Source organism: Aliivibrio sp. S4MY1, assembly GCF_028765545.1.
Classification (GTDB): Bacteria; Pseudomonadota; Gammaproteobacteria; order Enterobacterales; family Vibrionaceae; genus Aliivibrio.
In genome coordinates this window covers 115,343-173,013 of the sequence record NZ_JARACP010000004.1, presented here as the reverse complement: position 1 = coordinate 173,013, position 57,671 = coordinate 115,343, and the positions used below count along the sequence as shown (strand labels likewise).

Sequence of the window (57,671 nt, the reverse complement as noted above, 5' to 3'; positions counted from 1 at the left end):
CACCTATTATTACTGTTTTTTTGCATCGCCCATCAACAAACTAAAGGAACAGCTTCAGTTCCTGTCTGACAAGCAAGGTGCAATGCACTACAATGGTGCAAGATGGGTTTTGCGATACAAGGACGATGATGTTAATGATGGATTTTTCAACACAGCTGCTTGAGCATCAAGTAACGGCGATTTTATTGCTGGATGATCACCGTACTATTCATTATGCCAATCCAGCAGCAGAGCAACTCTTTTCTCAAAGTGCGCAGCGAATGGCTCAACATCGTTTTGATGAGCTATTTCACCACTCTAAATTTGATCTTTCCACCTTAATGCAACCGCTAACAACAGGCCAGAGCGTGACGGATAGTGATGTTCAAATCATGATTGATGACCGCTCACTTTATATTGAGATCACATCAAGCCCCATTGAGATCGAAAAATCGCTTTACCTATTAGTTGAGATCCGCCAAATCGAGCAGCAACGTCGTTTATCTCAAGAGATTAATCAACACGCTCAACAACAAGCCGCTAAAGTCTTGGTTCGTAGTTTGGCTCATGAAATTAAAAACCCATTAGGGGGATTGCGTGGCGCAGCACAACTGCTCGAACGAATGCTGCCAAAACCTGAATTACATGAGTACACTCAAATCATTATTGAGCAAGCAGACCGACTGCGAAACTTAGTTGATCGCCTATTGGGACCTCAAAAATTAGGACACAAAAAACCAGAAAACCTACACGCTGTCATTGAAAAAGTCCGCCAACTGATTGAGCTTAACTCCAGTTATCAGGTACGAATCATTCGAGATTATGACCCTAGCTTGCCCGATTTTGATATGGATGCAGAGCAAATAGAACAGGCCATCCTCAATATTGTTAGTAACGCCGCTGAAGTACTCAAAGACCAACCCGATGGCACTATCACTTTACGCACTCGTACTGATTTTCAAACCAATATTTATGGTCAGCGCCATCGCCTTGCTGTCAAAATTGATATTACTGACAATGGACCAGGCATACCTAGCCATATTCAAGATACCTTATTCTACCCCATGGTCAGTGCACGAGAAGGAGGCACAGGGCTTGGGCTTTCGATCTCACAAAACCTTATCGACCAACATAACGGAAAAATCGACGTCACAAGTTGGCCTGGAAAGACCGTATTTACTATTTATCTTCCACTTAAATAACCATAACCAATAACACACTTAAGTGGCTACGGAGAACACTTTATGAGCAAAGGATATATTTGGGTTGTCGATGATGACAGCTCGATTCGCTGGGTATTAGAGAAAACCTTAACCAGTACAAACATGATGTGTGAAAGTTTTGGTGATGCTGAAAGTGTCATTCAAGCCCTAGAGCGTAATGTGCCAGATGTGATCATATCGGATATTCGTATGCCAGGAATGGATGGTCTATCTTTACTTAACCACGTTCAAGAAAATTACCCTGAACTGCCTGTCATTATAATGACCGCGCATTCAGATCTAGACGCCGCTGTTAGTGCCTATCAAAAAGGGGCATTTGAGTATTTACCAAAGCCCTTTGATATTGACGAAGCCCTAACACTTGTTGAGCGTGCACTCGCTCACAGCCAAGAGCAGAAGAAACAAAATGGGAACAAACCAAATAAAGCCCACCATGTTCCTGAAATCATTGGTGAAGCACCTGCAATGCAAGAAGTTTTTCGTGCCATTGGTCGCTTATCTCGGTCCTCTATCTCTGTGCTAATCAACGGAGAATCAGGCACAGGTAAAGAACTGGTTGCACATGCTCTTCATCGTCACAGCCCAAGAGCAAATAGTGAGTTTATCGCCCTTAATATGGCTGCAATCCCAAAAGATTTAATTGAATCCGAACTCTTTGGGCACGAGAAAGGCGCCTTTACTGGAGCCAATGCGGTTCGAAAGGGACGATTTGAGCAAGCTAATGGGGGCACCTTATTTCTTGATGAAATTGGGGATATGCCATTAGATATTCAAACTCGCCTACTTCGAGTGCTTGCTGATGGGCAATTCTATCGTGTAGGTGGACACTCACCGGTACAAGTAGATGTTCGAATTATTGCAGCAACGCATCAAAATTTAGAGAAACTAGTTGCCGATGGAGGCTTCCGTGAAGATCTGTTTCATCGGCTCAACGTTATTCGAGTGCATATTCCTGCATTAAGGGAGCGTCGAGAAGACATTGCTAAACTTGCTGAGCATTTCTTGCACCTAGCTTCCAAAGAGCTTGGTATAGAATGTAAAACTCTAAGTAACGAAGCCAGCAAAGCCCTCAGTCAATGTGATTGGCCAGGTAATGTCAGACAACTTGAGAACACCTGTCGCTGGTTAACGGTAATGGCAAGCAGCCAAGAAGTGCTTTCAGCCGATCTACCACAAGAATTATTTGCGACGTCAAGTTCACCGATACAAAGTATCAATGAGGATTGGCAAGCGCAATTAAGTGACTGGGTTGAGAAACAATTACAACAAGGTGAAATGGATATCCTAAATAAAGTTATCCCAAATGTTGAACGCATATTATTAGAAAAGGCCCTTAATCATACTCATGGGCATAAACAAGAAGCAGCAAAATTGCTTGGTTGGGGAAGAAACACCTTAACTCGAAAATTAAAAGAGATTGAATAATATATTTTAAAGAACAACCTCAACAGAATAAGTTAACATCAAAGCGCAATCCTTTAAATTGCGCTGCTTTTAGCCAATCGGCTACTGACATCATAATAATGTCTCTCTATACTCTGTCTTAATATTTATACGCATTCACATCTTTTTTGTAGGAACTGTTAATAATGATAACTAAAACACTCCCTCTTACTGATTTACATCGCCACCTTGATGGTAACATTCGAATTGAAACTATCTTAGATTTAGGCCAAAAATTTGGCTTAGAATTACCAGCTTATGATCTTGAAGCATTGCGCCCTCACGTACAAATTGTAGAAGCGGAGCCAAGCCTTGTTGCCTTCTTATCTAAACTTGATTGGGGTGTGGCGGTTCTTGGTGATTTAGATGCATGTCGCCGCGTAGCTTACGAAAATGTGCAAGACGCAATGAATGCACAAATTGATTACGCTGAATTACGCTTCTCTCCATACTACATGGCAATGAAACACAATTTACCGATTGCAGGCGTTGTTGAAGCCGTTGTGGATGGCGTTGAAGCAGGCTGTAAAGATTTTGGTGTAAAAGCAAACCTAATTGGCATTATGAGTCGTACTTTTGGTCAAGATGCTTGTCAGCAAGAACTTGATGGTCTTCTAACCCAAAAGAATAAATTGGTTGCTATCGATCTTGCTGGTGATGAATTAGGCCAACCAGGCGATCGCTTTATAAACCACTTTAAACAAGTTCGTGATGCGGGGCTTCGAGTAACGGTTCACGCCGGTGAAGCAGCAGGTGCAGAGAGTATGTGGCAAGCAATCAACGAGCTTGGTGCAGTACGTATCGGTCACGGTGTAAAAGCAATTGAAGATCCAAAGCTAATGGAATACTTAGCGAAAAATAACATTGGTATTGAATCCTGTTTAACCTCTAACATTCAAACCAGTACGGTTGCTTCGTTTGAATCGCACCCTATCAAAACTTTCCTTAACTATGGTGTTAAGGTTTGTCTTAATACGGATGATCCTGCTGTTGAGGGGATTGAACTTCCTTATGAATATGAAGTTGCTGCACCAAAAGTAGGTTTAACACAAGAACAGCTTCGTCAAATTCAAGTCAACGGGTTGGATTTAGCTTTCCTAAGCAACGCCGAGAAACAAGCACTGCGAGATATGGCTGCTAAGCGTTAACACTAAAATAAATTATCCCCCTAGTTAAGAGTAAGAATGACTTTATTTACGGCAGTTCAGATGTTATCTAACTGCCTTTTTAATACGCTTTAGCTATAAATAATAGCTTAACCCCAAAATAAGTGTCCATTTCACTTTATTGTATAATCCGTTGCAATATAAATAAAAAATGACTGATGAATCCCCTATACTTAACTCAATAGAACAGCCTAAAAACAAACGGGTAATGTCATGATTAAAAAGCAAATAGGGTATTTATGTACATCAAAACACTCGTATTAATATCAAGCTTATTTCCATCCGATAATATGATGGCAAATACTAGCTATTCAGTAACCGATTTTGGCGCTATTCCTAATGATAGCATCGATGATAGCAGCGCTTTCAACCACGCCTTATCCCAGCTTCCTGATCATGCTAATTTAACCATTCCCTCAGGCGAGTACACCATCTGTAATACCTTATTCCTGACCGATAAAAACAATGTCTCCATCTTTGGTAGTTATGGGGCAATCTTAAAAAAATGCCCAGAGTTTAATAGCGAGTATTTACTATATATAAAAAATACCGACTATTTAAAAGTATCTAACCTTCATTTTGTAGGGTTATTTAATGGTGGGCAAACGGCCAATTGGGGAAAACAAGGCGTGTATTTAGCGAGTACAAAAAATAGCGTCATAGCAAATAATCGATTTGAGCAATTTGGTGATGCCGCGCTTCGAGTAACAACCAGACCAACACGAGATGCCATTGAGTCAAGAGATGCGTTAATTATTAATAATCACTTTTCTAACTGCGCTCAAGTAACAACCACCCAAGCTCAAGCCACCGAGGGCTTTAGTGTACCAAGCACCCACAACATTATCTTTGCATCCAATCAATTTGATAACTGCACGCTAAAATTATCCGCACGTAAAGCAACACAAAAGGCCGTTGTTTTTAATAACCACTTTAAAAATATTAGTAGCACAGCGCTAGAATCCAGTTATTACAACGATGTGACCATTTCACACAATCAATTTGATGACAATACTGGCTTTGCTATCAATGTATACCCAAACAGCAGAGCTCAACATCAGGTTAAATGGGGTGATATCAACATCACAAGCAATACGTTTAATAACTCTGATTTAGGTATTCGACTGCAAAGTTTTTCTTCTACTGAAGTGGCAGAAAATCCCATACAGAACTTATCAATTACCCAGAATATATTTCGCAAAATGTCTTGTGTTGGAACAGACAATGACAAATACAAGAAACTAATCAGAACCTATAGCCAAAACGCAACACTGTCCTTTGAAAACGTGCTGATAAGTGAAAATAGATTTGATATTGATCAGGGCTGCGACTTTCTAAGTCTCGATACAAGAGACCGAAATGTATTAATAGAAGAAAATATCAGCGTATCTACCCACGAAAAAAAACAAAGCCCTATACTTTAGGGCTTTGTTCATTTGTTAAAAAAGCGGAATAGATATGGAAATATTTACTGTGCTTCACCTTTGTAAATCTCCAATTCATATCCTACACGCTCTCCTGATTGTTTATTATATAACTGAGGTTTAACAATATATTTTCCATCAGGGTATATTGACTCAAGCCAAAAGCCACGAACAACAAACTCAGATTCCCCAGGTTGAATTACACGACTTACTCTAGAGTATACTGGTATATCAAAACCATTTGGCGCTTTAGCATTAACCCAAAACTCGACATCAACAGGGCTCTGTCCTACATTATCTATTTCAAAAGATACCGTTGCATATCCACCTTCCGATGGGAAGTTATTACTACTAATTAAATTAGCGTTAACCTCAATATCTCCGATCGTTTTTGTACCATCCAAACCCACGCCTTTTGTAAACTCAGCCGTATATTGAAATGTGTCTCCTGTATCTATATTTACACCTTCAAGGCTAACAGTATAAATACCATTATTCATATAGTCATAAACCCAAATACCACGATTAAACGCTAAGCTAGTACCCTCTTCGACTTCATCCACTTCAAAGGTCGAACTATTAGTATTTACAACAGCTTTAGCAGGAAATGAAAGTCCTTGAGGTCCCTTTACAGAGATCCAGTATTTAATATTTGCATCAGCATCGCCGACGTTTTTCATATTAACAGAAGCCGATAGGTAGCCACCTTCTGCATCTAATGTCTCATTAGAAAGTAAAATTGAAGCATCTAATGCAAACGTAGCTGGCTCTGCTGCACTTATAGAAAGTGAAGACAAAGAAAGTAAACCGCCGATAAAAAAAGATTTATATATACTGCTCATAATAACTCCATGTTTGATTAAAACAAAAATGTGTAGATTTAGTTCATTGAAATTCGGATCTAATTACAGTTTTAACTTTTATTACATTAATGCCTCTTAATGATAATAATGTTAAATATAAATCCAACCTAGTTCATATTTACGGAGTTAAAATAGACTATTTCTCACACTAATAGGATTATAAATTCAAACAAAAAACCGCAATCTCACTTTTGAGACGAGATTACGTGTCAAAAAAAAGACATTGTTAATAATATATTCACTTCAGCACAAGAAAAACAACATTACCAATAATAATTAAATAAAAACAAACTCAATTAATATCATCCTATCACCTCAACGATCATTACTCTTCAATCACAATGCAATCAAAATAACAACAACAAGGTCTTAATGTCATCTTTATCAATAACTTAATTGGTAGCACGCAACTATCACAAAACAAAGAGAATAAAAACAAAAATGCGACAAGGTGCAAAAATATAGAAAAAACCCAATACGCTAAAAGTAACAACTTGAGCTATTAGTCGAAGATAATAAAAAAATAAATAACTTACCTTATTCAAGATTGACACTATTTTATTAGCATGTATATTAGCGACAAACATTTGACGCCCACATTGCGTTGTTGCTTATTTTTTGTCGATAATAAAACTTAATATAAAGATGGCATATTGGGAGCCGGAAACTCACGGGCGGTAGCGTATTAAATATACACGACATCCCAAGAATTAATTAACCTTTGTTGGCTATATAGTATGGATACTAATCTTAAATTACACAGTAATAATAATGAGCTTAGCCTCATCTATAGAGCGATTGATTCTATCATCATTTTCTCTACCCTTTATTTCACTTCAACCTTCTATACTGATGAATTCAATCGAGACCACTTTCTGATAGTAACGTATAGTATATTAATATATCTCATCATTGCAGAAAGAGACGACTTATACCGCTCATGGCGTGTTTATCGTTTTATTGATGAAGTATTTAACCTAAGTCGCATTTGGTTTGTTACTTTTCTAACTTTAATTGTTATTGCCTTTTTCTCTAAAGTGAGTGCGGACTATTCACGAGTAGTTGGCGGTATCTGGTTAATTCTCACACCTATATTGCTGACAATATGGCGATATCTCGCTAAACAAGTATTAAAAACATTAAGTGATTATGGCTACAATCAAAAAGATGCCATTATTATTGGTGTGACTGAAAGCGGTATTCAACTGGCTAATCAGCTTAAAAATCAACCACAGCTCGGAATAAATGTTATTGGCTTTTACGATGATCGTGAAAAAGATCGATTATCACTCGATAACTTACCCGCACCTTTTAAGGGAAGTGTCGCAAAAGGATTAAAACTTTCTAAAAAAGGCCTGGTACAACATGTGTATATATCAATGCCCATGAAAGCTAGTGATCGTATTAAGCAATATCTCAATATGTTCTCTGACACCACTGCCAATACCTACCTAATTCCTGATTTTTTTGTTTATAACCTAATGCAATCACGACTCAGTGCTATTGGCAACATTCCCACCATTAGTATCCATGACACTCCATTTTATGGTTCGAGTAGTTGGCTAAAAAGAGCACAAGACATTGTCGTTGCAAGCGCCATTATTTTACTCATCAGCCCAGTACTGATTGGAGTAGCCATTGGTGTAAAACTGTCTTCACCAGGCCCAATTATTTTTAAACAGTTCCGTTATGGCCTAGATGGACGCCGAATCAAAGTATGGAAATTTCGCTCAATGAGTACGATGGATAACGGTAATATCGTTAAACAAGCGACAAAGAACGATCCAAGAATCACTCCTTTTGGCGCATTTATACGCAAAACGTCTCTTGATGAGCTTCCACAATTTTTCAATGTATTGCAAGGCCGCATGTCTATTGTAGGCCCGCGCCCTCATGCAGTCGCCCACAATGAAGAATATCGAACCATTGTTGAGCGCTATATGTTACGACACAAAGTAAAACCTGGAATTACCGGACTTGCTCAAATCAAAGGATTTCGTGGAGAAACGGATACGCTTGATAAGATGCAAAAACGTGTTGAATTTGACCTTAAATACATCCAATCATGGTCAACCTGGTTAGATGTGAAAATTATTTTTTTAACCATATTCAAAGGCTTTTCAGGGAAAACGGCTTACTAAAGGACGAGTAATGAATACATTAACAAAAGCACTGATAACAACAACGCTATTGAGTGCCAGTAGTGGTGTTTATGCCAATGAAAAAAGTCATGGCTATATTACCGAATCAGGTATTAAAATTACCCCTCTATTTGAAATGGCATTAGAGAATAACGATAACATTGGTCGCTATTCGTCATCACAACAGCCTGAGTCGTCAGATATTCTAAGAGTCAAGCCCGGCGTAATGATTGAATCAGATAGAAATGGCAACCAATATCAAGTCCTTTATCAAATGGATTCAGGTAGCTACTTCAATAACCACGATGATGATTACCTCGACCATCTGTTTACGACAAATAATTTTGTTCAAATAAATCAACGTTCAGGAATCGGTTTTAATTATACCTATTTGTATGATCATGAAGAACGAGGCACTGGTATATTTGCAGGAGATCAATTCTCCACTATTGCAAGCAAACCAGTCGAGTATTCACTGCACAATGTCAACCTAACTCATGTTTATGGCGCAGAAAATGCGAAAGGCCGTATTGAGTCTAACTTAAAGTATGAAAAAAAGACGTATCAAAACTATCGAAACCTCTCCTCTCCAAACGATGTGTTTAGCTCAACATTTAATGATTATGATGAGTTTGGTGGTGGTATGGCCTTTTATTACAACATTAAACCTGCAACCGAATTATTGGTAGAGGTTGATCTGGCGGATCGCCGTTACCGACTAAATGACCCTTTCAATAAACAGTCACAAGACGATTTAAATGCATATTATCTTGTTGGTACCAAATGGGATATTACAGGAAAGACATCTGGCCGATTACGTTTAGGTTTACAAAATAAAAAATACAAAAATCACAACACAGAAGATTTTAACGGTTTTAGCTGGGATCTCAATGTCACTTGGAAGCTACTCGAGTACTCGACGATTAATGCTTCCGCCTCTCAACGAGCAGAAAACCCAGACCAAGGCGCGAACTATATTAACAAAACGCGCTTTAATGGTGCATGGCAACATTATTGGCAAACACACTTCTACAGCAGCATCAATGTCGCACTAATTAATGATGATTATTCTAGTAGCTCTCGTCAAGATGACCTCATAGAAACTGCTCTCATTTTTGGGTATGAGCTTAGAGACTACGCTGAAATTACAGCGGGATGGCGCTACGAAGATAATGACTCTTCTATAATAACAAATACTTACACCCAAAACGTGTGGTATATCGCCACTAGTTTGATTTTTTAAATTTATAACAAAACGGATATCGTAATGGCACGTATTTCTACAATCAGTTTATGGTTCATGTTTTTTATGACTATTTCATTTAAATCTATCGCCATAAATAATAATTACACGATTGGGGCTGGTGATAAAATCCAAATATCGGTTTATGGCGAAGAAAACCTCTCTATTGATGAGTTATACATCGACAATAGTGGAACATTTGAATACCCATACCTCGGCCAATTGAAGCCATTGAATAAGACCACCGAACAACTACAGAACGAAATAATTAATGGATTAAAAGGCGACTACCTAATCTCTCCTAAAGTACGCATCAGTATTATTGGATTCAGAAGTATCTATGTGAATGGTGAAGTAAAAAAACCAGGCGGTTATGAATACCAACCAGGTCTAACCGTAGATAAAGCCATTGCACTTGCGGGGGGCTTTACTGATCGAGCAGCACGTAAAAATGTGTATATAGCACAAGCAGGAAAAGATGATCTTAAAAATAAAGTTAAGTTGTCTTCTTCCGTATCTCCGGGTGACATTATTGTTATTGAACAAAGTTTTTTTTAGTACTCCACCCTCTACAATTTAACAACGGACTGAATGATGTTGGCTAGCCTTAAAAATGATTCATTACAACAAGAACAATTGATTGATTTTGGATATTATTTCCATCTTATAAAAAAACGTTGGGGCTCTATTTCTCTATTTACCTTATTGTGCACGGCTATTGCGGTATTAATCGCATTATCTATTACCCCTATGTACCGTGCCACCGCTACACTTTTAATTGAATCCTCCCAGCAAAGAGCCATTTCAATTGAAGAGGTTGTCGGTATTGATACCAGCGCAAAAGAATATTATCTCACTCAATTTGAAATTTTAAAATCCAACCAAGTCGCACAACGTGTTATTGAAAAATTAAAACTAAACCAAGTTGAAGAGTTCAATCCAAGCCTTGCCGTTACCCAACCAGGGTTTATTGATAATATAAAAAATGAGTTACTGTCCCACCCATTAATAGAAGCACATTTTGCCAAAGATACCAGTGGTGAACTTGATTTTTTGGATAAACAAGAAGCTATTAATCGCGTTGTACTAAAAACATTTAAATCTCGCTTAACCATTTCGCCGATCAGAAAAACCCAACTTGTTAACATTTCTTTTGAATCTCAAGACCCGAAACTAGCAGCAAAAATAGCGAATGCTGTGGGTCTTGCTTTTATCGAAAATAATTTAGAATCAAAACTAATTGCAACAGAACAGGCAACGGGATGGATAAACCAAAGACTTAGTGAACTAAAACAAAATCTGAATGATTCAGAACAAGCACTACTGCAATTTTTACAACAACAAAAATTAATTGATAATAGCGGCATCGAAGCACTGACAAGTTCAGAGCTATCGAGCTTAACGACTCGCATTGCAGAAGCCACCGATAAACGAATCGAAGCTCAAGCTCTATACAATGCTCTAAATAATAACAAAGGTAGCTCATCACCTGGTGCAAACTCTTTAATATCTAACCACCCTCAAATACGTGATATTAGACTTGCTGAATCCAACGCTGAAAAAGAAGTAAGTGAGCTATCTAAGCGCTATGGTCCTAAGCACGATAAAATGATCCAAGCGAATGCACAATTACAATCGATTCAAAGTCGTATAGAAGTCTTAACCGCGAAACTGGTCAGTGGCATCAAAAAAGAGCTTGCTAGCGCTAAAGAACAAGAACGCGCACTCAAAAATGAGCTATTAAGTAAAAAAAGCGAGTTTCAAGCCTTAAGCGTTGTAAAAAGTGAATATGACGCTCTCAAACGTGAAGTAAACAGTAACGCAAAACTGTACGATTTATTTTTAATCCGCCAAAAAGAAACCTCGGCAACCAGTGACTTTAGCGCTGCCAATGCTCGCTTTAGTGATTATGCCCTAATCCCTGAGTTTCCTAGCAAGCCAAATCGTAAACTGATTGTAATACTTGCATTTATTGCCAGTGCCAGTTTTGCTGTTGTATTGGTAATTTGTCTCGATGCGTTTAATAACACGATAACCTCAGCTCGTGACTTTGAAAATAAACTAGGTTTATTACCAACGGGGACAATTCCGGTAATTAAAGATAAGAGATACAAAAAATCTCCTATCGATGCAAACGTATTCAATAATAATAAATTTACGCTGTTTCAAGAATCGATCGATTCAATACGAACTTCGTTATATTTAATTCTTCCAAAATCAGAAAGAAAACTATTGGCGATTTCATCATCCGTTCCAGGAGAAGGAAAAACAACCACAGCAATAAGCCTTGCTCACTCCTTCTCTCAACTAGAAAAAGTATTGATTATTGATTGTGATTTACGAAAACCATCTGTTGGAGAACGCTTCGGATTGCCACATAGCCACCCTGGTTTAAGCAATATTTTATTAATGAATACCCCGCTAGAGGAGTGCATTACATCCATCAAGAACTCTAATTTGGATGTATTAAGTGCAGGAATGTTTACCCCAAATCCACAAGAGTTACTCAGCAGTGCCGCTTTTGAACAACTAATTGCTGATTTAACAAATAAATACGACCGCATCATTTTAGATACCCCACCTATCTTACCGGTAAAAGATGCATTTATTGTGGGTAAATTAACTCAAGGCATTTTACTTGTTGTCAAAGTGAATAGCACCAGTAAATCGGTTTATAAACATACAATGACACTATTTACAAAACATCAAATTACGATTGATGGCGTAGTGCTAAACCGAGTACTGCCACCCAAGAAAGGAACACATACCTATTCTGAATATTCACAATACACTGACGCTAATAAAGGTTAAGGAATAACCATGAAGACACAAATTAGAGTACTTTCTGTTTTTGGTACTCGACCAGAAGCAATTAAAATGGCACCACTAGTACATAAACTGAGTGAAGCTCAAGGTATCGAAAGTAAAGTATGCGTTACTGCACAGCACCGTGAAATGCTCGATCAAGTACTTAACTTATTTGATATTACACCTGACTTTGATCTAAACATCATGAAGCCTGGTCAATCTTTATATGACGTAACATCAAATATCCTCATGGGACTTAAACCAGTATTAGAAGAGTTTCAACCTAACATTGTACTTGTTCACGGTGATACTGCGACCACGCTTTCAACCAGTTTAGCGGCTTACTATCAGCAAATTGCTGTCGGTCATGTTGAAGCAGGCCTACGCACGGGAAATATTTATTCTCCATGGCCAGAAGAAGGCAACCGAAAACTCACTGGTGCGATAGCAACACTCCACTTTGCCCCAACAAGTACTTCACAACAAAACTTATTGAATGAAGGTATAGATAACAACAGTATTTCGACTACAGGAAATACCGTTATCGATGCACTCTTTCTCATAAGAAAAAAACTGGAACAAGATCAAGATCTCAATGCAACGTTAGCGGCTCATTTTTCAGAGTTAGACCCAGCTAAAAAACTTATTCTTGTAACAGGACATCGTCGTGAAAGCTTTGGTGGCGGGTTCGAGCGTATTTGTGAAGCCCTTGTTGAGATTGCGCAGAAACATCCAGACACCCAAGTTATTTATCCTGTGCACCTGAACCCAAATGTACGAGAGCCTGTTAACCGCATCCTTAAAGATGTTGATAATGTCCACCTTATTGAACCACAGGACTATTTACCATTTGTCTACTTAATGAACCAAGCACACATTATCCTGACTGATTCTGGTGGTATTCAAGAAGAAGCGCCATCTCTAGGCAAACCTGTATTAGTAATGCGTGATACGACAGAGCGCCCCGAAGCGGTTGAGGCTGGTACAGTAAAACTCGTCGGAACAAATAAACAAGCCATTATCGATGCTGTTGAAAACTTGCTTACTAACCAAGCGGACTATGAAAGCATGAGTCGAGCACATAACCCATATGGCGACGGTCAAGCGTGTGACCGTATCATTGACAGCATTAAACAACACTTTTCAAACTTAGAATTATAAATATCGTAACGACATTACATTGTTAAGGAACAACCATGTCATTTAAAAAAATCTCCGTCATTGGTCTAGGCTATATTGGGTTACCAACAGCAGCAGTCATCGCCTCTCGTGGTATTGAAGTCATCGGTGTTGATGTTAACCAACACGCGGTCGATACCATTAACCAAGGTAACATTCACATTGTAGAACCGGATTTAGATATTGTCGTTCGTGGTGTTGTTACCACTGGAAATTTACGTGCAACGACTACCCCGGAACCCGCAGAAGCCTTCATGATTGCGGTGCCTACCCCATTTAAAGAAGGTAATGCACCTGACCTTAAATACATTGAAGCCGCAGCAAAAGCAATTGCACCCGTATTGGAAAAAGGCAACTTAATTATTCTTGAATCCACCTCTCCAGTTGGCGCAACAGAAAAATTATCTGCATGGTTAAAAGAAGCTCGTCCAGATTTAAGCTTTCCACAAGATGCGGGCGACAGCGCAGACATCAAGGTTGCACACTGTCCGGAACGTGTTCTTCCTGGGTATGTTTTACAAGAACTTATCGCTAATGACCGTGTTATTGGAGGCATGTCAAAAGCCTGTAGCGAGAGAGCGGTTGAGTTATACCAAACCTTTGTTCGTGGCGAATGTATTATCACTAATGCTCGTACTGCAGAAATGGCAAAATTAACAGAAAACTCATTCCGTGATGTCAACATTGCTTTCGCCAATGAGCTTTCTGTTATCAGTGACAAACTAAAAATTAACGTGTGGGAACTGATCAAACTAGCAAACCGTCATCCAAGGGTTAATATTCTAAACCCAGGACCTGGTGTAGGTGGCCACTGTATCGCCGTTGACCCTTGGTTCATCGTAGACAGCTGCCCAGATGAAGCGAAGATAATTCGTCAAGCTCGCTTAACCAATGATGCAAAACCTCACTATGTGATTGATCAAATCGAAAAAGCAGCAGATGAGTTTAAACGACCTGTGATTGCTTGTTTAGGCTTGGCATTTAAAGCGGATATTGATGATTTACGTGAAAGCCCTGCGCTACAAATCGTCGAAGAATTGGCTGGCAAAAACATTGGTCAGATCTTTGCTGTCGAGCCGAATGTTCATTCCCTACCTGAAGGCTTAGTGCATGCGGGTGTTGAGCAGGTTACGCTTGAAACCGCACTAGAAAAAGCCAACATTATTGTGGTACTTGTTGATCATAAACAATTTAAAGCAGCAGATAAAATTCAGTTTGCGACAAAAGTTGTTATTGATACTCGCGGCATTATTTAAATACCTAGTAGATCTAAGTATATGGTTACAAGGTGTATTTACTGTGAAAATTTAAATACACCTTTACACTAAATTCACACTCCGAATAATAAAAACCATCACCATCCACAGATACTATTATGAAAAAAATACTTTTGATCGTGCCGCTGTCCACTTTAGAGTTTGGCGCAAGTACAACTGGTGGTGTTGATTCCGTCTGCCAAATTTTATTAAAAGATTTAGTGGACACTGAATATAACGACTATCAAATTCGTATATTGGCTTTTGATCCGAAATCGAAGGCCGATATAAGTGCTCCCATTACTTCTTTATCCCCTTATGTCGATATTTTACACGTCCCTATTCAAGGAAAAATAAAAGGAGTAAAAGTACCTAGCCTTTTAAATAATCTTATCCGTATAAATAAAGAAATAAGCACTTTTAAGCCTGATATCGTACATACCCATTTAGCACCTTGGTTGCTTGGTGTTCGAGGGGTAAAAAGAGTTGCTACACTGCATAGCTATAAAGATATCTGCCGGACCCCCGTCTCTTTTTTTAATGATTTACTTTATGCAAAACTCCTGCCTTGGTTGTGTGACTTTTATATTGATCAATACACCTGTGTTGGAGACCTGCTTAAATCAGAATTAAAAAAAGACGTAAATACCCCAGTATCCATTATTGGCAACCCATTAAACCCAATTTATTTTACAAATAACCATCAACATCAACCTAATACATCAAGCATCAAATTGGTTACCTGTGCTTTATTAACGAAAAGAAAACGCATTGATGCCATTATTAAACTCGCCTCACGTATGCATCAACAAGGACTTCATATTGAGTTAACAATCATTGGCCCAATGGTAGATAAGCAATATGGTGAAGAATTAAATCTTCTTGTAAAACAAGAAAAAGCAGAACAATACATCACATTTACTGGAAGCAAAAATACGGATGAAATCATCTCGTTATATACGCAATCTGATGTAGGTATCTTTCTCTCTTCAGAGGAAACCTTTGGCCTTGCCCCTCTTGAAATGTTAGCCAGTGGCCTGCCTTTAATCTCGAGCGCCGTTGGCATTATCGAAGAACGCCCCGATTTTTTTACCTCTATCGGCACTTGCATCATAGACCCGACCCAAAAAGACGCATCACTTTCTCAGGCAATGTCTTTTATCGACAACCTTCCAGAAGTAGATTGCAATGCCTTAAAAAATGAATTTTCCGTCAATGCGGTGAATAAGCAATATTTCCATATTTATAAGACGCTATTAAATGCTTAAAACCTTACTTCATTATGCACCAGTACAAATCGCATCAGCACTGAGTGTTTTTGTCTTAATTGCTTTACAAACCCGTTATCTAGGCGTTGAGGCTTACGGTGTCTTATCCGTATATTTGGTACTGGTAGAAATCACACGAACCGTGTATTCCCAATGGTTAAATACCGCATTAATTCGACATTATCCAGGGGCGGATAAAACAAATAAACCCCTTTACGCTAGTGTTGTTTTTTCAGGTATTGTGGGATTATTTCTTCCTATCAGTATTCTTTTCACTCTGGCTTTATTTGCTTTTTTTGAAGGGGTAACTTGGCTTAATTTAACCTCGCTACTTGGATTACTGGTGATTAAGTCTTTTTTCATTTTTTTCCAAGAAATGGCCAGACTTAATGATCGCGTATCTCAATACCGAAGAGCAACAGCCTTACAATCTATCCTTTCAATGATATTCACTTGGCTATTACTGGAATATTCTCCATCAGTGGACAATGCCACATTTGGTTTAACGCTAAGCTATCTTGTATCACTTCCTCTGGTATGGTTTTTACCATCTAGAGTTTCATTCAATCAGGCAAAACCCGCCATATCTACCTTAGTTAGTTATGGATTACCTCTCATGGTTTCTGGCTTAATTGGGGTTGCGGGATCGCGTATTGACCGTTTTTTTATTGCAGACCAATTAGGGTATACCGATGCAGGCGTTTACTCAGCCCTGTCAAATATGCTACTCGGTTTGATGGCGCTGGTATTCATGATTGTCGCACTTCCTCTCTACCCTGACCTTGCGCGCAAAGCGAATAATAAAGATCAACTTTTCAATGCACACCAACGCTATCAAGTGATGATGTTAGCTATCTCTCTTCCCGCGCTGATTGGATTATGTTTTATTGCAGAACCTTTAATTCGATTATTCTTAGGAGAAGCGTACCTCTCTGCCGGGATACCTCTTTTTTGGGTACTAGCTATCTCAGCTTTTGTTTTTAATTTACGAATGCATTACATCGATCATGGTTTACAGTTTGCCTCTCGCACCAATATATTGCCTTTTATATTATGTGTTTCACTTTCTTTGAATGTCACCATGCTCTTTGTCTTACTGCCAAGTTTAGGTTTATACGGTGCTGCCTATACATCACTCATATGCAACGTAATTGCTTTAGTAATGTCTTTTGTACTCGCAAAAAAAGCAGGACATAAATATTTGATAAATAGTGAACTGATAAAAATTTTAGTTGCATCAGGAGGGATGGCTCTTTCTCTGTACTTCATCAGACAAACACCTCTTTGGGCAATATCTGATATTTTACAAATCGCTATTTCAATAGCAGTGGGCATCCCTATGTTTGTGCTATCCTCATTAGCAATGAATTTGATGGGATCAAGAAAAGCGGTTAAAAATAAAATAAGGAAAGTAAATGCTTAGACCTTATTTTATTTGCTCAAGCGTTATCATACTCGCCTTCTTTTTAGGCGGTTACATGCTTGAAGGGATGGGAATACAGTACGTATCAGAAGGAGGGACACCTTTATTTAAAATACATATTTATTCCTACATTATACTGCTAACAATTGGGTTATTTACCTTAAAGGAAGGGGTGAAAGAACAGCTGCTTCACCTAGATACATTAGCAAAACCTTGGCTATTCTCTGTCATCATGGTGAGTTTTGTCATTCTCTATGGCTTGTTCCGTTATGGCACATCAGGTATGGCTTATATTATTGATACCTTTCTTACCCCGTTATTATTTTTACTGTTGCTCTCTCGATTGAATACAGATGAATGCCAACGATTGCTCTCACTAATTGCAGGGCTTTTGTTACTTAACTCTATTTTCGCCATTATTGAGTTTGTTTCTGGCACTAGAATAGTCAGTGTCGAATTTTCATCCTTTTCTTATTTCCGATCTTCAGCATTGTTAACTCACCCTTTAAACAACGCATTAATTACAGCAGGGCTGACATTATTGGTATTTAATAAAACTCGGATTCCTAATATTATTTATCTTTCCATCATTTTATTAGCTATGTTTGCCTTTGGTGGACGAGCTGCAATAGGGATTTTATTGCTATTTTCAGCCATAGCTTGCATTCCTTATGTGTTTCGCTTTTTCACTCATGGTATTGAAATAAGCAAACAGCGATTTGCTATCATGCTCTGCCTGTTTTACTTTGCGATAATTGCAATGGGTTTTGTACTTATCGAAAGTGGCATTACTGAAAGAATCATGAGTAAGCTGCATCTTGATGAAAGCGCCTCAGCTCGCTTTGACGTATTCTATTTATTAGAACAACTGTCTCTCATTGAATGGTTATTTGGAGCATCCGCAAATCTACAAAGTGCGATTGAGCTTTACATTGGAATATCGGTAATCGAAAACTTTATTATTGCTTGGATTTTTAGTTTCGGACTTATTTGTACCATACCTTTACTGCTCGTTTTAATTACCATGTTTGGATCATTAACTCGAAAAGTTGGTGGATTAGCTTTCATGGCAGTTCCTGTCTTTTTTTTCGTTTCTATCACAAACAATTCTCTGACAACAAAAACGCCAGCGCTCTTATTTATGATTACCGTACTATTTGTAATCAATAAACTTAAAAATAATAAACAATAAATACTGAATTTTTAACCTACTTCGATATGACCGTTTTATAAACAAGGAATAAATATCATGTTATTGCAACGTATAGGGCATTTTTTCTATCGTTCACGTATCCCTATATTACCTAAACTATGTAATGCTCTGATCCGCTTCATCCATAACAGTGCAGTATTCTCAGAATCAAAAATAGGTAAAGGGACAACATTTGCTTATGGCGGCATTGGAGTTGTTATACATAAACGTAGTGTCATTGGCGAACACTGTATTATTGGTAGCAATGTCACCCTTGGAGGAAAATCTCAATCCCAAGGAGTTCCCACCATCGGTAATGGCTGTTTTATAGCAACCGGAGCTAAAATACTTGGTGATGTTCGTATTGGCAACAACTGCGTTATTGGAGCTAATGCTGTTGTAGTTTCGGACATTCCAAACAATTGCATGGCTGCGGGCGTTCCTGCCCAAATTATCAAACGAGATATCGAACCTAAGGACTATTACTGATGTTTACTAGCTTTGTATATCAAAAATCACCTGTCCCTATCCAAAATGGCTTATTATCTTGTAGAGCATTAATAAGAAAAATATTAAGAGAGGGAAAAAATCAATCCACTCTTTTAAGTGACATTCAAAATAATGAATTTGATGCATCTATAATGGGATCGTTTGTTGATACTCAATTAACTCATACATTGACACAAGCAACAAAACACGTCCCATTTTACAAGCATGCAATGGTATCGCCAGTTCATAAAATCGCTGACTTCCCAATAATAAGTAAAGCTGATATTAGAGAAAATGGAGATAATTTCTTAGCTGACAATCATCGTGGTGTTATCGTCTCCGGGGCAACGAGTGGGACAACGGGAACGCCATTAGTTATTAAACAAAACATGACTTCTGTGGTTCGTGAACAAGCCTTTGTGGCTCGTCATCTTGAGTGGGCTGGCTTTAAATCTGGCGATAAACGCGCCTGGATCCGTGGTGACATGATTGTACCTCTAAGCCAAAAAGAGGGGCCTTTTTGGCGTTATTCTTGGTTTGAAAATATGATAATGCTCTCTTCTTTTCATATGTCACCAAATAACTTACAAGGCTATATCGATGCGATGGTAAATTACGGTACGCAAATAATACAAGCCTACCCATCCTCTATTGTAACTCTTGCCAAACACCTCGATATTCATGATCAGTATTATTCTGGTAATTTAAAATCTATTGTTACCTCCTCAGAATCACTTAGCCAAGAAGACAAACAACTCATTGAAAAACGTTTTGGTTGTATTGTTTTTGATTGGTATGGGTTATTTGAACGAGTAGCAGCAATAGGCAGTTGTGAACACGGGCGCTATCACATTTTAAGTGATTACTCACATGTCGAGCTTATTGATGTTGGTGATGGACGACACGAAATAATCGGTACCAACTTTAATAATAGCCTTCAGCCTCTCATTCGTTATCGTACGGGAGACCATGTCTATCTCTCTAATGAAACGGCGTGCCCTTGCGGGCGAGTATTCCCTGTAATTGATCGCATAGAAGGCCGTATTGGTGATTATTTACTTGGAGAAGATGGGCAAAAAGTTCATATATTAAACCACATACCAAAAGGCGTAACCGGCCTTATCGCTACGCAGTTTATTCAAAATGAACCAAAACAGATTGAAGTACAAGCGGTAGTTAATAGGGATTTATTTGATGATCAACAAGAACATATATTGATTGAAAATACCAAAGAAAGATTAGGTCAATCGATGGATGTCTTTGTTACTATTGTCGATCAAATACAAAAAACAAAAAATGGAAAAACTCGTCAGGCCATTTGCCGAGTAAAGGATGCGTAATGAAAAAAAGGATTAATATCACCGCTGCAACAGGAATGCATGAAATGGGTGGTATCGCTACTGTACTAAATGTACTCAATAATGGTTTTTTCCAACAATGGAATATGCGCCATGTCACTACACACACCAACGCATCTCATCTTTTTGGTTTAAATAAAATCTTTCTTTTTGTCTTTGCTCTCATAAAACTCGTTTGGTTTCTCACTTTTTATCACGTTGGCGTAATTCACATTCACATCGCATCACGTGGAAGCTATAAAAGAAAATCATTAATCATTCGTCTTGCAAAGTTATTTAACGCTAAGGTTATACTTCACCTTCATGGCGCTGAATTTCAAGAGTTTTACAACAATGAATGCTCGCCAGATAAACAACAACACATCCGCAATACGTTCGACCTTGCTGATGCTGTCATTGTTTTATCAACACAATGGTATTCATGGATGACAACGATAGTGAGCGATCTTACTAAAGTTCATGTGGTTTATAATGCAGTTGAGACTCTTGAGCTAAACCGTAATAACGTTGAACAAGGACGCATTCTTTTCTTAGGCCGCTTGGGTGAAAGAAAAGGGGTAAAAGATCTCATTAATGCCTTTGCTATTGTTGTAAAAAACTATCCTCACGCTCGCTTAACCCTTGGCGGGGATGGTGATATAGACACTTTCAAACAACACGTTGAAAGGCTTGGTATTTCAGATAATGTCGATTTCTTAGGATGGGTTGCTGGCGAGCAAAAAAAATTATGGTTAAGTAAAGCCGATGTCTATTGTTTGCCAAGTTACAATGAAGGGTTCCCTATGGGAGTACTTGAAGCCATGTCTGCGAATATTCCTGTTGTTGCTTCAACTGCTGGCGGCATTCCCGATGCGATTAAAAATGGTATCGATGGCTTATTAATTGAAGCGGGCGATGTTGAAAAACTGGCCGCACACTTAGAATTGATGATCAGTAATCGTGACTTGAATACCACCTTTTCTACCACTGCAAAAAAGAAATTTATAAAGAACTTCAGCAAACAAGCCGTTTTTCCTGAGTTAGATAAAATTTACACGGAGCTAATGAGTAAATAATGGATTTTTATAATCAGGTTCAAACAATTTCACAAGGCACCCTCGAATCAGCAAAGCAAAATGATTTCGCCGGTTATGACCCTTTTGATGGCTTAAATAGTATTTTTTTCAATTACTTCCCTCGATTAAAAAAAGGTGTCTTTGGTTTAGCTTGGATTCAATTCAATAAACGTTCTATTGTTAATTTTAGACCTTTTCTTGGTGTCCCTAAAAAGCGAAACCCTAAAGGTGTGGCTCTTTTTTTAATGGGTTTACTTGAGGATTATCAACGCACGAATGATAAAGTGTATTTAAATCAATCCATTGAATTAGGTGACTGGTTACTCACACAACAAAGTGATACTGCAGAGTGGAAACACGCTTGTTGGGGTTACCATTTTGATTGGAATGCGCGTGCCTTCTTTGTCCCTAAAGGCAAGCCAAACATCATAACGACCATTTACGTATCTCAAGCTTTATATGCGTTAAGTGAAATAACAAAAGAAAATAAGTATCTCCATCCAGCTTTAGACAGTGCTCACTTCATCGTAAAAACACTATATAAAGAATTAGAGGGCAGACAATATTTTGCGTATATCCCAGGTGAAGAAGCTTTTGTTCATAACGCTAGCCTATGGGGAGCCGCTTGGGTTGCAAAAGTGGCAAGTCTGACCAACAACAACGACTATAAAGAATTGGCATTAACCGTTGCAGCCCAGTCAGTAAAAGAGCAGCAAGCAGATGGCTCTTGGGTATATGGGTCTCGTCATCACCATCAATTTATTGATGGGTTTCATACCGGATATAACCTAGAAGCCCTACAGATGTTAAGTGATGCACTCGAAATTAACGACTTTGATGATGCGATTACTCAAGGGCTCGAATATTATAAAACGCACTTATTTGAAATCGATGGTACTGCTAAATATTACAACACCAATAGATACCCTCTTGATATGCATTGTGTTTCTCAAGCTATTTTCACGTTAATTAAAGTCGGTAAAACAGAAGAAGACCTCGCTTTTACTAAAAAAGTGGTTCGCCGCTCGATTGATACATTATACCTCCCGGAGAAAAAATATTTCTCCTATCAAAAACATCATCGCTTTAGCAATAATATTAACTATATAAGATGGACCCAAGCCTGGGTTTATTATTCGTTTTCATTCTTAAACAATTACGGACACTCTCATGAAACGCATTGAATTTCTTGGCACCCCGATGGATATAGCCACAATGGAAGAGACGGTGTCTCATATTGAAAACAAAATTGCAGATGGTGAATTTTTACAACATGTAGTGGTTAATGTAGCCAAAATTGTCAACATGCAAAAAGATCCAACGCTTGCTGAATCCGTTAAAGCCTGTGATGTGATTAATATTGATGGCATGGGAGTTGTCTTTGGTGCTCGTTTTTTAGGGCACGATATTCCTGAACGAGTTACAGGAGTAGATCTCTTTCATGAGTTATTGAAAATGAGCGCGAAACGAGACTTTCCGGTTTTCCTATTAGGCGCAACTGATGATGTAGTTACAACTACCTCCACAAAAGTGAAATCGCTATACCCAGACCTCAATGTCGCAGGCTTTAATGATGGTTACTTTTGGGATGATGAAGAAGCCATAGTAAACAAAATACGCGAGTCTGGGGCTAAATTGCTGTTTGTTGCCATCACTTCCCCAAAGAAAGAAAACTTCATTAATAAATGGCAAGACAAGCTAGGCGTGGATTTTGTTATGGGCGTTGGTGGAACCTTTGATGTGGTTGCAGGTAAAGTAAACCGTGCGCCAAAGTGGATGCAAAATGCAGGCTTAGAATGGTTATATCGTGTTATTCAAGAGCCTCGTCGTATGTGGAAACGCTACTTAGTAACAAACTCTACATTTGCTTGGTTATTATTCAAAGCAAAAATAAACGGTAAAAAAACGTAATTTCTATTTCGTCAGTTCCACCATAAACCGCTTAAATTAACCATTTTTTTATTTAAAGGATTGAAAATGAAAAAACTACTTAGTGCAAGCCTAGTATTATTCAGTGCCAATGCCTCCGCCATAACCACAGAATATAGTGCATTGGTTTTCAATGATTTCACCTCCCCACATTCAGCAAGCATGGGACCTTTAGCCGTTGGTCATGATGCCAGTTTAAATGGCTACAGCATTATGTATGATGATGTAGCATTCCCTGCTAAAGAGTACTCGTTAATTGTGGGTGGAGATTTATCTTATAAAAACGGTCGTGTGTATCAAGGAAGTATTGTGGTACATGGCGACATCGCTAACGTCTCTAAAAATATTTACTTAGGTTTAGCTGACAATGCGACGGTCAAGGGGGCCTCAGTTTTACCTATTGACTTTGATGTATTACAACAAAAAAGCACCGATTACTCATTAAAATTAAGCCAACAAGATAATACGGGAACCATTACTTCGAAATGGGGAGGTATATATTTACATGGTGATTGTAGCAGTGATGTCCAAGTATTTAACGTTAATGGTTATGATCTAGAAAAAGCTCATACATTCGAGCTAAATTGTATCCCTGATAACGCGACTGTTATTGTGAATATTAGCGGTAATAAACCAAGCTTTAAGCCTTTAAGTAACCTTAACTTATCGGATTTTATTCCTCATCGCCAACAAACCATTTTTAACCTTTATGAAGCGACATCATTACACTTTACTGGTGTAGCAATCGAAGGCTTAGTACTTGCTCCTAAAGCCGATATAAAAGCCCCTTCAGGCTCTTCTAATGTAGGGGTTATTGCCAATAGTTGGAAGGGTTCAATGTACTTAGACTACCACCCATACAATGGGCAGTTTCCTGGCAAAGAACCGACCCCTATTGATGCCAAGTTAAAATGGCACTGGCAAAGTAGTGAATTTATGCCTGAATATACCCAGGTAATAGGAACTCCTCTTGTTGCACAGTTAAACGATGATAATAATGATGGCGTCATTGATAACTTGGATATTGCAGACGTCATCGTTGTCACCTTTAAAGGAAATCAATATACAAAACCAGGTGTCGTCAGAGCACTTAGTGGCATTGATGGTAAAGAACTTTGGGATTATAAAAATGGTGCGGTATATTCTGACCCTAGATTTACTCCCGCATTAGCAGATTTAGATCATGATGGTTTAATTGATATTATTGTGTCTGATAAATCTTCTTATCAAATCCGTATCGTAAGTAACAAAGGTGACATTAAAAAAACAATCACCAAAACTGATAACAAAGTCGGAAATGTGAGTATTGCCGATCTTGATAATGATGGTATTGCAGAGATCCTAACAGGTACCTCTGTATATAATTATGCATCTGGTTTACTTTATACTCTTGACGGTTGGAAACCCGACTACTCTGTATTTGATGCGGACGATGATAATATCCAAAACTTTTTTGCCAATGGGAGCCTTTATGACGCAAATGGAAATATTCTGTGGTCATATAAAGGGCATGACGTCGCATGGTTCTCTTCAATAGCTAATCTTGACCAAGATCTTCAACCTGAAATCATTATTTCAATTCCAGGAACCTCTTCAACTTCACATACTCTAGCTGCATTGGAACATGATGGTTCTGTCAAATGGGAGAAACAAAATCTCCCTGGCCATGGTGGTGGATCTCAAGCTGTTGGGGCTTTCCTTCATGCGGGTAAACCTGGTGTTGCTTATTCTGGCTATGAAAAGTTAGTAATGTTGAATGCTAATGGGGATCTGGTATGGGATATCGAAATTGATGACTTTGGCAGCGGTAAAATAGGCGTAACAGCCTTTGATTTCAATGGTGATGGCCGTGATGAAGTCATTTATCAAAATCATAATAAAGTAGCCATTTTAGATTCCCTAACCGGTAAGACATTATTTGAGGCAGCAAACTCTACCGGAACGCTTTGGGAGTACCCTATTATTGTCGATCTTGAAGGAGATAATAATGCGGAGCTTATCTTTGTCGCGAATGATTACTCATCAAACTGGAATAGCCATAAAGGTGTTCGCACCTTTGAATCTGCAGGCAAACCATGGAAAGGAGCTACTCGCATTTGGAACCAACATTCTTACCATCAAACGAACATAAATCAAGATGGTACGATTCCCAGAAAAGAGAAAAATAGTTGGGATGTAAATAATACATATCGAAATGCGACTTTAAAATAACACATAAAATACAGGTAAGTAGTTGTTCAGAGGCGTTAATAAATCTTAATCGGGAACTGATCAGCTACTTACCAAATTAGTTTTAACTCAATTGATAAGAGTAGAGAAAATCTGCTTTTACGGTCTATTATGTACTTAAATTCTTTCACACATTTTCGAGCCATTGCCATAATATTTATTGTGGCAGCACATGTATACAATGCAGCTGGAATTCAATTTGATAATTTTGGCAACATTTTATTTCAAAATTTCATCGCAGGTGGAACCTCTTTATTTGTATTCATATCTGGTTTCTTATTTTTTCATGTATTTTGTCAAAACTTTAATTTTACAAAATTCTATAAAAATAAATTGAAATTCGTTTTAGTCCCCTACCTTATCTTAGGTTTCCTTCCTCTTATTTTCCATGTTCTTAGCTTTAAGGAAGATTGGGGGGGCTATTTCTATCCACAAGGTAATGGAATTATTCATGAATACTTCATTCCTGCATTAAAGTATTACGCTACTGGTCGATTCATGGCTGCCTATTGGTATATTCCGTTTGCTGTAATTTTATTTTCAATGTCACCACTGCATCGGAAATTTGCTTACCTTAATGCTAGAACTCAACTTTCCATTCTCACTGTGCTCACTGTTATTGCCGTATTTGTACATCGACCAGTAGATAACATGTCGATAATTCAATCCTTAATCTATTTCACACCAGTATACCTAACCGGGATCTTTTGCTCAGTACACTACGAACGTTGCATCAATATCTTAGGTCGATTTGAGTTTTTGTTGCTCGCTGGTGTATTAATGATTAGCCTCATACAGACATATTTAGGCTTCAGTGGAAATTATCATAAACCTGCATTGGTATATGAAGGTATTGATCTTGTCTATATCCAAAAAATATTACTTTGCTTATTTTTAATGATTTTCTTAAAACGATACGATGATAAAAACCACTCGGTCATCACTTTATTGGCATCAACCAGTTTTTCAATTTATTTTTTGCATATTTATTTTACTTGGACGATTGGAGTATTAAATAAGAAAGTGAGCCTTGGGCTAGACAATGGAAGCTGGATCACTTACTTTATTTTATTATTTGGAATCATTATCTGCTGCATTTCGATTGCAAAACTAATCAAAAAATTATTTCCTACCCATAGTCGCTATATGATTGGATATTAATTCACAGGTAACTATAAACTATTTTATTCCTACTTTTGTTAAATTTAATTTGGCTCTAAAATGAAAATAAATTTACTCAGTATACTGTCGTTCTTCTTTGCTTTGTTTTTACTGTGTTCTGGCTACCTGTCTTTACAAAATGCACTGATCACAAATGCAATTGAGTCGAGGTTGGGCTACTTTTCTAGTAATTCAAATCCAACTGTACGTTCGAATGACACAAAATTAGGTGAACCAGATCCTAATTCGCTAACAACATCAGCCCATTTATTAAATAGTTTTGTATTATTCAACCAATGGGTTGCCTATCTTAGTCAAGAAGAGCCTACACCTAATCATTGGATCGCATTATTGAACACAAGCACTCACGTTAGACCAACATGGCCGAACACTTACGTTGAACTGTCTAAGTTATCAAAAGACCAACAGCAAGCCAGTCAATATCAGCAACTCGCTGTGCTATTTGGTCCTTATTCTCCATCAAGTCGTTTGCTTGCTATTGATCAAACGTTTACATACTGGGAAAAAAGCCATGTTTCGCAGCGACTTGACGTTTCTAAACAGCTTATTGCCATAACTCATAGTTGGCGTCATCGGTCTTCTCTTAATCAAATGATCACTCACTCTAAAGGTAAGCAGCGTATCTGCAACCTACTCGCATTCAATAAATTAAAGGTACAGGCCTGTGGGTAAAATCGCTAAAATGCCTTTCACTATACTGATCACTTCAGTGCTTCTGTTTGGTAGCGCTTCTATTTTTAAATCATCTGGTATATTAGGGAATGAGATACGTACTGTGGAAATAGCTATTCATGGGGCCATTTATCTGCATTTATTCGCCTCTTTACTTTTAGGGATTTTTTGTCGCTTAGCAACTAAACAAAACCTTTGTCTAGCTTTACCCCCAACAACTGTTTTTGTGCTTCTACTAGTCATACTGGATGAATCGATTCAATTTTTTATTCCATCACGACAGTTTTCTTGGCTTGATATGCAAGTTAACGTCTTTGGTGTCTTGCTAGGAACCTATTTTACCAATGCTGTGCTGTGGCATAACTCAAAGAGAAAAGCATTACTCTAATTAAATGTTCAAGCTTATCGTTTTAACATTGTCTGTATATTTAACCCCCTTTTTACTCACTGAAATAGTACTCATTAAAAAAGGAATATTATGAAAACTTCCGTAACTATATTGAGCATACTTTCTATTGCTTTCTCATCACTAACCTTTGCTATTGAAAATCAAGAGCAACGCGATATGATTGAATCGCAACTAAGTAATAACCCAAGCGAACTAATATATAAAAATATCCTACAAGCTTATCCTGAGTTTGCCCCAGAGTTTTTATCAATATTACTTAAGCAAGACGGTATTGATTCTCAAAAAGCAATTGAAGCAGCAATGCTCGCAGCACCCGATAAAGTATTAGAAATTGCACAAATTGCTCGTGATGCAGGAGTAAGCAACGAAGACATCACCTCCGCAGCTCTACTCGCTGGTATAGACCCAACACAAGTCGCGGAGGCATCTGCAGCAGGTATTCCAACAAATACACCTGTAACACCAATTTCTCCAGTTTCACCACCATCAGCTCCTTCTGTCGGCGGCCAAGGCGGTGGCGGTAATGGTGTTGTTTCACCAAGCTAAACTTATCGTGATGAATGCTTAATACCCTACTTTTTTAACGTTATCTCATGAAAACCCAGCATCTGTTGGGTTTTTTATTGTTCTATTTTACTGAGCTACAGCATGACTACCCTGGAAAAATATTCATTTTATTCACTACTCGCCTTGATTATTTGGTTGCCAATTCCACTTGGCAGTAATAGGGATTGGGCTTGGGCCATTATTGAAATATGGATCGCCCTACAATCTATAAGCCTTATTATCGCCTATCGTGGCCAGTTGCCCTTCACGCAAATAAAACACTACAAATACCTACTATGTGGTCTAGCTTTATTTCAACTTTGGGTATTTTTTCAAACCCTTCCTCTTCCTTGGGGGGCTCTGTCTTTTTTATCTAGTAAAAGCGCTGATATATACCAGCTTGTTGGTGCACCAGAAGGGTTCATTTCCCTTGATTCACGCATGACCTTAACGTCCTTTTTAAAAGGTCTGACTTATACTTTGCTGATATTCAACACCATATTTTTAATTAATTCCAGTAAGCGCATTAAACAAGTGGTATTAATCATCGTGATCAGTGGAACCATACAAGCCTTTTACGCTGCTATGATGGTACTACTCAATATTACAGAGAGCCCAGTTTTCGGCTTTTCAGAAAAAGGGATAGCAACTGGTTCATTTGTATATAAAAATCATTTAGCTAACTACCTTATGATGACCCTTTGCATGGGAATTGGTTTAATTGTGACTCATCTACATACCAGTCCATCAAACTCACGGTTTGTATTTATAAAGCGACTTCTAGAGGGCGTCCTCAGCCGAAAAATGTACATTCGCTTATGTCTTATCATTATGGTTATCGCATTGGTCATGACTCGATCTCGTATGGGAAATACGGCCTTTTTTGCCGCTACAACCATTGGTGGGATAATCGCGCTGCTTTTCTACAAGAACAAACCACGCGCATTAACGGCATTAGTTGGTAGTGTCATTGCCATTGATACCATTATTGTTGGGGCTTGGTTTGGTCTCGAAAAGGTAAAACAGCGATTAGTCGATACCTCATTAGGTGCAGAGTCTCGCGATCAAGTGGTCATTTGGTCACTTGATATCATTCGAGATTTTCCTTGGACGGGCACGGGAATGGGCAGCTTTTACACTGTTTTCCCAATGTATTCAAAAGATGATATTGGATTTTATGATTATGCCCATAACGACTATATTCAATTTATAGTCGAAGCTGGTATTCCCGCCACATTGCTTCTTGGTTCAATTATTCTGTATTCTTTTTGGCGTACATTAACCGTAATAAGAACTCGACATAGTAGAACAATGAAGGGAATTGCATTGGGTTGCATGATGTCAATGATAGGAATGTTGATTCATATTAGCGTAAATTTTAATCTTCAACCGATGGCAAACGCGATGACATTTATCTTAATATTATTCCTAGCCAACGCAACGGCAGTATTGCCTGCTATAGGTAAATTAGACAGTCAATCAAACGAGCCTCTTCATTTACAAAGTGGGAGCCCTCATGTTTAAGCGTATTCTTATTGTATGTACTGGTAATATTTGCCGCTCACCTATTGCTGAAGCCTTATTACAAGCTCAACTACCCAGCCATACCGTCGAATCTGCAGGCATTTCAGTAACTAAAAATACATTACATAATGCCCATGCTCATCCATTCTCACAGCAAGTTTGCCGTGAACATGGTGTCGATATTTCACAACACAGGGCACGTCAACTCACCCCTGAGCTTTGTGCTGAATTTGATCTGATATTAGTGATGGCACATGAACAAATTGATGAAGTAGCTCAATTATCCCCCCAAGCAAGAAGCAAGACTATGTTAATGGGGTTCTGGATAGGTCAAGGTGAAGTTGTCGATCCGATTCAACAACCTAGAGACGTATTTACTCTTTTATTTAATACTCTGAACCGAGCGGTTGATGCTTGGGTGCAGAAAATAAAAATCTAAAACAAAAACGCTCTGCTTCTAATAAGAGCAAAAGCAATATTCTTTTGCTCTTATAGTATCTAGTTAGCGAAGCCTATAGTTTCTCAATTCTTATTTAATCAACTCAACAGCTTCTTTCGCCAATCTTGTCACTTTATCCCAATCTTTTGCTGCAATGGCGTCTTTTGGTAACATCCAAGAACCACCAACTGTCGCCACGCAATCTAATGCCGTGTAGTCATTTACGTTTTGTGGGTTAATGCCGCCTGTCGGGCAAAACTGAACTTGTGGTAGCGGTGCTGCCATTGCTTTTAATACTGATGGGCCACCAAATGCGCTTGCTGGGAAGAATTTTAAGTGAGCGTAACCTAACTCAATTGCACGGATCACTTCTGATGGCGTAGCTACTCCTGGAATTAATGGGACATCCGCAGTTTTAGCATGTGCTAATAAGCTTGGTGTAAATCCAGGTGAAATAATAAATTGAGCTCCCGCTTCTACCGCTTGATCATACTGCTGAGTACTAATGACGGTGCCAGCACCCACTAATGCTGTCGGCATTGCTTTGCGGATCGCTGTGATCGCTTCTAGAGCAACCGCTGTTCGCAATGTAATTTCAAAAACATTAATACCACCCGCCGCTAGGGCTTGAGCCATTGGTACTGCATCTTCCAACTGTTCAATAACCATTACAGGGACAACAGGTGATGCACTAAATACGTCTGAAGGCGAAAGGTTCCAACTCATATTCTTATAGCTCTCTTTACTCATTTAAATTAACGGCCGTATTTTACGCTAATTTTATTTCAATAGCTCTGATAAAGGTGAATTCTCACGCATTTTTACTGTCCTATGGCATACTAGTATTTAGGCTAATCATATGTAAGGGAAGTAAATGAAAACCTCATTACTCGCGCTAGGCGCCTTGTTGTTTTTATCGGGATGCAGCCAACACAATGCAGCTAACCCATCAAAAGACACATCTCAAAAAAACCACTTAAGCGAGACAAAAACGCCTCATACGTTCATGTTACGCGGCACTGTAATTATTGGCCATGAATCTCAAAGCATTCAACCTTGCGGCAGTGATCAGCAATACTGGATAAACCTATCTCCAAAACAATGGCAGTCAGGGAATGATATCCAATCCTCTCCTTATCAACCTATGTATGGTGAGCTTATTGGCCACTTTGAAGCACCACCAAAAGGCGGCTTTGCTAATGATTATCCCGCTCGTTTTGTTGTTTCTCAAATTAACACTCTAGTGGCCGGTGAAGGCGCTTCTTGCCAACGAAGTATTCAACCAACCAAGGCTTTTGGCTCTGAGCCATTTTGGAATTTACAAGTGGTTAATGGTGAATTGATTTTCTCTGAAATTGGAAAACAAAAACAGGCGCAAACCATCACAGAGCAACAATTTGATATCAATAAACGAGTATATCAAAGTCGTGATTTATCCCTCACCATGACTAAAGAGATCTGTAAGGACACCATGGTTGAGTCTATCTATGGATGGAATTCTGAAGTCACTATTCATGGTAAAAAGTACCAAGGCTGCGCCACATTAGCCGCCCAAGATACGACGCTTAGCTGGGTGAATACTTATCAAGGCACCAGTCCGGTTGGTGCCTCAGGATTAACCATTGAGTTAACATTAAATGCTGATCACTCAGCAATCACGACTTACGATTACAATACTAACGAACCTCAATTGGTTGAAACTGGTGTATGGCAAGCAACTAAAGACAATAAACTCCATGTTCTGATGAGCCGCCATCAACGCCAATACATGATTTCTGAGCGTGTATTTTCTAAAGATGGAAAACAAATTTCAGCCAAAGAAGAGCAAGTTAATGGCGTACTATTCCCTATTCAATCAGGGCTGACACTTTATTCAACTGACAGTAAATAGATTAATGACAACAAGACCTTCTCACCCATGTTCTGCTTGTGGTTTCATTCATAATTGCATTTGCGATCATCAACCAAACTTAGAGTCGCAAGTTGAATTTGCTTTGCTTTACCATGAAAACGAGTTAGATAAACTCACCAATACTGGCAGGCTATTACTAAATGGCCTACCTAAAACGAAAAGCTATTTATGGCAAAGAAAAGTTCCGCCAGAAGCGCTCATCAGTAAGATACATCAAGAGGGTATTGAAGCGTGGTTGCTGTTTCCTAGTGATGCTCCAACTTTAAGTTCTGAATATTTAACGAGTAGAGATCCAAGCAAAAAACAGCTCTTTATTCTGTTAGATGCGACATGGCAAGAAGCCAAAAAAATGGTAAATAAAAGCCCTTGGTTAAAGGCGCTTCCTTGCCTAGAACTGACTCCATCCGAGATCTCTCGTTACCATTTACGTCGTAATCAAAGCCAGGGAAATCTCTGTACTTGTGAGGCGGGAATAGAGGTATTAGAAATGGTAAAAGAGCCTGAGAATGCTCAAGCTCTTTTTAAGTATTACGATCAATTTTTAACGGTGTTTCAGGCCGAACGCAGCGGTCACAGTTACAACTCTAATGCTTTAGGTGCACCTAAAAAGTAGCCTTGTAAGTAATCAACACCCATGTCTTCAACAATGGTACACACCTCTTGGTTATGAACAAATTCAGCCACGACTTTGGCATCAAGGGCATGACACAGTTGTACCATTTGTTGAGAGATCAAACGTTGACGTTTATCTTGGTGTACATTTTTAATAATAGACCCATCTAACTTAATCACTTGGGGCTCTAGTTTCATGATTTCATCGATGTTTGAATATCCAGAACCAAAATCATCAATGATGATACGAGCCCCTAAACGTCTAAAATAATTACACACTTCTATCATGCGGTCATAATCTTGAATTTGCTCAGTTTCAAGCACTTCAAACCCCACTCTAAAAGGATTATCTAAACGTAGAATTGATGTTTCTAACAAGTCGAGAGTTCTATCACTCATTAAATCTTGTGGTGATAGGTTAATTGAAAACTTCAGATCATTATTTTGCATAATCTCAAACGAGCGAGAGATCATTTCACGGCTTAATCGTGTATATAAATGAGTCCCCTCAACAGCGGGTAAAAACTGCCCAGGAGCAAATATTTGGTCATCCTCACGGATCCGCATTAGACATTCCGTAGAGGCAAGCTGACGAGTATGTGATTCAAAAATAGGCTGACCATACACTAACACCCCTTGTTGCGAGACTGCTCTATTCACACAAGTTAACCAATCAAGCTGACTTTGACGTGAACGCTCTTCATTGAGAAGATCGCGAGCATTGCACAAATGGCGATTACGGCGCATTGCGATTCGACGAGCTTCTACCGTTTTGAGTATTAAATCTTCAACGGCAACATGAGCAAAATCACGGCGACTAATAATGCCGCCAGAAATAGCGACACTCAGATAATCCACATCACTGAGTCCGTATGGTTCAAAGTTTTCATGCTCTAAATCTTCAATAAAATCAGTAATGCATTTTCGCAAAAACTCACTATTTTTATCACTGTGGAAAATAACCCCCCATTCAGCAATACCAATGCTGTACAGCTCGATATTTGTCTCTATTTTTTGACCTAAGTGTGCATTAATATAAAGACTAATGTCTTGCAGTAATTTATCACCAACTTGGTAGCCATATTTCTCATTTACCTGACTTAAATTGGTTAACTTAAAAGAGAGCAAATGATCAGTGCACGCGATATGGGATAAACGCTCTTTTAATACCGTACGATTTAACAAACCAGTTCTTCTATCAATACGATACGTTTGAATAAGCCGCATCGACTGCTCGCTGATCTTTTTTTCCATTTCAGACGTCATTGTGTCCAAGTCTTGAATTGAATTTTTAATCAGTGAAAACAACGGCGTTAAATTATGCGTGCGTGGTAAGTGTGAAATAGAAGCATCAATGACAATAGAATCAGATGATTCACTCAATGCTAGGTAAGTTAAGCTATGATGAAGAATTTGTTGATTCGCCGCACGGAAAAATTCCCCCATACCATACATTCCTTGGCATGGACCTATATCAGAAAAGCTTTGTAATTCCGTTGATTCAGAACTGCTTTCGATACGAGATTCACAGTTATAAATAAAAATAGACTCAGGGCACTTCTTAGCAAGCATCAATGCACCTTGATTCACTTGCTCTTGAGTTAATGAAGGGTGGTAATAAGAGAATCGTACTTCATCTCCCATCGGGACTTCTAACGTAAACTGTAAATACCCTTCCTCTGTTATCGACTCTACTGGATTGATAATTCGTGCAGTATCTTCTTCAAGCATAAGGGGAAATGCTTGAATTTGGCTCAAAGGTAAATTTTTATTATCTGCTAAATACTTGCAATAAAACTCATACGCAGGAATATGATCGATGGCTTTTACAACTCGACCTTCTGATGACGTAATTCGAAAACGCTTGCCAATTGGGTTCCACTCTACAAAAGCTTCATACCATACCTTCAAGCTCTCGCCATGCAAGGCAATAGCAACAATGCAGTCCTTGTAAAACCGTCCATTTAAAAATACCCAAATCTCATGCCCAGCATCGGCAGCAACGCCACCCGAAACGGGTACGCCATAGGGAGAATCAGAAAAGGCTTCAAATAAAGGATAGTTACTTGCCGAGCCATAACACCCAAAAGCGATCACGCTCTTAGTTGCTTGGTTCATCGACAATTTTCTTAGCAATTGGTGACCGACTGTTTTCTCATCGACACAATGGAAAACATTGGCGGAAGTAATTTGGCTCGACTCAAACGTAGAGATTGATATCACTGTGGATTGTGAATAAATAGCCGAATTAATGCTTGCGTGAATAACACTAAGACCGATAACCTCAGCATTTGGAAAGTGCTTATTTAATATATCATAATAAGCTTCAACTTCTTCTTTACTTTGAGATGAAAAAAGTTGAATTAAACAAGAAACACCAGATTTTATGGATAATAAATCACACTCTTCTTGAAGTTGAACAACACTTTGCACACTGATAGAGAGGGTTTTCATTATTCATTAAGCCTTATGATTTTTATTAAACAAAGTATAGCTTTCGCTAAAAATATATCTTCCCATGACAAAGTTTGGAATAACAACATGACCAACTCTAGTTAATTGAGTTGGCCATTAAGCAAATAACGAATCAGCGGATATTACGCATTTTTACCTGCCACATAGCCACTTGACCATGCCCATTGAAAGTTATAGCCGCCTAGCCAACCACTGACATCCATTACTTCACCAACAAAATATAAACCAGAGACTTTTTTTGACTCCATTGTTTTAGAAGATAGCTCATCCGTATTAACACCACCTAATGTGACCTCAGCAGTACGGTATCCTTCCGTACCGTTAGGTAATACCTTCCATTGGTGGATCAGAGAGCATAACTGCTCTTGCTCTTTATGATTGACTTGTTTTAGAGAACGATCATTAAAAATAGTATTATTTAATAAGGTCTCTACCACTCTCTTAGGTAAAAACTTCGCAAGTGAGTTCTTAACGCTTTGATTTGGATGAGCTTCACGCATCTTATCTAATTCTTCAGACAAGTCGCCATTAGGTAATAGATCTATCATTACTTTTTGACCTGCGTTCCAATATGATGAAATTTGTAGAATAGATGGACCCGACAAACCGCGATGTGTGAACAATAAATTCTCTTTGAAGTTATCGCCACTTTCTGACTCAACGACCACGGGTATCGCAATGCCTGATAACTCAGAAAACGCTTCTTTATCTTCTTTATGCAACGTGAATGGTACAAGACCTGCAGTGGTTGGTACTATAGAAAGACCAAATTGCTCTGCTAATTGGTAACCAAATGGCGTAGCGCCAAGTTTTGGCATCGAAAGGCCACCCGTTGCAACAACCAGGGATTCACATTCAATAATGTCGGAATCTAATTTAAGAGAGAAGCCAGAGTCTTGTTTAGCAATATCAGAGATAGCACAACGATAACGGTAATTAACACCGGCCAATTCACATTCTTTAAGCAGCATATCGACAATCTCTTTGGCTGAATCAACACAAAATAGTTGTCCATGATCGCGCTCTTCAAACTCAATACCATATTTAGATATCATTGAGATAAAATCCCAATTGGTATATTGAGATAATGCGGACTTAACAAAGTGAGGGTTCTTGCACACATAGTTATTAGCCGTGACATCATAGTTAGTGAAATTACAGCGACCACCACCAGAAATCAGAATTTTCCTTCCTGGTTTTTTAGCATGATCAACCACTAATACGCTACGGCCTCGCTTACCGACTTCTGCTGCACACATCAATCCGGCAGCACCTGCACCGATAACCACTACGTCTACTTTTTTCATGTCACTCTCACCCCAAATTCAATTGGCAGGGAGTGTACTATTATCAGCGCTAGATACCCAAACTAATTACGAAGAAAAACACCGCCACACTCACAAGCAATAACGCACTAGAGAGCATAAATAGATAACGAGCTTTTTCACATTTAAAAACAAAAAGGGTGTCGTAATGGTCAAGATACTCTTCTTGCCATAGATATTGAAACAGTTTGGTTTGCTTACCAATATTACCGTGGGTAGTGAAGAATCCACGACCATCTACTTGTTGATAAAGTAAAGGGTGTGCTTCTTTCATCACAAAAAGAAGGGTTTTTAGTGTACTTAAATAACGGATAATATTGATGCCCGTTACTGAGAATAACGCTAATAATATAAGGTCGCCACTTATCATAATCACCTCGACATGCTTGTCTGTATGCCTGATAAATAACGACCCTTGGTGTACTTACATTATCTGTAGACAACTACATTGCAAAGACTGATATTTATCCAGCAGTGCTATCCATAATAGATGTAGAACCAGATTTTGCTAATACCGCTAAATCTTTATCGATAAAGAATAATGCCTTACCGTCTTCACCTACTAAATCAATTTTATCTAAAATACCTTTAAACAATTTCTCTTCTTCGTGCTGTTCAGCTACATACCACTGAAGGAAATTAAACGTTGAGTAATCTTGTGATGTGAATGCCACATGCGCCAGTTTATTGATCTCTTGTGTGATCATTTGCTCATGTTCAAGCGTAGTACGAAATACATCACCTAGACCAGAAAACTCTGATTGTGGTGCCTCAATCGCGCCTAAAATTGGCATTGCGCCTGTCTCACTAACATAAGTAAATAAACGCTGCATATGTTCCATTTCCTCGGCAGCATGGGCTCGGAAAAACTCCGCTGCACCATCAAAACCTTTATCTTCACACCAAGCACTCATCTGTAAGTATAGATTAGATGAGAAAAATTCTAGATTAATTTGTGCATTTAGATGATCAACCATCGTTTTAGCTAACATATTCACGTTCCTTTATGAGCAATATTATTCAAAAATGATAACAATTCTATCATATCTCGCTAGCCAATAACTTATTCAATAATCATCAACAAGAACGAGATCTAGGCAACAAAAAAAGTGTAAGCCTAGTGCTAATCTATAGTTAGAAATGGATTAATTATTAGGTTCATAGGAGAAACATTATGAGTTACCAACATATTCTTGTTGCTGTCGATTTAACAGAAGAGAGTAAATCTTTGGTTACTAAAGCCGCTAAATTAGCAAAAGCGCTAGAGGCTAAAGTTTCTTTTATTCATATCGATGTAAGCTATGCTGAGCTTTATACTGGTTTAATTGATATCAACCTTGCAGAGACACAACATCAGGCAATGGAAGCCTCTAAAGAAGCGATGCGACACTTGGTGGCATTTGCTGAATACCCAATCCATAAAACGTTAGTTAGCAGCGGCGATTTAAGTAATGAGCTTTGTGAGGCAATTGAAAATCTTGATGTCGACCTAGTAGTTTGTGGTCATCATCAAGATTTCTGGAGTAAGTTGCTGTCATCAACCAGACAAGTGATTAATACTTGCCCTATTGATGTGCTTGTCGTGCCATTTAAGGACGAATAAAGCTTAGCTATTTATGAGCTAAATTACATGGCCGCATTGACGTAGACATCAAAACGATTCTTTTTAGTCTCAATTGCCATTGATGGTTTTTGGCTATCAAGCCACTCTGCGTAATCTGGACGTTTTACCACAACTCGTTTCTTTGCCATGATTAATGCCGGTGCTAATAATGCATCGGCATCATTGTCTGCACCGACTAAAGATTGAAAAACACGCATCTCTTTTTTAACTAGCGCACTTTTCTTTTTATTTTCTGGGTGTGGATACATAGGGTCAAGATAGACCACATCAGGCTGCTCAAAATCATCTTGTGCCATCAATTGCGCTAACGCATCATGACTTGAGGCGTGAAGTAGAGACATGCGCTCTGAGACCCACATACCAATTTCTGTATCTTGTTTGGCGCGAGCTAAACCATCATCAAGTAAAGCGGCAACTACTGGGTGACGCTCGACCATCTGCACTTTACACCCTAATGAAGCCAGTACAAACGCATCTCGTCCTAGCCCTGCTGTACCATCAAGAACAACGGGCGTAGCACCTTTATTTAACCCAACCGCTTTGGCGATAGATTGCCCTTTACCACCACCGAATTTACGACGGTGAGCAACAGCACCTGAAACCAAATCAACAAAGATAGCCCCTAATTTGGGTTCATCACGCTTACGAAGCTCTAGCTTTTCAGTCGTTAGCACCAAAGCAAAAACATTATCTTGGTCATGCGTTAATCCCCAGCGAGTGGCAATGGCCTCTAACTCAGGTTGACGGTTTGGGTCTTCACACAATAACGCTATTTGCACAGGGTACTCCAACAAGCTTAATCAATTAGGAACAGCAAGCGCCTATGGTAATGGATATTGATAAAAACGACTAGATAAAGTGCTCGCTGTACTGAGGTTCTTGAGGTAATTTAAAGATTGGATAATAAAATACGCACTACGCTAAGGACGCAGCATGAATCAATCCAATAAACTCGACGATCTCGACCGCGATATTTTACAAGCGTTGATGAATGATGCTCGCACCCCTTATGCTGAATTAGCAAAGCGCTTTAATGTAAGCCCTGCGACTATCCATGTTCGCATTGAGAAAATGAAGTCAGCCAAGATTATTGAAGGTACCGAGGTTATCGTTAACCCTAAAACCTTGGGTTACGACGTTTGCTGCTTTATCGGGATTAATTTATACGCAGCTCGTGATTACCATTCTGCCCTTGCTAAGTTAGATGCGTTAGAGGAAGTGGTTGAGGCGTATTACACCACAGGAGCTTACAATATTTTCGTTAAGTTGATGTGTAAAAACATTCATGAACTGCAGTTTGTATTGATTGATAAGCTACAAGCGATTGAGGAAGTGCAGTCGACGGAGACGTTGATTTCGCTGCAAAACCCAATCAGTAGGAATGTGAAGCCTTAAGAGCAGGGTTCAGATCGGTCGCAAGCTCCCTTAAAGGGTTCAGGGGTGAACGCTATAATCACAGCGCAAAAACAGAAAGTAACAACGCCTGAAACCTGCAAGCGAAGCGCCCTGAAATCTTGCTCTCAAAAAAACCGCAGGTGCATCAACACCTACGGTTTCAAATTTTCAAAAAGATCACAGCGCTTTTTAGATAACTCTAGAAAACTGCTGCTGACGCGCACGGTCTCGCAAGTATTTATCAAAACACATACAGATATTACGGATCAGTAAACGACCTCGCAGTTCAACATCAATACGGCCTTCATGCATGGTTACTAACTCATCGTTAATAAACGTTTGTAGAAGTTTAATGTCTTCGGCAAAGTACTTATCAAAGTCTAAATTAAATTCAGCTTCAATCGCTTTAGTGTCTAATGTGAAATTACAGATAAGCTGTTTAATCACTTCACGACGAATTAAATCATCCTGGTCTAGCGCAACACCACGCCACAGAGCATGACGTTTTTCATCAACCTGAGCGTAGTATTCTTTTAAGTCTTTTTTGTTCTGTGCGTAGCTGTCGCCAATCATTGAGATTGCTGATACGCCCATACCCAATAAGTCACACTCACCTTGAGTGGTATAACCTTGGAAATTACGGTGAAGAATGCCTTCACGCTGTGCAACGGCTAGCTCATCATCAGGCAATGCAAAGTGATCCATACCAATAAACTGGTAACCTGCACCCGTTAAGTTCTCAATGGTCTCTTGTAGCATTACTAATTTTTCAGCGGGTGCTGGTAAGTCAGCATCTTTGATTTTACGCTGAGCAGCGAATAGAGTTGGCATGTGAGCGTAATTAAATACAGACAAACGACCTGGTTCCATCTCAAGCACACGCTTAATGGTTAACGCTAAAGATTCTGCTGATTGCTTTGGTAAACCGTAAATTAAATCTAGGTTTGTTGAGCGGAAGCCTAAGTCTTTTGCTCGTTGTACCATAGAAATAATAAAATCTTCATCTTGATCGCGATTAACCAGTTGCTGAACTTCTTTATTGAAATCTTGTACACCAATGCTTAGACGGTTGAAGCCTTCATCACGTAGGTGATCAAGCATATCCAATTCAATTTCACGCGGGTCAACTTCAATGCTGATCTCTGCGCCTTCTTCAAAGTTGAATTCACCACGTAATAACGTCATTAAACGAGTAAATTGAATTTTAGTTAGAAAGGTTGGAGTACCACCACCAAAATGCAATTGCGTTACTTTACGTTCAGTAAATAGTGCTGCACGTTGGCGGATCTCAAGCTCTAGTGAATCTAAATAGATATCCGCTTTATGATGATGACGAGTGATCACCTTATTACAACCACAGAAGTAGCATAGCTTGTGACAGAATGGGATATGAATATAAAGAGACAGTGGGCGCTCAGGATACTGAGTACACGCCATATCAAATTCAGCAGGAGTATAAGCTTCGTGGAACTCTAAAGCGGTTGGGTAAGAGGTATAACGCGGACCTGAGTAGTTGTACTTCTCAATGATCTCTTGGTCCCATACTATTTGTTGATTTGACATGACTTACTTCCATCTCTTTTATATCTGCATTGACACTGTAGCTGCATCATAAAACATTTGCTTCATAAAGCCGATGACTTCAATGCAGTGGTAAATAGAAGTGTCGATCAGATCATTTTAATATCAATTTTTTGATTCTGTGGTTTGATGCGATCATGCAATTGTTGGATCTCTTCTTTAATTGCATCTTGCAGACGAGCTTCCGCTTTAGTTCGAATCAAATTGTCTTTCATTCGATCTTGCTTTGCGAGCTCTTGCCTTGCATCACCACGTGGCATATCTTTAACCACATGATAAAGCTCAGAAAGCGTTGGATAGTCTTTCTCTACATCAATACGATCATCTTCTTGCAGATAATCCATGATGCAGTATAAGCGAATCGCTAATTCTGAGTGATCACACTGCTCTTGCATTCCTGCTTGGCACAGTAATACCACATTCTCAAAAATATTGGCGTTACGTTTCTGTATCGCCAATTTTCTGTGTTGTTCTTGCAGTTCCTTCTGCTTTTTTAACTTCATCAGTAAGCTGCCAGCATAACCAGCTAGCGCAAGAATAATTGCACCGCCAAGCAGTGCCAACAGGGTTACTGTAGACATAATTACTTAAAGTCATCCATGTTGAAGTCATCGAATTCAGCTAACAGATCATCATCGCTTTTCGCTTTGCGCTCTGCGAACTCTGGGAATTCAGCAATTTCTTCTTCTGATTCTGTTTCTTCATCATCTAATAAGCCTAAACGACCCATTAAGTGTTCGATACGTGCTAATTTCTCATCAACGTATTTCTGAAGACCGGTACCTAGTTTTTCACCATTGTCGAGACGATCTAGAAGAACCATTAGCTGTGCATCATTTTCTAGCATTGCTAATTCTTGTTCGTTGGTTAAACGACGCTCTTGTTTCGTTGACTTAACTTTCGCTTCAACAACAAGTTGAATTGGTTTTTTACTGCCGATACGTGGATCTTTTTTCTGTGCGAAACGACGGTTTTGCTCTGCGTTACTTTCAGCATTACGAGCGCCCGCTTTTAGGCCTTTACGCTTTCTCTTACGCTTAATTTCACGACTATCAACATCACGATCAGTACGGTTACGTGTAACAACAACTGGCTCACTCGCCATTCCCGGCTTACGGGCTTTTTTAATACGGCTCATTACTGGGTTTTCCTCAGTAAGATGACATCATTCCCAACAAATTCGAGCTCAAGTTGGTAGCGCTTTGCTACAAACTCAAACGTTTCTTTACTGAAAAAGCTGACATGGGTTAAATCATTCTTGTAATGCCAAGTGGCAAACGCGCTTTCGTCCCTGGCTAGTTTCGTCATGATACCTAACCAACCACCAGGTTTCACCAAACTCAATAACAATTCCAATTCGTTTTGAGGTTGATAAAAATGCTCTATCGCTTCTGTACAACTGACGAAGTCATACTGCTTAGTAAGCACGCGCTTATCTGGGGCGTAATAAATATCATAGAGTTCGACATGGTGACCCGCTTCTCTCATCATATGAGCAAGCAATGGTCCAGGGCCACATCCAAAGTCTAGTCCTTGTTGAGGTGTCTCACCAACACGCTGCAACAACGGCTCTGCAAATCGTGATAGGAAGGTTCGATACCCTTCATCCTCAAGATTATTTTCATGGAGATCATAGTGAGCTTTCTCTGTATCAGAGTCTAAATGATCCGCCTTATCCACATAAACAAGGTGACATTGCTGACAACGGTAATAACGTCGACGCTTATCTTGATGGAAGTCATCAGCGTGTGAATGCTGACACAAAGGGCAAGATTGCATATACGCTCACTCCACTACCTGAAAATTCTAGGGCGGGAAGTATACCTGATACTGGTGCAAAGATAATCGTTTTAACGTCTTTTTGATAAAAAAAAGCAGCTACGAGAGCTGCTTCTTCAAATTGTGTCGTTAAGCAACAGCAATTACATTACGAATTAATGTAATCCGCCAACATATTGAGACAAGGTAGCAATGTCTTCATCTGTCAGTTTTTTCGCAATATCACGCATCATGCCGTTCATGTCGTTATTACGATCACTTGAACGAAATTTCTCTAACTGCGCTTTCACGTAATCTGCATGTTGACCTGAAATCTTAGGAAAACCAGATAATGAAGTACCATTACCACGAGGACCATGACAAGCGATACAAGCCGTAATACCGCGTTCCATATCACCGGCTAGGTATAATGCTTTACCTTCAGGGATTACATTTTCTGGCGTCGTATTATCAGCCATAGGTAATGACGCATAGTAAGCAGAAATATCTTTAATATCTTGCTCACTTAGTGGCATTGCCATTGCACTCATTACAGGGTCCATACGACCTTGTTTACCTTGCGTTTCCATACCTAATTTTAGGTCATGAAGCTGCTTCTCAAGATAACCTGCATGTTGACCAGCTAGGTTTGGGTATTGTGTTAACGCACTGTTACCATCTTGTCCATGACAAGCTGTGCACGTTACCGATTTTTGCTTTCCAGCCTCGATATCTCCTTGAGCCCATGTTGAGCAACTAGCTAGGAGAGTTAATATCAGCGCTAATTTTTTCATGACATTCCATTTATTATTATCGTTCCCCCACAATGAGTTATCCTTTTTAATAGGATTTATTTACATTGTGTTGGATATTAAGCTTCCAGTACCGCTCTAAATTGGCTACAGCATGGTACAATGAGCGACCTTTACCGTTTATGCCAAGTTTGACACTATAAAAAATATTGTGACAACCTTGATGCGGTTATTTTACACATTTTCACAAAAAAGTAATCAGCTGACTACAATAATCCTACTTGGATCATTATCTACAGCTTGGTTTCCTTCGAGACGGAGTTAACAGTGAGCAAAACTATTCACTACCAAAATACGCACTTTATTACGAGTGCACCAGATATTCGCCATCTACCTGAGGATGAAGGTATTGAAGTTGCCTTCGCTGGCCGTTCGAATGCGGGTAAATCAAGCGCATTAAACCGCTTAACAAACCAAAGAGGCTTAGCGAAAACTTCTAAGACTCCTGGTCGTACGCAACTAATTAACTTATTCAAAGTGGATGAAAACTGCCATATCGTGGATTTACCAGGATACGGCTTTGCTCAAGTACCGATTGAGATGAAAAAGAAGTGGCAGAAATCTTTAGGTGAATACCTACAGAAGCGTCAGTGCTTAAAAGGCTTAGTGGTATTAATGGATATTCGTCACCCACTAAAAGACATTGACCAGCAACTTGTGTTTTGGGCTGTTGACCAAAATATTCCAGTACAAATCTTGTTAACCAAAGCTGACAAGCTGAAAAGTGGCGCGCGTAAAGCTCAAGTGCTAAAAGTACGTGAAGCTGCTGTCGATTTTGGTGGGGAAGTAGTGGTTGATGCCTTCTCTTCATTAAAAGGCATTGGTGTGGATATTCTCCGCGCTAAATTAGACACATGGTTTGCACCGGCTTTTGAAATCGATGACGAATTCATTGAAGAATTAGATGCAGAGTAATCACATCTAATACCAATCTATATAAACACTATCCGTATAGATTGGTTCAGCTTCAGCCTGTGACAAAAAATAACCCCACCGTAACAGGTGGGGAAATGGGAGAGATAAAGAGGTGTTATTATTTTTCTGCTGCGCATCATGCTACAAACCCTCGCTGTAAACAAACCGCCACAAAGCCAATACTGCCAATTAAAATAACGAATCCCCTTAAAAGTAAAAAACTCACCTTAAAAACCATTCGAAACACAATTAAATAATATAAAAACAATCACTTAAGATAATTATGTAAATTAATTATCAATAAAATAACTTGTAGTAAAATTACATAGAATGAAAGATAAGAAGATATAGAGAAAACATAGAAAAAGAGAGGGGAGTGAGTTTTATAAGGCTCAGAAAGAAAAAACGCCCCAGTCAAAAAGGTTGACTGAGGCGGCTGAATTTAGCCAAATTCAATAACGTGAAACAAAAGGTCTGAAAGATAGAACATCTTTACCTCTGTACCCTACGCAGATAAATGTACAACAAACGAGCAGTTTTGAAAACCTTTATTTGTAATTTTTTTTCAGTTTCGTATCAAAAAACACAACAAATACCTGACAAACTTCACTTTATTTTAGATAAAAAAAAGCCAACGCGTGCGCTGGCTCATAGTTTTTATTTTCAATGTAACTAAATTACAACTTAATCAGTTACATCAAATGATGCATAGTACATCACAATTAGTGTGCTTCATCCCAATTGTTGCCCGCATCAGCTTCTGCGACTAATGGAACATCGAGTTCAACGGCCGATTCCATCAATGCCTTCACCTTATTGGTGATTTCATCGAGTGCATCTTCTTGCACTTCAAATACCAATTCATCGTGTACTTGCATTAACAAGTTAACTCGACCATTACCTTCCGCTTCAATCCAGTTATCCACTAGGATCATAGCTTTTTTGATAATATCAGCCGCTGTGCCTTGCATTGGGGCGTTAATAGCCGCACGTTCTGCCGCTTTACGACGCATGCCATTTCGAGCATTAATTTCAGGTAAATGCAGACGACGTCCATATAGCGTCTCAACATAGCCTTGTTCTGTTGCTAGTAAACGAGTCTCTTCCATGTACTGCATAACGCCAGGATAACGCTCAAAATACACATTCATGTAATCTTGCGCTTCACCACGAGAAATACCAATTTGCTTCGCAAGACCAAAGGCACTCATGCCATAAATTAACCCGAAATTGATCGCTTTTGCACGACGACGATCTTCAGAGGTCACTTCTTCAATAGATACGCCCTTCACTTCTGCTGCTGTTGCTGAGTGAATATCTTTACCTGCTGAGAAAGCTTCTAGTAACGCTTTATCTTGAGATAAGTGCGCCATGATACGTAGCTCAATTTGAGAGTAATCGACAGCTAAGATTTTCCAACCATGAGGCGCCACAAACGCTTGGCGAATACGACGACCTTCTTCATTACGAATTGGAATATTCTGTAAGTTTGGATCGGTCGATGATAAACGACCTGTCGCCGTTACTGCTTGATGATAAGAGGTATGTACACGCCCCGTAGATGGGTTAATCATCTTAGGTAACTTATCAGTATAAGTGGATTTCAATTTAGCTAAGCCACGATACTCTAAGATCAGCTTAGGCAATTCATAATCTAGTGCTAGCTCTTGCAGTACTTCTTCGTTAGTTGATGCCGCACCTGATGGGGTTTTCTTAATGACTGGCAGTTCCATTTTTTCAAATAGAATCGCTTGAAGCTGTTTTGGTGAGTTCATATTGAACTCTTGACCTGCCACTTCATACGCAGCTTTTTCTAGCTCATCAAGGCGTTGACCAATTTCAAGCGACTGTGCAGACAGCAGCATATCATCAATATATACGCCCTTTCTTTCCATACGAGAAAGCACTGAAACAAGAGGTAATTCAATATCAGTAAATACTGATTTTAGTTTCTCATCAGCTTCTAGCTTAGCGTTTAATACATAGTGTAGGCGTAATGTGATATCTGCATCTTCAGCAGCATAAGGGGCCGCTTCATCTAACGCGATTTGGTTAAAGGTTAATTGTTTTTTACCTTTACCCGCAATTTCTTCAAATGAAATCGTGTTATGTTGAAGGTAACGTAGCGCTAGGCTGTCCATATTGTGTTTACCAGCAACGCTGTTATACACATAAGACTCAAGCATTGTATCGAATTTAATGCCTTTCATTTCGATATCGTAACGCGCTAATACACTTGCATCGTATTTTAAGTTTTGGCCTACTTTTGCTTTGCTGTCGTCTTCTAAATACGGCTTTAGTTGCTCTAGAACCCAATCACGATCAAGTTGCTCTGGTGCATCAAGATAATCGTGAGCAACAGGTACATAGGCAGCTTCGCCTTCTTCAACAGCAAAAGATAAACCGATTAAATTAGCCACCATGTAATCTAGGCTATCAGTTTCGGTATCAAATGCAGCAACGTCAGCATTATTAAGCTTCTCTAGCCACACGTTAAATGCTTCTTTGGTTAAAATCGTTTCGTATTTTGAACGATCAACCTGAGCGGCAATAATCACATCTTCAGAATCACTACTTTCTGTTGCTGTATTTTTGGTAGCGCGATTTGCCGATGTTTCATGTGAAACGATCTTACCGTCACCGCCGTCTAACACTTCTGTTAACCAACGTTTAAAATTCATTTGACCAAACATTTGGATCAGTTCATCCACATTTGGTTCTTGTTTCACCAATTCTTCTGGACGTTGATCTAATTCAACATCAAGTTTAATGGTTGCCAATTCATAAGAAAGGTAAGCCCCCTCTTTATTATCAATCAGCTTCTTCGCCATGGTTTTTGAACCACGGAAACCAAGGGGAGCAATATCATCAAGATTAGCGTAAAGCGCATCTAAGCCACCAATGCCTTGTAATAGTGCTGTCGCAGTTTTCTCACCCACGCCAGGAACACCCGGAATATTATCGACCTTATCGCCCATCAGTGCTAGATAATCAATAATAAGCTCAGGGCCAATGCCAAACTTTTCAACAACGCCTTCAGGCCCCATAACAACATTCGTCATGGTATTAATTAGCGTGACGTTTTCATCAACTAACTGTGCCATGTCTTTATCACCCGTACTGATCAGTACCGGGATACCCGCTTTTGACGCTTGAGATGCCAATGTACCAATAACATCATCCGCTTCTACGCCCGGAATTGAAATTAGAGGTAAGCCCATTGCTTTAATCAGTTTATGCAGTGGTTCAATTTGGCAACGCAGATCATCCGGCATTGGCGGACGGTTTGCTTTGTACTCTGGGTACATATCGTTACGAAAGGTTTTTCCTTTTGCATCGAAAATAACCGCAATACGATCGGTTTCAAATTGCTTTAACAGACTACGCAGCATATTGATAACACCATACACCGCCCCTGTTGGTTGGCCATCGCCATTAGTAAAGTTAGGTGCCGCATGATAAGCGCGGAAAAGGTATGAAGATCCATCCACTAAAATAAATGGGTTATCAGGAATGTTTGCCATGGTCGGTATTATCCAGAGATTTGATGAACTGTAAGTTTCATTTTATACCCAAGTAACTTCAAGATGCTAGTTTCCACGATAATTGCTTCGTTATCTTCTACAAATAGATCGTGCTTTTCTCCATCTTTTGAGAAAAAACCGCAATTCACACAAGCACTCTTTCTGTGGATAAGTCTGTTTGTAATTATTTTTTGCTTAATTAATAACTATTTTATCAACTCAAAATAATCAAATTTAAAACTAAAAAATCAAAAGCTTAGATCGCATACGGCGATCCAAAAAGAGATCCTTACTTGATCATGCTTTGTGGACAATAATATTAAATCCGCTCTTTTTTTGCGAAAAAACACTCAATTTATAACCCTGAAAATTGATTAAAAATCTGAATAACATGTCAAAAAATAAACAAAAAAAAGCGGCGTCTTCGAAAAGAAGCGCCGCTCAGCAAAAGAGAATAATGATAACCGTTAACTTAGAAACGTCACCACTACTCATGGAGCTGATTTACACTGGAAGCAATGTGAGCAATGTCGTGCCTTCTTGGAGCAATACGGGGTAAACCATAGTGCGTAGCTCCCTGAAGACAAGTTAATAATAACCATTCTCATTTAAATTGCAATAGTTAAATGAGAAAAGATCTCAACAAATTTGTTAATTCTATTCTTTTCAATAGATTAGATATAAAAAAGGTCAGCAAAATGCTGACCTTCTTCTTCTTAAAACACAAGCAACTATGAAACCTGCGAAGGCTGCGTTGCTAATTGATGCCCTTCAGAAGTTAACTTACGAATTAAGTAATTCAGTAGCACACCATACATTGGAACAAATAAACCTAAACTAATCACTAATTTTACACCGTAATCAACCAACGCAATTTCAGTCCAGTGTTCTGCCATAAAGGCGTCTGGGCTGTGATAAAAAGCAATAGCAAAGAATGCTAAAGTATCTATCGCATTACCAAACAATGTTGAACATGTTGGCGCAACCCACCACTGTTTTAGCTGACGAAGACGGTTAAATACATGAACATCTAATATCTGTCCCAGTAAATAAGCCATAAAGCTTGCGATCGCAATACGCGCAACGAATAAATTAAACTCTCCAAGTTGGGAAAAACCTTGATACTGGCCTTCAAAAAAGACAACAGATAAGAAATACGATACCGCTAATGCTGGCAACATAACAAAGAAGATAATGCTTCTTGCCATTTTGGCACCAAAAATACGAACCGTTAAGTCTGTCGCTAAGAATATGAAAGGAAAGGTAAATGCACCCCATGTGGTGTGAAACCCAAACAAAGTGAATGGGATCTGAACCAAATAGTTACTAGATGCAATAATTACAAGGTGGAACACTACAAGGAAGGATAAAGCGTTGCGCTGTTGCGCGGGCGTAAATGTACTCATATAAGTACCTTTTTGTCATTGGGGGCGAGGGAACCCAAATTAAACACAAAGCTAAAATCACCGTTTATTTACGTAATGACTCTAGCCAATTTTCAGGGCGGTGATTATACATTAACCGCTTTTGATCACAAGAGGCGCTTAAAACAAACCTGCGATAAACGCTAACTCTTCTTGATTCTCGGTACGAGCTAAGGCTTCTAGCCAAACAGAATTCGAATAATGCTCAGCACGTAGCATAAATTGCGCGCCTTCAAAGTCGATTAACCAAGAATGTAAGTCTGCATCCATCTGTTGCTCTGTAATTGTAGCATCCATGGCACTCACTAGTTGCTTGCCTATCATTTCAAACGAATCAAAATCAAACTCTGGAATAGAAAAAATGATCCGCCCGGCGTGTTTATCAAACTCAACCACTGAAAATAAACTCATGACTTATCCTTGTCCGGTTATGTGCATTTCAATCAAATCCAAGAATGGATCGGCGTATTTCTCTAACTTCTTCTGACCTACGCCATTAACCGCCAACATTTCACCATACGAGGTCGGCGTGATATCAGCCATGTCCATTAAGGTCGCATCACTGAAAACAACATAAGGCGGTAAGTCATCGCGATCGGCAATCGATTTACGCAGTTTACGTAACTTAGCAAACAGCTGTTTATCGTAATTACGGTTATTAAGTTTCTCTGATTTTGCGGTTTTCGCAGCAATGTCTAATCGTGGTACTGCTAACTCGAGTGCTTCTTGCCCTTTTAAAATAGGGCGCGCTTCTTCGGTTAATTGAAGCGTCGAGTTTCGGGTAATATTCTGCGCTAATAATCCTTTATGGATTAACTGACGAATGATACTGACCCAATACTCATGGCTGTGTTCTTTACCAATGCCATAAGTCGATAACTTATCATGGCCATGCTCACGAATACGGGCGATCTTTAGCCCTCGGAGTACTTCCACCACATAGCCAACACCAAAACCTTGGTTTACTCGATATACACAAGAAAGTGCTTTTTGTGCTGCTTCTGTGCCATCAAATTGCTTTGGAGGATCTAAACAAACATCACAGTTGCCACACGGTTTTGCGCTGTATTCACCAAAATAGTTTAATAGTACTTGGCGACGGCAAGTTTGGGCTTCAGCAAAAGCGGTCATGGCATTCAGTTTATGGCTTTCTACCAATTTTTGAGGGCCTTCAGGCTTCTCTTCTACCAGTTTTCTTAGCCATACGATATCGGCAGGATCATACAACATTACCGCTTCAGCGGGCAGACCATCACGCCCTGCTCGTCCTGTCTCTTGGTAGTAAGATTCAATGTTCTTAGGGATATCAAAGTGTGCGACAAAACGGACGTTTGATTTATTTATCCCCATACCAAAAGCAACCGTGGCGACTACTATCTGAATATCGTCTCGCTGAAATGCTTCTTGTACGTAGTTGCGTTCATCCAAATCCAAACCAGCATGATAAGCCGCAGCTCGAATATGATTGTTGCAGAGCTTTTCCGTCAGCATTTCTACTTTTTTACGACTGCCACAATAGATCACACCACACTGGTTTTTCTGTGTGGCAAGATAACGAACAATTTGGCTTACGGGTTTGTGTTTTTCTAATACGGTATATCGGATATTTGGGCGATCAAAACTGCCCAAATATTCATGAGGATTCGGTAAAGAGAGACGATTTAAAATGTCTTTACGAGTAGCATCATCAGCTGTCGCGGTTAAGGCCATAATAGGAACAGCAGGAAAGCGTTGTTTAATTTGGCCAAGAGAGGCGTATTCTGGACGGAAATCGTGTCCCCACTGTGAAATACAGTGCGCTTCATCAACAGCGATCATGCACAGATTTAGGGACTCTAAACGCTCCATAAAATCACGCATCATCACGCGCTCAGGAGAAACATACAACATTTTCACCTGACCTGAATTCACACGATTCCAAATCACTATTTGTTCTTCACGATCAATGGTTGAGTTTAAACACTCCGCTCTTACCCCATTGGCTTTAAGCTGATCAACTTGGTCTTTCATCAATGAGATTAAAGGAGATATAACCAAGGTTAGTCCTTCAAAGACCAACGCGGGAATTTGATAACACAGCGATTTACCACCACCTGTTGGCATAATAACGAGGCTGTCTTTACCATCAAGAACGGCATTAATGACTTCTTCTTGTCCAACACGGAATTCTTGGTAGCCAAACACGTCTTTTAAAACGGTATAACTTGGCGATACCTGTTCCATTAACTGCTCTGCGATAATGCTGGACATAAAAAACTCATCAATACTATGGGAGGCTCATTCTACCTATGGTTATTGGTGAGGAAAAGAGCAATAGGAAAATACTAGGCACATTCGACACTCCACTCTATACTTCGTCGCATAATAACGCCTACAAGGTGTGATCATAAAAACACCTTATCTATTACAATACTTCATTAAGAGTTTGCTTATGCCAGCCACAGAACTCGAACAACAGCGCACTCGCCAGGGTGTTTTTTTTGCTCTTGGTGCTTACACCATATGGGGCATTGCACCTATTTATTTTAAAACCATCAGTGAAGTTTCACCTTTTGAGATTTTAAGCCACCGTGTGATTTGGTCTTTCTTTTTTCTAGCAGGATTACTGTGTCTATCTAAAGGTTGGAAAACCGTTTCTAACACGTTAAAAGATAAGAAAAAAATGGCTTATCTGGCAACTACAGGATTATTAATAGGGACTAACTGGCTCATCTTTATTTGGGCTGTTACCACCAATCATATGTTGAATGCCAGCCTTGGGTATTTTATCAACCCTATTTTTAACGTCATGCTAGGAATGGTTTTCTTGGGTGAGAGGTTGCGCAAACTACAGTGGCTTGCAGTTACTTTTGCCGTCATTGGTGTGATTATTCAGCTAGTCACTTTTGGCTCTATCCCTATCGTTGCATTAGCATTAGCCTGTAGTTTTGGTTTTTATGGCTTATTACGTAAAAAAGTCGCGATGGATGCACAATCAGGCTTATTTATTGAAACTCTCGTTATGCTACCTATTGCTGCTGTTTATTTATTATTTATTGCAGACTCCCCAACTTCAGACTTTGCAGCAAACCCAATGACTCTAAATTTATTACTTATTGCTGCGGGCATTATTACCACGGTACCTCTGCTTTGTTTTACTGGTGCTGCTACACGATTAAAACTGTCGACGTTAGGTTTTTTCCAATACATAGGACCAAGTTTAATGTTTGTTCTTGCGGTAGGGCTTTACGGAGAGGAGTTCAGTGCAGATAAGGCAATTACCTTTGTCTTTATTTGGGGTGCTCTGATTGTATTTACTACCGATGCTATCTTGTTCAGAAAGAAAAAGAAGAAGATCAGGCATTAGTTTTGATATTCCGTTAATAAAAAAGAGAGCGAATTCGCTCTCTTTTTTTATTTTTAAATCACCTAAATTTACAGCGATTCTAATTTAGCGTATTGAGTGACTAACCACTTAATCCCTTCGCCATTAAAAGCAACTTGAACACGACCCTGTGGACCCGCTCCTTCAAAGTTGATAATGGTTCCTTCGCCAAACTTAGGATGCTTCACTCGCTGACCTAACGCATAACCCGTTTCATTAAAATTATTATTCACCGCTTTTTGACCAAAACGGCTGTCTGAAGACACGCCTTGCGAGCCATAGCTACCGTATGACCCGGTGCGGCTGACTTTCGCTTTCATGCGAACTTCTTCTACGCATTCCGTTGGGATCTCTTTAATAAAGCGTGATGGCTTATGGTATTTATCTTGGCCATACAAACGACGCATCTCTGCATAAGTGATGTACAGTTTTTCCATCGCACGAGTCATACCAACATAACAAAGGCGACGCTCTTCTTCTAAACGTCCGGCTTCCTCTGCTGACATTTGACTTGGGAACATGCCTTCCTCAACACCTACCATAAACACAAGTGGGAACTCTAGCCCTTTGGCACTGTGCAGTGTCATCAGTTGAACGGCATCTTCAAACTCATCCGCCTGACCTTCACCCGCTTCTAATGCTGCATGAGTTAAGAAAGCAGTAAGATCAGTCATCTCTTCTGCTTCTTCTGGCTTATCAAACTGACGAGTTGCGGTTACCAACTCTTCCAAGTTCTCAATACGCGCTTTTGATTTTTCGCCTTTCTCTTGCTCATACATAGCAAACAGACCCGAGCTTTTAATCACTTGGTCAGTTTGTTCATGCAGACGACAGTCACGAGTGTCGTCTTCTAGTGCATTAATTAGTTCGATAAAACGGCTTAATGCCCCAGCAGCACGACCCGGTAATACTTGCTCTTCAATTAAAGCGATACTCGCCTGCCACATGGTTGCACCACGCTCACGAGCAGCAAAACGAACCGTCTCTAATGTCTTATCACCTAAACCACGCGTTGGCGTATTTACGACACGCTCAAACGCAGCATCGTCATTACGGTTATTCATTAAACGCAAATAAGACAAAGCATCTTTGATCTCTTGTCGTTCGAAGAATCGCATACCACCGTAAATTCGGTACGGTAAGCCTGCTTGAATTAACGCTTCTTCAAGAACACGAGACTGGGCGTTATTACGGTATAAGAATGCTGAATCTTGCAGTGCTCCACCGTTATCACGCCACTCTTTAATTTTACCTACAGCAAAACGCGCTTCATCTAACTCGTTATACGCCGAATAGATAGAAATTAACTCGCCTTCAACACCTTCAGTCCATAACTTCTTGCCCATGCGTTCAGTGTTGTTACTGATCAATTCATTGGCAGCATTTAGGATATTGGCGGTTGAACGGTAGTTTTGCTCTAGACGAATGGTTTTTGCACCAACAAATTCATCTAAGAATTTTTGAATGTTTTCAATCTGCGCACCACGCCAACCATAAATCGATTGGTCGTCATCACCTACGATCATCACATTACAATCTGAGCCAGCCATCATGCGTAACCACGCATATTGAATATTGTTGGTATCTTGGAATTCGTCGACCAAAATATGCTTAAAGCGCGCTTGGTAATGCTCACGAATATGCTTGTGATCACGCAATAGTTCATGAGCACGAAGAAGAATTTCAGCAAAGTCGACTAAACCAGCACGATCACAGGCTTCTTGATAAGCGGTATACACTTTTAGCCAAGTCTGAGCGATAGGATCATTAAAGGTGTTAATTTGATGCGGACGCAAACCTTCATCTTTTTTACCATTAATAAACCATGCCGCTTGGCGAGCTGGCCAGTTCTTATCATCTAGATTCTGGGCTTTGATCAAGCGTTTTAATAAACGTTGTTGATCGTCCGAATCGATAATTTGAAAGCCTTCTGGCAGTTTTGCATCAAGATAATGAGCACGAAGAATACGGTGACAAATACCGTGGAAAGTACCATTCCACATACCGCCAGCACTGCCATGCATTAACTCTTCAATACGACCACGCATTTCAGCGGCAGCTTTATTGGTAAAGGTTACTGACATGATTGAGAAAGGAGACGCTTGTTCGATTTGCATTAACCATGCGATACGATGCACAAGTACTCGAGTTTTACCACTACCGGCACCCGCAAGCACAAGCATGTTTTCTAACGGAGCGGCTACGGCTTCGCGTTGTTTGTCATTAAGACCATCAAGAAGAAAAGAAACGTCCATCACATCACACTGGTTATTTATACATGTGAGTGAAGTATATACTGAAATGAAGTGAGACCCAAACGCCGAGGGGGGATTTACTTTTAATTGAGCAAAGCTAAGACTGACTTCAGCTTAGCTTATGTACCTTCGCTTTAGTTTATAAGAAAGCTTAGGCCTGTTTTGCCTTACATTGCTGCTGTCCACTACGGTAAGGTAAAATAGAGGTCTCTTGCTCACCATTAGAGACCACTTCATAAAACTGAGGTAAATTGAAGTTCACTTTATCTGGATTCGCTAAATCGACATTATTACGGCTTGAGGTGTAATAATGGTTAATGCTGTTTACCATGTCATCTTTACTGCCATAACATTGATGGTAAATCTCAACCTTATTCTCTTCATCTAAGACGTAGATATTAAAGCCTTCATCTTCACTATCATCAAAGAAGAACTGAATTAAGCCTTCACTTGCAAACGAATCCACTGCTTCTGGAATAACAATACCACTGCTATCGCCAAGAGGAATAGTCGTTGAACCAATCGCTTTATTGGTTGAAATACTCGAGTAGAATTGTACCGAATCTTCTAATTTCTGAATAGATACACCACGACGCTCAAAGAATAAGCCATACATGGTCGAGCCAATCTTTATGCCTTTAAAACGACGACGTTTTTCGTTATTTTCAACCGGTTTTAGACGCAGTTCGATACACTCAGCCAGCAATTGATAAATATTATTACGAATAATACCGCGCATCTGTTTGCTATAGCAGAAAACATCAACCGATTCGGGGCGTGTTGCGTCTTGGTGCATTTTACACAGTACGGTTTTAAGCGCATCTAGAATGGCGGTCTCACCACTAAAGTTAAGCGTTCTAACTTCATGCCATGAATTACGGTACACCAAGTCGACACTGCCGATCAGATTATTCTGCTCACTACCACAACTAAAAATATCCGCATCCGTCTGATTCATACGCTCAGGCTTCATCTTCAATGTTTCTGTTGGGTCATTTTCTAAATTAATAAAAATAGAAAGCTGGCGGACCTCACATGGACTACCTAACTCTTCTTTGGTTGGCTGTGGCATATGAACAGAAAAGGTATTTCTTAGATCACTCACCATTTGATAGAACTTATCAATGTTCAAATCAGCCTGACGAACAACCGCATCTAAACGCGTTGATTCGGTTAGTAAGCCATTAAAAAATGCCCATGCCACTAACTTACTCAAATATCGGTTATGTTCTAGGTGCTTCGCTCCCATTAATTCTTTTGCTATTAATGGTTTTTTATAAACATACCAACCCGCTTTATTAATACCGCCATCTTGCACTTCAACGAAGCTCAAATCTGCTTCATGCAAGTCTGGGGTAATTTGTGGGTTCAGCAAGGTCACCTTGCCTGGCAACTCTTCAAATGCCGCATACAGCTTACGAGCAAGAATACTAATATCTTCAGGGCTAATCGACGACGTTATATCATTATTACGCGCAAAACGGATCAAGTTACGATAACTTTGCATTAACGCTTCGAGTAAGTCGTTATGCGATTTTTTAACTTGTTCTACCTTCCATGTACGACGAGAATCAAGCTCAACAATCGTTGCTTGAGACCATCCCCACTGAGTCGTCAATTCTGTTAGCGCTTTACGACGCCATTCAACAGAGCCTTGCCCTTGACGACGAGACAGTTTCTCATGGGTTTTAAGGTAGAAACTACGGCGTACTAATTCTAAACGAGCCGGATCATTGGTTCGCTCAAGATAACGCGTCACTTTTTCTAGCATCAGATAATACGCATCCATACCGTAGAGATCAGGCTCATCGGCAAAGAATCGACGTTTACTATCAATGCTTAATAATTGAGTGTGTGGGTATTCCCAAGAATAGGCTTCTAATAAGATCGCTTTTAACACCGACTTAAACGGTGAATCGATACTTTTATAGAGTTGCCATAAGCTAGAGCCAAAATACTCTTCTGCAGGAATATGGTTTAAGCGGCCAAAATCAATCCACTGATCTCTTTTGATGATACCTTGGGAACATAATTGCTCAACATATTCATCATAGCTTTCTTCCATTTCTGGTGGAATAATTTGCCATAATAGTTGCTGTCCACCGAGACATACTGCCGTTCGATAGAATTCATCTAGCAATAATAAGTGCTGAGAAGAACCACAGTTATCGCCCGTCATCTCTTCTGAATAAGCTTCACGAAAGCGGCTTTGTTCCATTAAGAAAAAGTTTGCTTCAATGTAAAACTGCTCTGCC

The 57,671-nt window shown here is 39.3% G+C and carries 51 protein-coding genes (2 of these 51 running past the window's edge); 32 read left to right on the top strand and 19 right to left on the bottom strand.

Going from position 1 to position 57,671, the window contains the following annotated elements; genetic code table 11:
• From PVK71_RS06300 to PVK71_RS06280, 5 genes are all read left to right on the top strand, one after another.
• A protein-coding gene (locus PVK71_RS06300) for a DUF4124 domain-containing protein (protein ID WP_274419043.1) crosses the window boundary here: on the top strand, positions 1 to 44 show its 3' portion. It extends 484 nt beyond the left edge of the window; 44 of the gene's 528 nt are visible here — the last part of the coding sequence; its start codon lies beyond the left edge, outside the window; the stop codon is at positions 42 to 44.
• 93 nt (positions 45 to 137) lie between these two features.
• A complete protein-coding gene (glnL, locus tag PVK71_RS06295; protein WP_274419128.1) occupies positions 138 to 1,181 on the top strand; it encodes a nitrogen regulation protein NR(II) in 1,044 nt (347 codons plus the stop codon).
• Positions 1,182 to 1,223: 42 nt separating this feature from the next.
• Complete coding sequence (gene glnG, locus PVK71_RS06290) at positions 1,224 to 2,627, top strand: nitrogen regulation protein NR(I) (protein ID WP_274419042.1); 1,404 nt, start codon at positions 1,224 to 1,226, stop codon at positions 2,625 to 2,627.
• A 164-nt stretch (positions 2,628 to 2,791) separates the two neighbouring features.
• Positions 2,792 to 3,793: an adenosine deaminase gene (add, locus tag PVK71_RS06285; RefSeq protein ID WP_130045116.1), complete on the top strand. Its 1,002-nt coding sequence runs from the start codon at positions 2,792 to 2,794 to the stop codon at positions 3,791 to 3,793.
• A 257-nt stretch (positions 3,794 to 4,050) separates the two neighbouring features.
• The gene (locus PVK71_RS06280) at positions 4,051 to 5,235 is read left to right on the top strand and encodes a right-handed parallel beta-helix repeat-containing protein (RefSeq protein ID WP_130045117.1); all 1,185 of its coding nucleotides are present in this window, start codon (positions 4,051 to 4,053) and stop codon (positions 5,233 to 5,235) included.
• A 44-nt stretch (positions 5,236 to 5,279) separates the two neighbouring features.
• Here the strand turns inward: PVK71_RS06280 and PVK71_RS06275 are convergent, their stop codons facing one another.
• Positions 5,280 to 6,077: an RbmA family biofilm matrix protein gene (locus PVK71_RS06275; protein WP_274419040.1), complete on the bottom strand. Its 798-nt coding sequence runs from the start codon at positions 6,075 to 6,077 to the stop codon at positions 5,280 to 5,282.
• Between the two features lie 758 nt (positions 6,078 to 6,835).
• Here PVK71_RS06275 and PVK71_RS06270 point away from each other — a divergent pair.
• The 21 genes from PVK71_RS06270 to PVK71_RS06170 all read left to right on the top strand — a co-directional run bounded on the left by PVK71_RS06270 (position 6,836) and on the right by PVK71_RS06170 (position 30,440).
• The gene (locus tag PVK71_RS06270; RefSeq protein ID WP_130045121.1) at positions 6,836 to 8,239 is read left to right on the top strand and encodes an undecaprenyl-phosphate glucose phosphotransferase; all 1,404 of its coding nucleotides are present in this window, start codon (positions 6,836 to 6,838) and stop codon (positions 8,237 to 8,239) included.
• A 10-nt stretch (positions 8,240 to 8,249) separates the two neighbouring features.
• On the top strand, positions 8,250 to 9,482 hold the full coding sequence (locus tag PVK71_RS06265) for an outer membrane beta-barrel protein (RefSeq protein ID WP_274419037.1): 1,233 nt from the start codon (positions 8,250 to 8,252) through the stop codon (positions 9,480 to 9,482).
• A 57-nt stretch (positions 9,483 to 9,539) separates the two neighbouring features.
• A complete protein-coding gene (locus PVK71_RS06260) occupies positions 9,540 to 10,040 on the top strand; it encodes a polysaccharide biosynthesis/export family protein (RefSeq protein WP_130045182.1) in 501 nt (166 codons plus the stop codon).
• 33 nt (positions 10,041 to 10,073) lie between these two features.
• Positions 10,074 to 12,293, top strand: a complete 2,220-nt coding sequence (locus PVK71_RS06255) for a GumC family protein (protein ID WP_274419036.1) — start codon at positions 10,074 to 10,076, stop codon at positions 12,291 to 12,293.
• A gap of 9 nt (positions 12,294 to 12,302) precedes the next feature.
• Positions 12,303 to 13,451 carry a non-hydrolyzing UDP-N-acetylglucosamine 2-epimerase gene (wecB, locus tag PVK71_RS06250; RefSeq protein ID WP_130045126.1) on the top strand — a complete coding sequence of 383 codons (1,149 nt, stop codon included), beginning with the start codon at positions 12,303 to 12,305 and terminating at the stop codon, positions 13,449 to 13,451.
• Between the two features lie 35 nt (positions 13,452 to 13,486).
• On the top strand, positions 13,487 to 14,725 hold the full coding sequence (wecC, locus tag PVK71_RS06245) for a UDP-N-acetyl-D-mannosamine dehydrogenase (RefSeq protein WP_130045128.1): 1,239 nt from the start codon (positions 13,487 to 13,489) through the stop codon (positions 14,723 to 14,725).
• 119 nt (positions 14,726 to 14,844) lie between these two features.
• Complete coding sequence (locus tag PVK71_RS06240; RefSeq protein ID WP_130045130.1) at positions 14,845 to 15,993, top strand: VpsD family glycosyltransferase; 1,149 nt, start codon at positions 14,845 to 14,847, stop codon at positions 15,991 to 15,993.
• Positions 15,986 to 17,416, top strand: a complete 1,431-nt coding sequence (locus PVK71_RS06235; protein WP_130045132.1) for an oligosaccharide flippase family protein — start codon at positions 15,986 to 15,988, stop codon at positions 17,414 to 17,416. Before PVK71_RS06240 ends, PVK71_RS06235 begins: the two co-directional genes overlap by 8 nt.
• Entirely contained in the window at positions 17,409 to 18,608 is a 1,200-nt protein-coding gene (locus PVK71_RS06230) for a VpsF family polysaccharide biosynthesis protein (RefSeq protein WP_274419034.1), read from the top strand. The genes PVK71_RS06235 and PVK71_RS06230 overlap by 8 nt, the downstream gene beginning before the upstream one ends.
• 57 nt (positions 18,609 to 18,665) lie before the next feature.
• Positions 18,666 to 19,097 (top strand): serine O-acetyltransferase, encoded by a 432-nt coding sequence (locus PVK71_RS06225; RefSeq protein ID WP_130045135.1) that lies wholly within the window; start codon positions 18,666 to 18,668, stop codon positions 19,095 to 19,097.
• Positions 19,097 to 20,437 carry a phenylacetate--CoA ligase family protein gene (locus PVK71_RS06220; RefSeq protein WP_274419033.1) on the top strand — a complete coding sequence of 447 codons (1,341 nt, stop codon included), beginning with the start codon at positions 19,097 to 19,099 and terminating at the stop codon, positions 20,435 to 20,437. The genes PVK71_RS06225 and PVK71_RS06220 overlap by 1 nt, the downstream gene beginning before the upstream one ends.
• Complete coding sequence (locus PVK71_RS06215; RefSeq protein ID WP_274419031.1) at positions 20,437 to 21,510, top strand: glycosyltransferase family 4 protein; 1,074 nt, start codon at positions 20,437 to 20,439, stop codon at positions 21,508 to 21,510. The genes PVK71_RS06220 and PVK71_RS06215 overlap by 1 nt, the downstream gene beginning before the upstream one ends.
• On the top strand, positions 21,510 to 22,694 hold the full coding sequence (locus PVK71_RS06210; protein ID WP_274419030.1) for an aspartate-semialdehyde dehydrogenase: 1,185 nt from the start codon (positions 21,510 to 21,512) through the stop codon (positions 22,692 to 22,694). The genes PVK71_RS06215 and PVK71_RS06210 overlap by 1 nt, the downstream gene beginning before the upstream one ends.
• Complete coding sequence (locus tag PVK71_RS06205) at positions 22,681 to 23,421, top strand: WecB/TagA/CpsF family glycosyltransferase (RefSeq protein WP_274419029.1); 741 nt, start codon at positions 22,681 to 22,683, stop codon at positions 23,419 to 23,421. Before PVK71_RS06210 ends, PVK71_RS06205 begins: the two co-directional genes overlap by 14 nt.
• A 66-nt stretch (positions 23,422 to 23,487) precedes the next feature.
• Positions 23,488 to 25,650 (top strand): choice-of-anchor A family protein, encoded by a 2,163-nt coding sequence (locus PVK71_RS06200; RefSeq protein WP_274419028.1) that lies wholly within the window; start codon positions 23,488 to 23,490, stop codon positions 25,648 to 25,650.
• A 129-nt stretch (positions 25,651 to 25,779) separates the two neighbouring features.
• Positions 25,780 to 26,829, top strand: a complete 1,050-nt coding sequence (locus PVK71_RS06195; RefSeq protein WP_130045147.1) for an acyltransferase family protein — start codon at positions 25,780 to 25,782, stop codon at positions 26,827 to 26,829.
• 60 nt (positions 26,830 to 26,889) lie between these two features.
• Complete coding sequence (locus PVK71_RS06190; protein ID WP_130045149.1) at positions 26,890 to 27,522, top strand: hypothetical protein; 633 nt, start codon at positions 26,890 to 26,892, stop codon at positions 27,520 to 27,522.
• The gene (locus PVK71_RS06185; RefSeq protein ID WP_274419025.1) at positions 27,515 to 27,910 is read left to right on the top strand and encodes a VanZ family protein; all 396 of its coding nucleotides are present in this window, start codon (positions 27,515 to 27,517) and stop codon (positions 27,908 to 27,910) included. The genes PVK71_RS06190 and PVK71_RS06185 overlap by 8 nt, the downstream gene beginning before the upstream one ends.
• 90 nt (positions 27,911 to 28,000) lie before the next feature.
• Positions 28,001 to 28,477 (top strand): hypothetical protein, encoded by a 477-nt coding sequence (locus tag PVK71_RS06180; protein WP_274419024.1) that lies wholly within the window; start codon positions 28,001 to 28,003, stop codon positions 28,475 to 28,477.
• A gap of 102 nt (positions 28,478 to 28,579) precedes the next feature.
• Positions 28,580 to 30,001: an O-antigen ligase family protein gene (locus PVK71_RS06175; protein ID WP_274419023.1), complete on the top strand. Its 1,422-nt coding sequence runs from the start codon at positions 28,580 to 28,582 to the stop codon at positions 29,999 to 30,001.
• Positions 29,994 to 30,440, top strand: a complete 447-nt coding sequence (locus PVK71_RS06170; RefSeq protein WP_130045156.1) for a low molecular weight protein-tyrosine-phosphatase — start codon at positions 29,994 to 29,996, stop codon at positions 30,438 to 30,440. The genes PVK71_RS06175 and PVK71_RS06170 overlap by 8 nt, the downstream gene beginning before the upstream one ends.
• Before the next feature lie 90 nt (positions 30,441 to 30,530).
• Here PVK71_RS06170 and PVK71_RS06165 read toward each other — a convergent pair whose 3' ends face one another.
• Positions 30,531 to 31,166, bottom strand: coding sequence for a bifunctional 4-hydroxy-2-oxoglutarate aldolase/2-dehydro-3-deoxy-phosphogluconate aldolase (locus tag PVK71_RS06165; protein ID WP_130045157.1), 636 nt, complete (start codon positions 31,164 to 31,166; stop codon positions 30,531 to 30,533).
• Between the two features lie 148 nt (positions 31,167 to 31,314).
• On the opposite strand from PVK71_RS06165, the gene PVK71_RS06160 reads away from it, so the two are divergent.
• A complete protein-coding gene (locus tag PVK71_RS06160) occupies positions 31,315 to 32,331 on the top strand; it encodes a copper resistance protein NlpE N-terminal domain-containing protein (RefSeq protein ID WP_130045159.1) in 1,017 nt (338 codons plus the stop codon).
• Positions 32,332 to 32,335: 4 nt separating this feature from the next.
• Positions 32,336 to 32,965: a tRNA-uridine aminocarboxypropyltransferase gene (locus PVK71_RS06155; RefSeq protein WP_130045161.1), complete on the top strand. Its 630-nt coding sequence runs from the start codon at positions 32,336 to 32,338 to the stop codon at positions 32,963 to 32,965.
• On the opposite strand, the gene PVK71_RS06150 is transcribed toward PVK71_RS06155, so the two are convergent.
• The 4 genes from PVK71_RS06150 to ftnA form a co-directional block, all read right to left on the bottom strand.
• The gene (locus PVK71_RS06150; RefSeq protein WP_274419018.1) at positions 32,929 to 35,418 is read right to left on the bottom strand and encodes a bifunctional diguanylate cyclase/phosphodiesterase; all 2,490 of its coding nucleotides are present in this window, start codon (positions 35,416 to 35,418) and stop codon (positions 32,929 to 32,931) included. The two genes, PVK71_RS06155 and PVK71_RS06150, sit on opposite strands and share 37 nt — an antisense overlap.
• Positions 35,419 to 35,561: 143 nt before the next feature.
• Entirely contained in the window at positions 35,562 to 36,746 is a 1,185-nt protein-coding gene (locus PVK71_RS06145; protein ID WP_274419017.1) for an NAD(P)/FAD-dependent oxidoreductase, read from the bottom strand.
• Positions 36,747 to 36,795: 49 nt separating this feature from the next.
• Positions 36,796 to 37,134 (bottom strand): universal stress protein UspB, encoded by a 339-nt coding sequence (uspB, locus tag PVK71_RS06140; RefSeq protein WP_130045166.1) that lies wholly within the window; start codon positions 37,132 to 37,134, stop codon positions 36,796 to 36,798.
• A gap of 94 nt (positions 37,135 to 37,228) precedes the next feature.
• Entirely contained in the window at positions 37,229 to 37,756 is a 528-nt protein-coding gene (gene ftnA, locus PVK71_RS06135) for a non-heme ferritin (RefSeq protein ID WP_130045168.1), read from the bottom strand.
• Between the two features lie 182 nt (positions 37,757 to 37,938).
• On the opposite strand from ftnA, the gene PVK71_RS06130 reads away from it, so the two are divergent.
• Positions 37,939 to 38,367 (top strand): universal stress protein, encoded by a 429-nt coding sequence (locus PVK71_RS06130; RefSeq protein WP_130045169.1) that lies wholly within the window; start codon positions 37,939 to 37,941, stop codon positions 38,365 to 38,367.
• A gap of 23 nt (positions 38,368 to 38,390) precedes the next feature.
• Here the strand turns inward: PVK71_RS06130 and PVK71_RS06125 are convergent, their stop codons facing one another.
• Positions 38,391 to 39,167, bottom strand: a complete 777-nt coding sequence (locus PVK71_RS06125; RefSeq protein WP_130045171.1) for a class I SAM-dependent methyltransferase — start codon at positions 39,165 to 39,167, stop codon at positions 38,391 to 38,393.
• Between the two features lie 154 nt (positions 39,168 to 39,321).
• On the opposite strand from PVK71_RS06125, the gene asnC reads away from it, so the two are divergent.
• Positions 39,322 to 39,783: a transcriptional regulator AsnC gene (asnC, locus tag PVK71_RS06120; protein ID WP_130045173.1), complete on the top strand. Its 462-nt coding sequence runs from the start codon at positions 39,322 to 39,324 to the stop codon at positions 39,781 to 39,783.
• Positions 39,784 to 39,972: 189 nt separating this feature from the next.
• Here asnC and hemN read toward each other — a convergent pair whose 3' ends face one another.
• From hemN to PVK71_RS06095, 5 genes are all read right to left on the bottom strand, one after another.
• Positions 39,973 to 41,346, bottom strand: coding sequence for an oxygen-independent coproporphyrinogen III oxidase (hemN, locus tag PVK71_RS06115; protein ID WP_130045174.1), 1,374 nt, complete (start codon positions 41,344 to 41,346; stop codon positions 39,973 to 39,975).
• Positions 41,347 to 41,453: 107 nt separating this feature from the next.
• Entirely contained in the window at positions 41,454 to 41,945 is a 492-nt protein-coding gene (locus PVK71_RS06110; RefSeq protein ID WP_274419013.1) for a DUF2489 domain-containing protein, read from the bottom strand.
• A 2-nt stretch (positions 41,946 to 41,947) separates the two neighbouring features.
• Positions 41,948 to 42,502, bottom strand: coding sequence for a Der GTPase-activating protein YihI (yihI, locus tag PVK71_RS06105; protein ID WP_130045176.1), 555 nt, complete (start codon positions 42,500 to 42,502; stop codon positions 41,948 to 41,950).
• Positions 42,502 to 43,143: a class I SAM-dependent methyltransferase gene (locus PVK71_RS06100; protein WP_274419011.1), complete on the bottom strand. Its 642-nt coding sequence runs from the start codon at positions 43,141 to 43,143 to the stop codon at positions 42,502 to 42,504. The genes yihI and PVK71_RS06100 overlap by 1 nt, the downstream gene beginning before the upstream one ends.
• Positions 43,144 to 43,298: 155 nt before the next feature.
• The gene (locus tag PVK71_RS06095; RefSeq protein WP_130048012.1) at positions 43,299 to 43,916 is read right to left on the bottom strand and encodes a c-type cytochrome; all 618 of its coding nucleotides are present in this window, start codon (positions 43,914 to 43,916) and stop codon (positions 43,299 to 43,301) included.
• Between the two features lie 285 nt (positions 43,917 to 44,201).
• Here PVK71_RS06095 and yihA point away from each other — a divergent pair, with 285 nt between their 5' ends.
• Positions 44,202 to 44,849: a ribosome biogenesis GTP-binding protein YihA/YsxC gene (gene yihA / locus PVK71_RS06090; protein ID WP_130045179.1), complete on the top strand. Its 648-nt coding sequence runs from the start codon at positions 44,202 to 44,204 to the stop codon at positions 44,847 to 44,849.
• A gap of 442 nt (positions 44,850 to 45,291) precedes the next feature.
• Here the strand turns inward: yihA and PVK71_RS20485 are convergent, their stop codons facing one another.
• The 5 genes from PVK71_RS20485 to recQ form a co-directional block, all read right to left on the bottom strand.
• A complete protein-coding gene (locus tag PVK71_RS20485; protein WP_439903470.1) occupies positions 45,292 to 45,339 on the bottom strand; it encodes a hypothetical protein in 48 nt (15 codons plus the stop codon).
• Positions 45,340 to 45,571: 232 nt separating this feature from the next.
• On the bottom strand, positions 45,572 to 48,373 hold the full coding sequence (gene polA, locus PVK71_RS06085; protein ID WP_274419008.1) for a DNA polymerase I: 2,802 nt from the start codon (positions 48,371 to 48,373) through the stop codon (positions 45,572 to 45,574).
• Between the two features lie 731 nt (positions 48,374 to 49,104).
• Positions 49,105 to 49,779 (bottom strand): 7-cyano-7-deazaguanine/7-aminomethyl-7-deazaguanine transporter, encoded by a 675-nt coding sequence (locus tag PVK71_RS06080; protein WP_274419006.1) that lies wholly within the window; start codon positions 49,777 to 49,779, stop codon positions 49,105 to 49,107.
• Between the two features lie 138 nt (positions 49,780 to 49,917).
• Positions 49,918 to 50,208: a DUF3630 family protein gene (locus tag PVK71_RS06075; RefSeq protein WP_274419004.1), complete on the bottom strand. Its 291-nt coding sequence runs from the start codon at positions 50,206 to 50,208 to the stop codon at positions 49,918 to 49,920.
• 3 nt (positions 50,209 to 50,211) lie between these two features.
• Positions 50,212 to 52,047, bottom strand: a complete 1,836-nt coding sequence (recQ, locus tag PVK71_RS06070) for an ATP-dependent DNA helicase RecQ (RefSeq protein ID WP_274419003.1) — start codon at positions 52,045 to 52,047, stop codon at positions 50,212 to 50,214.
• A gap of 181 nt (positions 52,048 to 52,228) precedes the next feature.
• Here recQ and rarD point away from each other — a divergent pair, with 181 nt between their 5' ends.
• Positions 52,229 to 53,143 (top strand): EamA family transporter RarD, encoded by a 915-nt coding sequence (rarD, locus tag PVK71_RS06065; RefSeq protein ID WP_274419001.1) that lies wholly within the window; start codon positions 52,229 to 52,231, stop codon positions 53,141 to 53,143.
• Between the two features lie 68 nt (positions 53,144 to 53,211).
• On the opposite strand, the gene uvrD is transcribed toward rarD, so the two are convergent.
• Both uvrD and PVK71_RS06055 read right to left on the bottom strand, forming a co-directional pair.
• Entirely contained in the window at positions 53,212 to 55,416 is a 2,205-nt protein-coding gene (gene uvrD / locus PVK71_RS06060; protein WP_274418999.1) for a DNA helicase II, read from the bottom strand.
• A 151-nt stretch (positions 55,417 to 55,567) separates the two neighbouring features.
• On the bottom strand, positions 55,568 to 57,671 hold the 3' portion of the coding sequence (locus tag PVK71_RS06055) for a class I adenylate cyclase (protein ID WP_274418997.1). It continues 413 nt past the right edge of the window; the window shows 2,104 of its 2,517 coding nt (coding positions 414-2,517); its start codon lies beyond the right edge, outside the window — the gene reads right to left on this strand; it ends in the stop codon at positions 55,568 to 55,570.

Bases quoted from the DNA above. Each gene is read 5' to 3' on its own strand.
- glnL (WP_274419128.1), top strand. From the start codon at position 138: ATGGATTTTTCAACACAGCTGCTTGAGCATCAAGTAACGGCGATTTTA.
- glnG (WP_274419042.1), top strand. From the start codon at position 1,224: ATGAGCAAAGGATATATTTGGGTTGTCGATGATGACAGCTCGATTCGC.
- add (WP_130045116.1), top strand. From the start codon at position 2,792: ATGATAACTAAAACACTCCCTCTTACTGATTTACATCGCCACCTTGAT.
- PVK71_RS06280 (WP_130045117.1), top strand. From the start codon at position 4,051: ATGTACATCAAAACACTCGTATTAATATCAAGCTTATTTCCATCCGAT.
- PVK71_RS06275 (WP_274419040.1), bottom strand. From the start codon at position 6,077: ATGAGCAGTATATATAAATCTTTTTTTATCGGCGGTTTACTTTCTTTG.
- PVK71_RS06270 (WP_130045121.1), top strand. From the start codon at position 6,836: ATGGATACTAATCTTAAATTACACAGTAATAATAATGAGCTTAGCCTC.
- PVK71_RS06265 (WP_274419037.1), top strand. From the start codon at position 8,250: ATGAATACATTAACAAAAGCACTGATAACAACAACGCTATTGAGTGCC.
- PVK71_RS06260 (WP_130045182.1), top strand. From the start codon at position 9,540: ATGTTTTTTATGACTATTTCATTTAAATCTATCGCCATAAATAATAAT.
- PVK71_RS06255 (WP_274419036.1), top strand. From the start codon at position 10,074: ATGATGTTGGCTAGCCTTAAAAATGATTCATTACAACAAGAACAATTG.
- wecB (WP_130045126.1), top strand. From the start codon at position 12,303: ATGAAGACACAAATTAGAGTACTTTCTGTTTTTGGTACTCGACCAGAA.
- wecC (WP_130045128.1), top strand. From the start codon at position 13,487: ATGTCATTTAAAAAAATCTCCGTCATTGGTCTAGGCTATATTGGGTTA.
- PVK71_RS06240 (WP_130045130.1), top strand. From the start codon at position 14,845: ATGAAAAAAATACTTTTGATCGTGCCGCTGTCCACTTTAGAGTTTGGC.
- PVK71_RS06235 (WP_130045132.1), top strand. From the start codon at position 15,986: ATGCTTAAAACCTTACTTCATTATGCACCAGTACAAATCGCATCAGCA.
- PVK71_RS06230 (WP_274419034.1), top strand. From the start codon at position 17,409: ATGCTTAGACCTTATTTTATTTGCTCAAGCGTTATCATACTCGCCTTC.
- PVK71_RS06225 (WP_130045135.1), top strand. From the start codon at position 18,666: ATGTTATTGCAACGTATAGGGCATTTTTTCTATCGTTCACGTATCCCT.
- PVK71_RS06220 (WP_274419033.1), top strand. From the start codon at position 19,097: ATGTTTACTAGCTTTGTATATCAAAAATCACCTGTCCCTATCCAAAAT.
- PVK71_RS06215 (WP_274419031.1), top strand. From the start codon at position 20,437: ATGAAAAAAAGGATTAATATCACCGCTGCAACAGGAATGCATGAAATG.
- PVK71_RS06210 (WP_274419030.1), top strand. From the start codon at position 21,510: ATGGATTTTTATAATCAGGTTCAAACAATTTCACAAGGCACCCTCGAA.
- PVK71_RS06205 (WP_274419029.1), top strand. From the start codon at position 22,681: ATGAAACGCATTGAATTTCTTGGCACCCCGATGGATATAGCCACAATG.
- PVK71_RS06200 (WP_274419028.1), top strand. From the start codon at position 23,488: ATGAAAAAACTACTTAGTGCAAGCCTAGTATTATTCAGTGCCAATGCC.
- PVK71_RS06195 (WP_130045147.1), top strand. From the start codon at position 25,780: ATGTACTTAAATTCTTTCACACATTTTCGAGCCATTGCCATAATATTT.
- PVK71_RS06190 (WP_130045149.1), top strand. From the start codon at position 26,890: ATGAAAATAAATTTACTCAGTATACTGTCGTTCTTCTTTGCTTTGTTT.
- PVK71_RS06180 (WP_274419024.1), top strand. From the start codon at position 28,001: ATGAAAACTTCCGTAACTATATTGAGCATACTTTCTATTGCTTTCTCA.
- PVK71_RS06175 (WP_274419023.1), top strand. From the start codon at position 28,580: ATGACTACCCTGGAAAAATATTCATTTTATTCACTACTCGCCTTGATT.
- PVK71_RS06170 (WP_130045156.1), top strand. From the start codon at position 29,994: ATGTTTAAGCGTATTCTTATTGTATGTACTGGTAATATTTGCCGCTCA.
- PVK71_RS06165 (WP_130045157.1), bottom strand. From the start codon at position 31,166: ATGAGTTGGAACCTTTCGCCTTCAGACGTATTTAGTGCATCACCTGTT.
- PVK71_RS06160 (WP_130045159.1), top strand. From the start codon at position 31,315: ATGAAAACCTCATTACTCGCGCTAGGCGCCTTGTTGTTTTTATCGGGA.
- PVK71_RS06155 (WP_130045161.1), top strand. From the start codon at position 32,336: ATGACAACAAGACCTTCTCACCCATGTTCTGCTTGTGGTTTCATTCAT.
- PVK71_RS06150 (WP_274419018.1), bottom strand. From the start codon at position 35,418: ATGAAAACCCTCTCTATCAGTGTGCAAAGTGTTGTTCAACTTCAAGAA.
- PVK71_RS06145 (WP_274419017.1), bottom strand. From the start codon at position 36,746: ATGAAAAAAGTAGACGTAGTGGTTATCGGTGCAGGTGCTGCCGGATTG.
- uspB (WP_130045166.1), bottom strand. From the start codon at position 37,134: ATGATAAGTGGCGACCTTATATTATTAGCGTTATTCTCAGTAACGGGC.
- ftnA (WP_130045168.1), bottom strand. From the start codon at position 37,756: ATGTTAGCTAAAACGATGGTTGATCATCTAAATGCACAAATTAATCTA.
- PVK71_RS06130 (WP_130045169.1), top strand. From the start codon at position 37,939: ATGAGTTACCAACATATTCTTGTTGCTGTCGATTTAACAGAAGAGAGT.
- asnC (WP_130045173.1), top strand. From the start codon at position 39,322: ATGAATCAATCCAATAAACTCGACGATCTCGACCGCGATATTTTACAA.
- hemN (WP_130045174.1), bottom strand. From the start codon at position 41,346: ATGTCAAATCAACAAATAGTATGGGACCAAGAGATCATTGAGAAGTAC.
- PVK71_RS06110 (WP_274419013.1), bottom strand. From the start codon at position 41,945: ATGTCTACAGTAACCCTGTTGGCACTGCTTGGCGGTGCAATTATTCTT.
- yihI (WP_130045176.1), bottom strand. From the start codon at position 42,502: ATGAGCCGTATTAAAAAAGCCCGTAAGCCGGGAATGGCGAGTGAGCCA.
- PVK71_RS06100 (WP_274419011.1), bottom strand. From the start codon at position 43,143: ATGCAATCTTGCCCTTTGTGTCAGCATTCACACGCTGATGACTTCCAT.
- PVK71_RS06095 (WP_130048012.1), bottom strand. From the start codon at position 43,916: ATGAAAAAATTAGCGCTGATATTAACTCTCCTAGCTAGTTGCTCAACA.
- polA (WP_274419008.1), bottom strand. From the start codon at position 48,373: ATGGCAAACATTCCTGATAACCCATTTATTTTAGTGGATGGATCTTCA.
- PVK71_RS06080 (WP_274419006.1), bottom strand. From the start codon at position 49,779: ATGAGTACATTTACGCCCGCGCAACAGCGCAACGCTTTATCCTTCCTT.
- PVK71_RS06075 (WP_274419004.1), bottom strand. From the start codon at position 50,208: ATGAGTTTATTTTCAGTGGTTGAGTTTGATAAACACGCCGGGCGGATC.
- recQ (WP_274419003.1), bottom strand. From the start codon at position 52,047: ATGTCCAGCATTATCGCAGAGCAGTTAATGGAACAGGTATCGCCAAGT.
- rarD (WP_274419001.1), top strand. From the start codon at position 52,229: ATGCCAGCCACAGAACTCGAACAACAGCGCACTCGCCAGGGTGTTTTT.
- uvrD (WP_274418999.1), bottom strand. From the start codon at position 55,416: ATGGACGTTTCTTTTCTTCTTGATGGTCTTAATGACAAACAACGCGAA.